This is a genomic window from Streptomyces sp. NRRL F-4489 (genome assembly GCF_001509485.1).
Classification (GTDB): domain Bacteria; phylum Actinomycetota; class Actinomycetes; order Streptomycetales; family Streptomycetaceae; genus Streptomyces.
Map to the genome: position 1 here is coordinate 1 of NZ_LLZI01000234.1, position 53,585 is coordinate 53,585.

At 72.0% G+C, this 53,585-nt stretch carries 59 protein-coding genes and 2 pseudogenes; 29 read left to right on the plus strand and 32 right to left on the minus strand.

The genetic code is table 11. The features are described from left to right. Positions 1-179 precede the first annotated feature (179 nt). From ADL22_RS21090 to ADL22_RS21100, 3 genes are all read right to left on the minus strand, one after another. Positions 180-962, minus strand: a complete 783-nt coding sequence (locus tag ADL22_RS21090) for a zinc-binding dehydrogenase (RefSeq protein WP_234430789.1) — start codon at positions 960-962, stop codon at positions 180-182. Positions 963-1,376: 414 nt separating this feature from the next. Then, entirely contained in the window at positions 1,377-1,694 is a 318-nt protein-coding gene (locus ADL22_RS21095; RefSeq protein ID WP_066982019.1) for a hypothetical protein, read from the minus strand. A 217-nt stretch (positions 1,695-1,911) separates the two neighbouring features. Then, positions 1,912-3,132: a helix-turn-helix domain-containing protein gene (locus ADL22_RS21100; RefSeq protein WP_066982021.1), complete on the minus strand. Its 1,221-nt coding sequence runs from the start codon at positions 3,130-3,132 to the stop codon at positions 1,912-1,914. A gap of 80 nt (positions 3,133-3,212) precedes the next feature. On the opposite strand from ADL22_RS21100, the pseudogene ADL22_RS34085 reads away from it, so the two are divergent. Then, positions 3,213-3,566 (plus strand): annotated as a pseudogene (locus tag ADL22_RS34085) (NUDIX hydrolase). 123 nt (positions 3,567-3,689) lie between these two features. On the opposite strand, the gene ADL22_RS21105 reads toward ADL22_RS34085, so the two are convergent. Next, positions 3,690-5,087: a gluconate:H+ symporter gene (locus tag ADL22_RS21105; protein WP_107116354.1), complete on the minus strand. Its 1,398-nt coding sequence runs from the start codon at positions 5,085-5,087 to the stop codon at positions 3,690-3,692. Between the two features lie 99 nt (positions 5,088-5,186). Continuing rightward, positions 5,187-5,711: a gluconokinase gene (locus ADL22_RS21110; RefSeq protein ID WP_066981884.1), complete on the minus strand. Its 525-nt coding sequence runs from the start codon at positions 5,709-5,711 to the stop codon at positions 5,187-5,189. Positions 5,712-5,946: 235 nt separating this feature from the next. Between ADL22_RS21110 and ADL22_RS21115 the strand changes: the two genes are divergently transcribed. Continuing rightward, complete coding sequence (locus ADL22_RS21115) at positions 5,947-6,657, plus strand: FadR/GntR family transcriptional regulator (RefSeq protein WP_066981887.1); 711 nt, start codon at positions 5,947-5,949, stop codon at positions 6,655-6,657. Between the two features lie 18 nt (positions 6,658-6,675). On the opposite strand, the gene ADL22_RS21120 is transcribed toward ADL22_RS21115, so the two are convergent. Both ADL22_RS21120 and ADL22_RS21125 read right to left on the minus strand, forming a co-directional pair. Continuing rightward, positions 6,676-6,888: a hypothetical protein gene (locus tag ADL22_RS21120; RefSeq protein ID WP_066981890.1), complete on the minus strand. Its 213-nt coding sequence runs from the start codon at positions 6,886-6,888 to the stop codon at positions 6,676-6,678. Between the two features lie 76 nt (positions 6,889-6,964). Next, entirely contained in the window at positions 6,965-8,545 is a 1,581-nt protein-coding gene (locus tag ADL22_RS21125; RefSeq protein WP_066981894.1) for an acyl-CoA mutase large subunit family protein, read from the minus strand. A gap of 100 nt (positions 8,546-8,645) precedes the next feature. Here ADL22_RS21125 and ADL22_RS37020 point away from each other — a divergent pair, with 100 nt between their 5' ends. Further along, positions 8,646-9,023, plus strand: a complete 378-nt coding sequence (locus tag ADL22_RS37020; protein WP_079064304.1) for a peptidoglycan-binding domain-containing protein — start codon at positions 8,646-8,648, stop codon at positions 9,021-9,023. Between the two features lie 198 nt (positions 9,024-9,221). Here ADL22_RS37020 and ADL22_RS21130 read toward each other — a convergent pair whose 3' ends face one another. From ADL22_RS21130 to ADL22_RS36700, 3 genes are all read right to left on the minus strand, one after another. Beyond that, a complete protein-coding gene (locus ADL22_RS21130) occupies positions 9,222-10,337 on the minus strand; it encodes a hypothetical protein (RefSeq protein ID WP_066981896.1) in 1,116 nt (371 codons plus the stop codon). Beyond that, the gene (locus tag ADL22_RS21135) at positions 10,337-10,987 is read right to left on the minus strand and encodes an RNA polymerase sigma factor (RefSeq protein ID WP_066981899.1); all 651 of its coding nucleotides are present in this window, start codon (positions 10,985-10,987) and stop codon (positions 10,337-10,339) included. The genes ADL22_RS21130 and ADL22_RS21135 overlap by 1 nt, the downstream gene beginning before the upstream one ends. A 540-nt stretch (positions 10,988-11,527) precedes the next feature. Then, positions 11,528-11,659, minus strand: coding sequence for a hypothetical protein (locus ADL22_RS36700; RefSeq protein ID WP_267890198.1), 132 nt, complete (start codon positions 11,657-11,659; stop codon positions 11,528-11,530). Between the two features lie 462 nt (positions 11,660-12,121). Between ADL22_RS36700 and ADL22_RS21140 the strand changes: the two genes are divergently transcribed. The 3 genes from ADL22_RS21140 to ADL22_RS35800 are packed head-to-tail and all read left to right on the plus strand — an operon-like array spanning position 12,122 to position 14,717. After that, positions 12,122-12,451, plus strand: a complete 330-nt coding sequence (locus ADL22_RS21140) for a WXG100 family type VII secretion target (RefSeq protein WP_066981902.1) — start codon at positions 12,122-12,124, stop codon at positions 12,449-12,451. After that, positions 12,448-13,809 carry a WXG100 family type VII secretion target gene (locus ADL22_RS21145; RefSeq protein ID WP_159048700.1) on the plus strand — a complete coding sequence of 454 codons (1,362 nt, stop codon included), beginning with the start codon at positions 12,448-12,450 and terminating at the stop codon, positions 13,807-13,809. Before ADL22_RS21140 ends, ADL22_RS21145 begins: the two co-directional genes overlap by 4 nt. Then, complete coding sequence (locus ADL22_RS35800) at positions 13,806-14,717, plus strand: hypothetical protein (protein ID WP_066981908.1); 912 nt, start codon at positions 13,806-13,808, stop codon at positions 14,715-14,717. Before ADL22_RS21145 ends, ADL22_RS35800 begins: the two co-directional genes overlap by 4 nt. 189 nt (positions 14,718-14,906) lie before the next feature. On the opposite strand, the gene ADL22_RS21155 is transcribed toward ADL22_RS35800, so the two are convergent. Beyond that, entirely contained in the window at positions 14,907-16,640 is a 1,734-nt protein-coding gene (locus tag ADL22_RS21155) for a beta-N-acetylhexosaminidase (protein WP_066981911.1), read from the minus strand. 426 nt (positions 16,641-17,066) lie between these two features. On the opposite strand from ADL22_RS21155, the gene ADL22_RS21160 reads away from it, so the two are divergent. The 5 genes from ADL22_RS21160 (at position 17,067) to ADL22_RS21180 (ending at position 21,185) form a co-directional block, all read left to right on the plus strand. Beyond that, entirely contained in the window at positions 17,067-17,576 is a 510-nt protein-coding gene (locus tag ADL22_RS21160; RefSeq protein ID WP_079064310.1) for a 2-oxo-4-hydroxy-4-carboxy-5-ureidoimidazoline decarboxylase, read from the plus strand. 182 nt (positions 17,577-17,758) lie between these two features. Then, positions 17,759-18,139, plus strand: coding sequence for a succinate dehydrogenase, cytochrome b556 subunit (gene sdhC / locus ADL22_RS21165; RefSeq protein ID WP_079064305.1), 381 nt, complete (start codon positions 17,759-17,761; stop codon positions 18,137-18,139). Positions 18,140-18,145: 6 nt separating this feature from the next. Then, complete coding sequence (locus tag ADL22_RS21170) at positions 18,146-18,625, plus strand: succinate dehydrogenase hydrophobic membrane anchor subunit (RefSeq protein WP_066981920.1); 480 nt, start codon at positions 18,146-18,148, stop codon at positions 18,623-18,625. A 32-nt stretch (positions 18,626-18,657) separates the two neighbouring features. Next, positions 18,658-20,412: a succinate dehydrogenase flavoprotein subunit gene (sdhA, locus tag ADL22_RS21175; protein ID WP_066981922.1), complete on the plus strand. Its 1,755-nt coding sequence runs from the start codon at positions 18,658-18,660 to the stop codon at positions 20,410-20,412. Beyond that, positions 20,412-21,185, plus strand: a complete 774-nt coding sequence (locus tag ADL22_RS21180) for a succinate dehydrogenase iron-sulfur subunit (protein ID WP_066981925.1) — start codon at positions 20,412-20,414, stop codon at positions 21,183-21,185. The genes sdhA and ADL22_RS21180 overlap by 1 nt, the downstream gene beginning before the upstream one ends. An 84-nt stretch (positions 21,186-21,269) precedes the next feature. Here ADL22_RS21180 and ADL22_RS21185 read toward each other — a convergent pair whose 3' ends face one another. After that, the gene (locus ADL22_RS21185) at positions 21,270-21,707 is read right to left on the minus strand and encodes a MerR family transcriptional regulator (RefSeq protein ID WP_066981928.1); all 438 of its coding nucleotides are present in this window, start codon (positions 21,705-21,707) and stop codon (positions 21,270-21,272) included. 74 nt (positions 21,708-21,781) lie between these two features. Here ADL22_RS21185 and ADL22_RS21190 point away from each other — a divergent pair, with 74 nt between their 5' ends. Then, a complete protein-coding gene (locus ADL22_RS21190) occupies positions 21,782-22,615 on the plus strand; it encodes an alpha/beta fold hydrolase (RefSeq protein WP_066981931.1) in 834 nt (277 codons plus the stop codon). A 7-nt stretch (positions 22,616-22,622) separates the two neighbouring features. On the opposite strand, the gene ADL22_RS21195 is transcribed toward ADL22_RS21190, so the two are convergent. Beyond that, positions 22,623-23,093, minus strand: coding sequence for an Lrp/AsnC family transcriptional regulator (locus ADL22_RS21195; protein WP_066982024.1), 471 nt, complete (start codon positions 23,091-23,093; stop codon positions 22,623-22,625). A gap of 93 nt (positions 23,094-23,186) precedes the next feature. Here ADL22_RS21195 and ADL22_RS21200 point away from each other — a divergent pair, with 93 nt between their 5' ends. Beyond that, positions 23,187-23,660, plus strand: coding sequence for a rhodanese-like domain-containing protein (locus ADL22_RS21200; RefSeq protein ID WP_066981933.1), 474 nt, complete (start codon positions 23,187-23,189; stop codon positions 23,658-23,660). A gap of 48 nt (positions 23,661-23,708) precedes the next feature. On the opposite strand, the gene ADL22_RS21205 is transcribed toward ADL22_RS21200, so the two are convergent. From ADL22_RS21205 to ADL22_RS21220, 4 genes are all read right to left on the minus strand, one after another. Beyond that, positions 23,709-24,218 (minus strand): FBP domain-containing protein, encoded by a 510-nt coding sequence (locus ADL22_RS21205; RefSeq protein WP_066981936.1) that lies wholly within the window; start codon positions 24,216-24,218, stop codon positions 23,709-23,711. Between the two features lie 127 nt (positions 24,219-24,345). Beyond that, positions 24,346-25,818, minus strand: a complete 1,473-nt coding sequence (locus tag ADL22_RS21210) for a hypothetical protein (RefSeq protein ID WP_066981938.1) — start codon at positions 25,816-25,818, stop codon at positions 24,346-24,348. Between the two features lie 93 nt (positions 25,819-25,911). Next, the gene (locus ADL22_RS21215) at positions 25,912-26,223 is read right to left on the minus strand and encodes a hypothetical protein (protein ID WP_066981941.1); all 312 of its coding nucleotides are present in this window, start codon (positions 26,221-26,223) and stop codon (positions 25,912-25,914) included. Between the two features lie 166 nt (positions 26,224-26,389). Next, positions 26,390-27,151 carry a serine hydrolase gene (locus tag ADL22_RS21220; protein WP_066981944.1) on the minus strand — a complete coding sequence of 254 codons (762 nt, stop codon included), beginning with the start codon at positions 27,149-27,151 and terminating at the stop codon, positions 26,390-26,392. Positions 27,152-27,274: 123 nt separating this feature from the next. Here ADL22_RS21220 and ADL22_RS21225 point away from each other — a divergent pair, with 123 nt between their 5' ends. From ADL22_RS21225 to ADL22_RS21235, 3 genes are read left to right on the plus strand one after another with little or no spacing between them, the layout of a single operon-like run. Further along, a complete protein-coding gene (locus ADL22_RS21225) occupies positions 27,275-28,168 on the plus strand; it encodes a hypothetical protein (protein ID WP_066981947.1) in 894 nt (297 codons plus the stop codon). Continuing rightward, positions 28,155-28,592, plus strand: coding sequence for a hypothetical protein (locus tag ADL22_RS21230; protein WP_066981949.1), 438 nt, complete (start codon positions 28,155-28,157; stop codon positions 28,590-28,592). Before ADL22_RS21225 ends, ADL22_RS21230 begins: the two co-directional genes overlap by 14 nt. Next, complete coding sequence (locus ADL22_RS21235) at positions 28,592-28,909, plus strand: hypothetical protein (protein WP_066981952.1); 318 nt, start codon at positions 28,592-28,594, stop codon at positions 28,907-28,909. The genes ADL22_RS21230 and ADL22_RS21235 overlap by 1 nt, the downstream gene beginning before the upstream one ends. Positions 28,910-28,985: 76 nt before the next feature. Here the strand turns inward: ADL22_RS21235 and ADL22_RS21240 are convergent, their stop codons facing one another. Genes ADL22_RS21240 through ADL22_RS21250 form a run of 3 tightly spaced genes read right to left on the minus strand, consistent with a single transcriptional unit; the run spans position 28,986 to position 30,720 of the window. Continuing rightward, positions 28,986-29,729: an isocitrate lyase/PEP mutase family protein gene (locus tag ADL22_RS21240; protein WP_066981955.1), complete on the minus strand. Its 744-nt coding sequence runs from the start codon at positions 29,727-29,729 to the stop codon at positions 28,986-28,988. After that, a complete protein-coding gene (locus tag ADL22_RS21245) occupies positions 29,726-30,178 on the minus strand; it encodes a carboxymuconolactone decarboxylase family protein (RefSeq protein WP_107116355.1) in 453 nt (150 codons plus the stop codon). Before ADL22_RS21245 ends, ADL22_RS21240 begins: the two co-directional genes overlap by 4 nt. Positions 30,179-30,219: 41 nt before the next feature. Continuing rightward, positions 30,220-30,720, minus strand: a complete 501-nt coding sequence (locus ADL22_RS21250) for a carboxymuconolactone decarboxylase family protein (protein WP_066981958.1) — start codon at positions 30,718-30,720, stop codon at positions 30,220-30,222. A gap of 47 nt (positions 30,721-30,767) precedes the next feature. Between ADL22_RS21250 and ADL22_RS21255 the strand changes: the two genes are divergently transcribed. Both ADL22_RS21255 and ADL22_RS21260 read left to right on the plus strand, forming a co-directional pair. Then, positions 30,768-32,228 (plus strand): PLP-dependent aminotransferase family protein, encoded by a 1,461-nt coding sequence (locus ADL22_RS21255; RefSeq protein WP_066981963.1) that lies wholly within the window; start codon positions 30,768-30,770, stop codon positions 32,226-32,228. A gap of 555 nt (positions 32,229-32,783) precedes the next feature. Then, positions 32,784-33,191: an SgcJ/EcaC family oxidoreductase gene (locus ADL22_RS21260; protein WP_066981966.1), complete on the plus strand. Its 408-nt coding sequence runs from the start codon at positions 32,784-32,786 to the stop codon at positions 33,189-33,191. A gap of 28 nt (positions 33,192-33,219) precedes the next feature. Here the strand turns inward: ADL22_RS21260 and ADL22_RS21265 are convergent, their stop codons facing one another. Continuing rightward, positions 33,220-34,071: a patatin-like phospholipase family protein gene (locus tag ADL22_RS21265; protein ID WP_066981969.1), complete on the minus strand. Its 852-nt coding sequence runs from the start codon at positions 34,069-34,071 to the stop codon at positions 33,220-33,222. A gap of 122 nt (positions 34,072-34,193) precedes the next feature. Between ADL22_RS21265 and ADL22_RS21270 the strand changes: the two genes are divergently transcribed. The 3 genes from ADL22_RS21270 to ADL22_RS21280 all read left to right on the plus strand — a co-directional run bounded on the left by ADL22_RS21270 (position 34,194) and on the right by ADL22_RS21280 (position 36,610). After that, complete coding sequence (locus ADL22_RS21270) at positions 34,194-34,718, plus strand: TetR/AcrR family transcriptional regulator (RefSeq protein ID WP_199836347.1); 525 nt, start codon at positions 34,194-34,196, stop codon at positions 34,716-34,718. A 187-nt stretch (positions 34,719-34,905) separates the two neighbouring features. Next, positions 34,906-35,715: an alpha/beta fold hydrolase gene (locus tag ADL22_RS21275; RefSeq protein WP_066981975.1), complete on the plus strand. Its 810-nt coding sequence runs from the start codon at positions 34,906-34,908 to the stop codon at positions 35,713-35,715. A gap of 145 nt (positions 35,716-35,860) precedes the next feature. Next, entirely contained in the window at positions 35,861-36,610 is a 750-nt protein-coding gene (locus ADL22_RS21280) for an SDR family oxidoreductase (protein ID WP_066981978.1), read from the plus strand. 438 nt (positions 36,611-37,048) lie between these two features. Here ADL22_RS21280 and ADL22_RS37025 read toward each other — a convergent pair. The 4 genes and pseudogenes from ADL22_RS37025 to ADL22_RS21300 all read right to left on the minus strand — a co-directional run. Next, positions 37,049-37,213: pseudogene (locus tag ADL22_RS37025) on the minus strand (IS5/IS1182 family transposase); the annotation flags it as partial. Positions 37,214-37,327: 114 nt separating this feature from the next. Further along, positions 37,328-38,104, minus strand: coding sequence for an alpha/beta fold hydrolase (locus ADL22_RS21290; RefSeq protein ID WP_066981981.1), 777 nt, complete (start codon positions 38,102-38,104; stop codon positions 37,328-37,330). Positions 38,105-38,205: 101 nt separating this feature from the next. Next, a complete protein-coding gene (locus ADL22_RS21295) occupies positions 38,206-39,105 on the minus strand; it encodes an aldo/keto reductase (RefSeq protein ID WP_066981984.1) in 900 nt (299 codons plus the stop codon). Next, complete coding sequence (locus ADL22_RS21300; RefSeq protein WP_066982030.1) at positions 39,102-39,968, minus strand: helix-turn-helix domain-containing protein; 867 nt, start codon at positions 39,966-39,968, stop codon at positions 39,102-39,104. Before ADL22_RS21300 ends, ADL22_RS21295 begins: the two co-directional genes overlap by 4 nt. A 274-nt stretch (positions 39,969-40,242) precedes the next feature. On the opposite strand from ADL22_RS21300, the gene ADL22_RS35455 reads away from it, so the two are divergent. After that, positions 40,243-40,683: an SRPBCC family protein gene (locus ADL22_RS35455; protein WP_066981987.1), complete on the plus strand. Its 441-nt coding sequence runs from the start codon at positions 40,243-40,245 to the stop codon at positions 40,681-40,683. Between the two features lie 103 nt (positions 40,684-40,786). Here ADL22_RS35455 and ADL22_RS36705 read toward each other — a convergent pair whose 3' ends face one another. Both ADL22_RS36705 and ADL22_RS21310 read right to left on the minus strand, forming a co-directional pair. Further along, entirely contained in the window at positions 40,787-40,918 is a 132-nt protein-coding gene (locus ADL22_RS36705) for a hypothetical protein (protein WP_267890199.1), read from the minus strand. Positions 40,919-41,159: 241 nt separating this feature from the next. Then, positions 41,160-41,393 (minus strand): hypothetical protein, encoded by a 234-nt coding sequence (locus ADL22_RS21310; RefSeq protein ID WP_066981990.1) that lies wholly within the window; start codon positions 41,391-41,393, stop codon positions 41,160-41,162. A gap of 60 nt (positions 41,394-41,453) precedes the next feature. Here ADL22_RS21310 and ADL22_RS21315 point away from each other — a divergent pair, with 60 nt between their 5' ends. From ADL22_RS21315 to ADL22_RS21325, 3 genes are read left to right on the plus strand one after another with little or no spacing between them, the layout of a single operon-like run. Further along, positions 41,454-42,326, plus strand: coding sequence for a helix-turn-helix domain-containing protein (locus ADL22_RS21315; protein WP_066981994.1), 873 nt, complete (start codon positions 41,454-41,456; stop codon positions 42,324-42,326). After that, positions 42,323-42,520 (plus strand): DUF397 domain-containing protein, encoded by a 198-nt coding sequence (locus ADL22_RS21320; RefSeq protein ID WP_066981997.1) that lies wholly within the window; start codon positions 42,323-42,325, stop codon positions 42,518-42,520. The genes ADL22_RS21315 and ADL22_RS21320 overlap by 4 nt, the downstream gene beginning before the upstream one ends. A 43-nt stretch (positions 42,521-42,563) precedes the next feature. Continuing rightward, positions 42,564-42,761, plus strand: a complete 198-nt coding sequence (locus ADL22_RS21325) for a DUF397 domain-containing protein (protein WP_066982000.1) — start codon at positions 42,564-42,566, stop codon at positions 42,759-42,761. Between the two features lie 83 nt (positions 42,762-42,844). On the opposite strand, the gene ADL22_RS21330 is transcribed toward ADL22_RS21325, so the two are convergent. From ADL22_RS21330 to ADL22_RS21350, 5 genes are all read right to left on the minus strand, one after another. Beyond that, positions 42,845-43,606, minus strand: coding sequence for an SDR family oxidoreductase (locus tag ADL22_RS21330; RefSeq protein WP_066982003.1), 762 nt, complete (start codon positions 43,604-43,606; stop codon positions 42,845-42,847). A 120-nt stretch (positions 43,607-43,726) separates the two neighbouring features. Then, positions 43,727-44,281: a hypothetical protein gene (locus ADL22_RS21335; RefSeq protein ID WP_066982005.1), complete on the minus strand. Its 555-nt coding sequence runs from the start codon at positions 44,279-44,281 to the stop codon at positions 43,727-43,729. A 184-nt stretch (positions 44,282-44,465) separates the two neighbouring features. Further along, a complete protein-coding gene (locus tag ADL22_RS21340) occupies positions 44,466-45,011 on the minus strand; it encodes a TetR-like C-terminal domain-containing protein (RefSeq protein WP_234430790.1) in 546 nt (181 codons plus the stop codon). 118 nt (positions 45,012-45,129) lie between these two features. Beyond that, positions 45,130-46,173: a methyltransferase gene (locus ADL22_RS21345; RefSeq protein ID WP_066982007.1), complete on the minus strand. Its 1,044-nt coding sequence runs from the start codon at positions 46,171-46,173 to the stop codon at positions 45,130-45,132. A 40-nt stretch (positions 46,174-46,213) separates the two neighbouring features. Next, positions 46,214-47,152 carry a phytanoyl-CoA dioxygenase family protein gene (locus ADL22_RS21350; protein WP_234430791.1) on the minus strand — a complete coding sequence of 313 codons (939 nt, stop codon included), beginning with the start codon at positions 47,150-47,152 and terminating at the stop codon, positions 46,214-46,216. A gap of 1,031 nt (positions 47,153-48,183) precedes the next feature. Here ADL22_RS21350 and cmdF point away from each other — a divergent pair. From cmdF to ADL22_RS21370, 4 genes are all read left to right on the plus strand, one after another. Next, a complete protein-coding gene (cmdF, locus tag ADL22_RS21355) occupies positions 48,184-49,803 on the plus strand; it encodes a tyrosine 2,3-aminomutase (protein ID WP_066982010.1) in 1,620 nt (539 codons plus the stop codon). Positions 49,804-49,871: 68 nt separating this feature from the next. Continuing rightward, complete coding sequence (locus tag ADL22_RS21360; RefSeq protein ID WP_066982013.1) at positions 49,872-50,972, plus strand: AMP-binding protein; 1,101 nt, start codon at positions 49,872-49,874, stop codon at positions 50,970-50,972. Then, positions 50,972-52,531 carry an aldehyde dehydrogenase family protein gene (locus ADL22_RS21365; RefSeq protein ID WP_107116356.1) on the plus strand — a complete coding sequence of 520 codons (1,560 nt, stop codon included), beginning with the start codon at positions 50,972-50,974 and terminating at the stop codon, positions 52,529-52,531. The genes ADL22_RS21360 and ADL22_RS21365 overlap by 1 nt, the downstream gene beginning before the upstream one ends. Beyond that, complete coding sequence (locus tag ADL22_RS21370; protein WP_066982016.1) at positions 52,519-53,562, plus strand: alcohol dehydrogenase catalytic domain-containing protein; 1,044 nt, start codon at positions 52,519-52,521, stop codon at positions 53,560-53,562. The genes ADL22_RS21365 and ADL22_RS21370 overlap by 13 nt, the downstream gene beginning before the upstream one ends. Positions 53,563-53,585: the final 23 nt, after the last annotated feature.

Here is a 53,585-nt window from a genome sequence, read left to right on the forward strand (position 1 = left end):
CCACACCACCTACGGCCCCACCCCCACCGTCTACCTCATCCGCCCCGACGCCTACATAGCCCTGGCCACCCCACCGGACTCCGCCCACGCCGCCCTCACCGAGGCCGTGCGGTCGTACGCGGGAACCCCGGCCGCGCTCTGACCCGACACCCCACCCCGGACACCCGCGCAACACCCGGTCAGAACAGAAAGGCGATCTTCCCCGCCAGCTTTCCCTCCCGAAGCCGGACATGCGCGTCCCGGATCTCGTGAAGTCCAAAGCTTGCGTGCACCCGCAGCCGCAAGGCCCCGCCGTCAACGAGCTTCACCAGCTCACCCAACCCCGCACCGTCCTCGCGGACCTGGTGAACGGTGCTCCGCACACCCCGCGAGGACAGGTCCGGGACCGGCCCGGCTTGGGTGGCAATCGACGCGTACCGGCCCCCATCGGCCACCGCCTCGGTCACAAACGCCCCGAACGTATCGAAAACCGCGTCATAGGCGTGGCGTTGAAGAGCGTCACGGTCGGCGGTGACAACCTCCGCACCGTGCTCACGCGCGAAGGCGGCCTGCGCGTCCCGGGACACCAGAGCATCCACCTTTACGCCACGCGCACGGGCGATCTGCAACGCCAGCCCGCCGACCGCACCGGCGGCCCCCGCGATCAGCAGCCGCTCACCGGCCTCGACCGCCAGCCAGTTCAACGTCTGCACGGCCGTCAGCCCGGCCAGCGGCAGCGTCGCGGCCTCGGCCATACTGACCGACCGCGGCGCGGCGGCGACCGCCCGCGCGGGCAGCGCGACGAGATCGGCCCAGGTCCCCCGGCCGGAACTGAGCTGATGCGACATGGCGATGACACGTTCACCGGCCCGCAGCCCGCTGCCACCGCCGTCGACCACCACACCGGCCAGATCCCACCCAAGCGTCATCGGCAGCGGCGGCGCCCCTTCACCGATCGCCCCCTCCCGCGTCTTGTCATCCACGGGATTGATACTGCTCGCCACGACCCGGACCAGCACCTCTCCCGGGCCTACCCCGGGCTCGGGAACATCAACAACCCCAAGCACATCAGGCGCCCCGAACCGATCAATCCGTATCGCGCGCACGAAAAGCCCTCCCCACAACGTCTGCTGACAGCAGGGCCCAACACCGACGCTGATCAAGCGATTCCCGATGCGGCAACGGCGCGCACGGTGCACAAAGGCAGCGCCCGACGCCACGGATACGTAGAAGGCTCCCGCCCTCCCCCACACACAGGAGAGGACGGAAGCCGCCTTCCCTCACCGCGCGGGCTGAGCCGACGCGGCACCCTTCAGGAAAGCGCCCGGAACGCTTCCCGCAGAGCGGACCGGAACGGTGAGCCGGACCCGCCGGCCCGACCGAGGCATGCGCTGCCCCTACTCATCCCGTTCCGATCGGGGGAGTTCCTGGGCCTCCTCCAGCCGAAGCAACCGGTCACCCCGGCTCTCCGCCACCCGCCACACACACTTCAGCGACTCACTCAACTCAACGGCGAGCAGATGCAGTTCCCCCGGCGTCCACATCCGCCCACCGAGCACACGCTCCGCCTCCTCGATGAGCCCCGCCGCCACCGTCAGCTGCGCCGCCTCCATTTCATCAGCGAGCCGCGAGACATACCCCGTCCCGTCCCCCGCCAGCAGAAAGCACGGCTTCCCCTCCACACTCGCCCACGGCAACAGCCGCGCGGTGTCCATGGCGTTCACCGGGCGGTCACCGTCGCCCGGCACGGCGGCTCGAAGAGCATTCGAAGACTTTGGGTCACGTCGTCAACCCCTATGCGGTTGATGGCCATTCCCCCGTGCCACGCTCATCGCAAAGGCCGGGGGACCTTGCGTCCACCAAGCCAATCGTGTGGCAGCAGCCCGCGACAGGGACGGAACGTCCTAGTCTCCGGGCCTTGAACGCCCCTGCCTACCGGGCTTGGTTGACGACCCCCAGAAACTCCGCCAGCGTGCGCAGTCCCGGCGGCCGGTGCGGTCCGGCCCACAAGTCCGTAACGATGGCGACGGCGAGGGTGTGGTGGCGCATCCACGCCGGGGCGATCCGGCGCAGCCGTTCGAGGGTCTTCACGGCGCCTTCGATATCGCCCACGTCCGTGTGCGCACGGGCGACGTCCAGCAAAAGCCAGGTACGCCAGGACGCCGGGATATCGGCGCCGATCCGCATTCCCTTGGCGAGTGCCAGCGCCTCGTCCGGCCGTGCGTGCTGAACGGCGAGACGGACTCGTTCGATACGGACCGAGGACCGGCTGAATACCGAGAACATTTTCCCGTCCTCCGGGGGCCGGAGAACGGCCAGCCGGCGTGTGGCGTGCTCCGCCGTGGTCATCAGTTCATTGGCCGCGTCGTAATCTCCCGAACGGGCCGACGAGGTCGCGGCGGACATGATGAGGCCGCCCCAAACCCGCAGGCCCTCAGCGGTTTTGCCGTGTTCCCGTTCGGCCAGATCCGCGGCGTGCACCGCCACGTGGGCGGCATCGTCCAGGCGGTTCTGCCGCTGGTAGTTCCAGGCGACGGAATTGCTGACCATCGGCACCAGCAGCGGGTCGGACGAGCGCTCCGCGGCGGCCATGGCACGTTCCAGAGCGGCCAGTCCGAGATCGGTCCGTCCGAGGCGAATGGCAAGGTGCCCGGCCAATTGCAGCGCTTTCCCCAACGCCGCCTGCCCCGCCGCCTTTTCGTCCGCACCGCCGACCGACGCCGCGAAACGCGCGTCCGCGATAATGCCCGGCAGTACCTCCATCACACGCCCGAACTCAGCGTTGTGGTACAGCGTCCAGCCGTCGGAAATCTCCCGCCGGAGAAGCGGAACGGTAAGCCGCTCGACGCCATTCGGCTCTTCGGGCGGCGCGAACAGCGGGGGCATGATGGCTCGCCGCACCGCGACGAATTGCGGAGAATCCGCCTCGCCCGTGGAGGGCACCCCCGGCGGGTCCCCGAGCAGCGCGGTCAGCTCGACCCCGAGCCCCCGGGCCAGTGCGTGCAGCGTGGGCAGACGCGCACTGTGCTTGCGCTTCTGCTCCAGCTTCCGTACGACGTCAACGGACACGTCCGAGCGCTCTGCCAACGCCTCTTGGGTGAGATCCGCCATCCGCCGCAGCCGCGCCAGCCGGTCCCCGAGGTGCTCAGCCATGCCCACGAGGCTACGCCGCGAGCCCCGGCGCCGTACGGTCCCCAGCGCCCCTTCCACCGAAAGACCGAAAGGCCGGCCCCATGCCCCGTACCGAGTTCTACGACGACCCCGCCGCTCCCGAGCCGAACAGTCTGGTGGTCGCCGCCTCGGCCGTCGTCACGGATGCCGAGGGGCGCATCCTGCTCCAGCGGCGGGTGGACAACGGGCTGTGGGCGCTGCCGGGCGGCGGCAGGGAACAGCGACGGGGAGGTACGGCGCCAGTTCAACGTGTGCTTCACGGCACGGATCACCGGGGGCGCGCTCAAGCTCTCCGACGAGTCCACCGCCCTCCGGTTCGTCGCCCCGGACGAGCTCCCCAGCCTGCCCCTGCACCCACCCAGCGACTCCGGATCGGTCATTTCCTGGAACGGCGGGCAGTGCCATACCTGGGGTGAGGGCCGCCGGCAACGCATGAGCCCCTGCCGGGCGCCGGCCGGAGCGGCGCCCGGCGGGGGCTCGTCCGTGCCGTGGTGCCGTAGTCGTGGAACTACGGCACCACGGCCTGCTCGGCGCGCCGCCTACACCACCAGCGACAGCCCCAACACCCCCAAGATCCCCACCACCGAGATCAAGGTTTCCATCAGGGACCACGTCTTGAGGGTCTGGGCGACGTTCATGCCGAAGTACTCCTTGACCATCCAGAAGCCGGCGTCGTTGACGTGGCTGAAGAAGAGGGAGCCGGCGCCGATGGCGAGGACGAGGAGGGCGGCGTGGGTGGTGCTCATCTCGGCGGCGAGCGGGGCGACCAGGCCGGCGGCCGAGATGGTGGCGACGGTGGCGGAGCCGGTGGCGAGGCGGATGGCGACGGCGATCAGCCAGGCGAGCAGCAGCGAGGAGATGTTCCAGTGGCGGGAGACCTCCAGGATCATCTGGCCGACGCCGGAGTCCACCAGCGTCTGCTTGAAGCCGCCGCCCGCGCCGACGATCAGCACCACGCCGGCGATCGGGCCGAGCGAGGACTCGACGGTGGCGGCGATCCGGCCGCGGGTGAAGCCGGCCGGCCGGCCGAGCGTGACCATGGCGACGACCACGGCCGTCAGCAGCGCGATCAGCGGGGAGCCGACGACGTCGAAGACCCGTTGGACGGTGTGCGCGGGGTTGTCCACCACGACGTCCACCAGGGCCTTGGCGAGCATCATCACGACGGGGAGGAGGACGGTGGCGAGGGTGATGCCGAAGCCGGGGCGCTTGGCGAGGTCGTCGGAGGTGCGTTCCGGGATCATCTTCTCCGGCGGCGCGATGTCGACCCAGCGGGCCGCGTAGCGGGAGAAGAGGGGGCCGGCGATGATGGCCGCGGGGATGGCGATGATCACGCCGAGGGCCAGCGTCACGCCGAGGTTGGCCTTGACCGCGTCGATGGCGGCCAGCGGGCCGGGGTGCGGCGGGATCAGGCCGTGCATGACGGAGAGGCCGGCCAGCGCCGGGATGCCGATCCGCATCAGGGAGAAGTTGCCGCGCTTGGCGACCAGCAGCACCACGGGGATCAGCAGCACGATGCCGACCTCGAAGAAGATCGGCAGGCCGACCACCCCGGCGATCAGCACCATCGCCCAGGGCATCGCCCGGCGCCCGGCCTTGGCCAGGATCGTGTCGACTATCTGGTCCGCGCCGCCGGAGTCGGCGAGCAGCTTGCCGAGGACGGCGCCCAGCGCGATCAGTACGCCGGTACCCGCCACGGTCGTCCCGAGCCCCGTGGAGAAGCTGGCGATGGCCTTGTCGAGCGGCGCCCCGGCCACCGCGCCGAGCACCAGCGAACCGATGATCAGCGACAGGAAGGCGTGCAGCTTGAACTTGGTGATCAGCAGGACGATGACGGCGATACCCGCCAGGACGGCGATGCCGAGCTGGGCGTGACCGGCCGTGGTGATCGGCGCGGTCGCGTCCGCTGCGAGCATCTCGGCGCTGAGATGTGGCACGGCGAATTCCTTGGGTGGGAGGGGAGGGGGAGGGGGCCGGGCCCCGCGGGGGGGAGGGGGTGCGGGGCCCGGCGGTCTGAGGGCGGCCGGCCTGCGGGGTTACGCGGCCGGGGTGGGGCGGCGCAGGGCGGTGACCGCGCGGTCGGCGATCTCCTCCGGGGTGCCGGCGACATCGACGGCCACCCCGGCCTCGTCCGCCCCGAGCGGTTCGAGGGTGGCGAACTGGGAGTCCAGCAGCGCGGTCGGCATGAAGTGGCCGGTGCGCTCGGCCATCCGCGCCTCGATCAGCGCCCGGTCGCCCGCGAGGTGCAGGAAGACGACGCCGGGGGCGGCGGCCCGCAGCCGGTCGCGGTAGGCACGCTTGAGGGCGGAGCAGCTGACCACCCCGCCGCGGCCGGCCCGCCCGTGCGCCCAGGCGCCGATGGCGTCGAGCCAGGGGCCGCGGTCGGCGTCGTCCAGGGGGACTCCGGCGGACATCTTGGCGATGTTGGCCGCCGGGTGGAAGTCGTCGCCCTCGGCGTACGGCACGCCCAGCGCGCCGGCCACCAGCGGGCCGATGGTCGTCTTGCCGGTCCCGGCCACACCCATCACGACGATGACATCGGCGACATCGGCCCTGTCCATCCCGGATACCTCGATGCTTCATATACGGGACGTCACCAGCCATACCTCCGCGTACATGACATACATGACAGACATGACGCACATCGCTTACGTCACATACGGCGCGTAGGGCGTGACAGCGTCCACTTCGACGTTGTACTAGCCAACTGAAACCCATGAAGTACGACGTATTCAAGCCCGTGTGACGTAAACGTCATACTTAATTGCCCGAGAGGCGGGACCGTAGGCTTGGGCCATGGAAGCGACCGGGAACGGGGAGAAGGGGCTGCACGCCCGCGTGCTGGAGTCCCTGGGGCCCGCGATCACCGCGGGCGACTACCCTCCGGGCACGGTCCTGCGCACCGATGAGCTGGCCGAACGCTTCGAGGTGTCCCGCACGGTGATCCGCGAGGCGGTCCGGGTGCTGGAGTCGATGTGCCTGGTGGCGTCCCGGCGCCGGGTCGGGGTGACGGTCCGCCCCACCGAGGAGTGGAACGTCTACGACCCGCGGGTGATCGGCTGGCGGCTGGCCGGCCGGGACCGCGCCCGGCAGCTGCGTTCGCTGACCGTGCTGCGGTCGGCCGTCGAGCCGGTGGCGGCGGGCCTGGCCGCCCGGCACGCCGACCCGGCCCAGTGCGCGGAACTGACCGAGCACGCGATGGGCATGGTGGCCACCTCGCGCGGCCAGCAGCTGGACGCGTACCTCGTCCACGACATGGCGTTCCACCGGGTGGTGCTGACCGCCTCCGGCAACGAGATGTTCGCGCGCCTCGCGGAGGTGGTGGCCGCGGTGCTGACCGGCCGCACCCAGCACCACGTGATGTTCACCGACCCGGACCCGGCCGCGGTCACCCTGCACGTCCAGGTGGCCGAGGCGATCCGCACCGGCGACGCGGCCCGCGCCGAGGCCCTGACCCGCGAGATCACGGCCGGCGCGATGGCCGAACTGGACGTCCTCGCCCCGTAGTTGACCCGGCCCGGCCGCTCAGAACAGCGGCTGCTGCCCCGGCATCGGAGGTTCCTCCGGATCGAAGAGCTTCTCCGCGGGCGCCATCATCGGCGCGGTGCGCCGGGAGCCCGGACAGGAGATCAGCTCGATCCCGGTCCGCCGCCCCGGCGGGTCGTGCCGGGCGTAGCGGCCGCCGACCACGGCGATCTCTCGGGTGCAGACGGGGCAGCGGCGTCGTGGTGCGGACATGCCCCAAGTGTGGCGGACGCGTTCCGGCCACCGCACCCGGCTCCCGCCTCCACCGGACCAGGCACCCAACGCCGCATCAAAATGCATCCGTCGGCACATACGTCCCCCACACCTCCCGCAGCGCATCGCACACCTCGCCCAGCGTCGCCCGCGCGCGCAGCGCCTCCCGCATCGGGTAGAGCACATTGTCCGGCCCCTCGGCGGCCTTCCGCAGCGCGCCGAGCGCCGCGGTCACCGCGTTCCGGTTGCGGCGTTCGCGGAGCACCGCGAGCCGTTCGGCCTGCCGCGCCTCGATGGCCGGATCCACCCGCAGCGGTTCGTAGGGCTCCTCCTCTTCACTGCGGAAGCGGTTGACGCCGACCACCACCCGCTCGCCCGCGTCCGTCTCCCGCGCGATCCGGTACGCGTTGCGCTCGATCTCCTCCTTCTGGAAGCCGCGTTCGATGGCGGCGACCGCGCCGCCCAGCTCCTCGATCCGCGCCATCAGCGCGAGCGCCGCCTCCTCGACCGCGTCGGTCAGCGCCTCCACGGCGTACGAGCCGGCGAACGGGTCGACGGTGGCGGTGACATCGGTCTCGTACGCCAGGACCTGCTGGGTGCGCAGGGCGAGCCGGGCCGCCTTCTCGCTCGGCAGGGCGATGGCCTCGTCGTAGGAGTTGGTGTGCAGTGACTGGGTGCCGCCGAGCACCGCGGCCAGCCCCTGGACGGTGACCCGCGCGAGGTTGACCTCCGGCTGCTGGGCGGTCAGCTGCACCCCGGCGGTCTGGGTGTGGAACCGCAGCATCTGCGACTTGGGATCGCGGGCGCCGAACTCGTCCCGCATCACCCGCGCCCAGATCCGCCGCGCCGCCCGGAATTTGGCGACCTCCTCCAGCAGCGTCGTCCGCGCGACGAAGAAGAACGACAGCCGGGGCGCGAACTCGTCCACGGCCATCCCGGCCGCGAGCGCCGTACGGACGTACGCGATGCCGTTGGCCAGCGTGAACGCGATCTCCTGCGCGGGCGAGGCACCCGCCTCGGCCATGTGGTAACCGGAGATGGAGATGGTGTTCCACCGCGGAATCTCGGCCCGGCAGTACCGGAAGATATCCGCCGCCAGCCGCAGCGACGGCTGCGGCGGAAAGATATACGTCCCCCGCGCGATGTACTCCTTCAGCACATCGTTCTGCACCGTCCCATTGAGCTGATCCCCCCTCAACCCCTGCTCCTCGCCCACCAGTTGGTACATGAGCAGCAGCAACGCGGCCGGCGCGTTGATCGTCATCGACGTGGAGACCTTCCCCAGCGGGATCCCGCCGAAGAGCACCGCCATGTCCTCCACCGAGTCGATCGCCACCCCGACCTTGCCGACCTCGCCCGCGGCGATCGGGGTGTCGGAGTCGTGCCCCATCTGCGTCGGCAGGTCGAAGGCGACGGACAGCCCGGTCGTACCGTGCTCGATCAGCTGCCGGTAGCGCGCGTTGGACTCCCGGGCGGTACCGAACCCGGCGTACTGCCGCATGGTCCAGGGCCGCCCCGTGTACATCGTCGGGTAGACCCCCCGGGTGTACGGGTACGCGCCCGGGGCGCCCAGGGCGCGGCCCGGGTCCCAGTCCGCCAGGGCCTCCGGCCCGTACACCGGCTCGATGGGCAGCCCGCTCTCGCTGTACCGCGCCATGTCCGCTACGCCTCCAAACGGGTGAAGAGTACCGGTTTACACCGTCCTCACAGCATGCCTGGAGGTTCGTCCCCGCGCACCGCTGGGAAGGGGACGGGGCATGCGGCGGAGCGGGAGAACGGGGCCGGCGGCCCTGCTGGCGGCGGTACTGATCCTGACGGCGGCCTGCCATCCGGCCCGCCCCACTCCCCTGCTGGCCCCCGGCGCCCACGGCCCCGCCGTCCGCGACCTCCAGGCCCGCCTGGCCCAACTGGACCTGTTCCCCCGCACCCCCACCGGCCACTACGCCAAGGAGACGGCCAGGGCCCTACGCCGCTTCCAACACCAGGCCGGCCTCCCACCCACCGGCACCTACACCACAGCGGATAGAGCAGCCCTCATGTCCCGCACGAAAAAACCAAGGGGAAACGACCTACACCCGCAGGGACCCAACCACCGACGCCCGCTCATCAATTTCTTTGACCGAAGCGACAATTGAGCAACCCCCACCCCCCGCAACCACATCCGCGAGAGCGCGCGCCGGCTTAGGCGCAAAAAGGGGGGCGCGGGCAGGGCCGGGGGAACGTGCCCCGCCCGCGCCGGGTGCGCTGAGCCACGGGTACGGGGGGAACCCTGGCTCTTGCGCCGCCGATGACCAGTCGGCTCGTTTCTTACTGCGTCGCGGGGCCGAAAAACGTCACACCTGGCTGCCGGGGCGCGTTCCGGCGGGTGCCGCCGGGGTCGTGGCGGACGCCGCGGGGACCGTGGCCGGGGCCGTCGCCGCCGGGGAAACCGTGGCCGGAACCGTAGCCGGAGCGGGAGAAACCGTGCCCGGAGCCGTAGCAGGAACCGGCACGAGGGTCATGAACCCGCTGCCGGACCGCCCGGCCGAGTCACCCTCCTCGTCGCCGCTGCCGCCCCCGGTCCCGTTCCCCCCGCCGTTGCCGTGCCCCCGGCCCTTGCCGTTCCCGTTGCCCTTCCCGCCACCGGTGCGGCCCCCCGCGCCATCGTTGTCACCCGTGCCGCTGCCGGGCCGGCCGGCCGTGAGGAGGTACTGGCGGCAGAAGGCGTGGACCTTGCCGGGGCCGCCGGCGGCGGCCTGGAGGCGTTCGAGGGTGTCGCGGTCGAGGGCGCCGGGGTTGCCGGTCTCGTAGTTCTTGCAGAGGGTCAGCAGCGGCTTCTTCTTGTCCTTGCCGTCCGGGTCGGACCGGTGGCCGTCGTCGTCACCGGGCGTGCCGCCGGGGGCGGGGGTGCCGGGCGCCGGGGTGGTGCCGTGGCTGCCGCCGGGGGGGGGGGTGGCGCCGGGGGCGGTGGTCCGGCCGCCGGGCGGGGTGGGGGTGCGGCCCGTTCCGCCGGTGGTGGCGGCGGGCCGCTCGGTGTCGAGGAGGCTGGGCGATTCGGCGGCGGTGACGGTGGCGCCGGGCTGGGCCGGCTCGCCGCCCTCGAAGGGGGTCGGCAGGACGCCGGTGCCGGCGGCGACCGCGATACCGCTGATCGCGCAGACGGCGAGGGCGACCGCGAAGCCGCGTCTGAAGGGGCGGGCGAGCCCGGCGCGTTCGGCGGCGCGGGCGGTGCGGGCGGTCTCGCGGGGGCGGGCGGCGGGGCCGTGCCGGGCCTGGCGGAAGGCGGCCAGCGCGGCTTCCTCCCCGGGCAGGGGGGCCGTTTCGGGCAGGCCGGTGCCGGCCGCCGCGGCGGCCTCGAGGAGCTGTTCCAGTTCGCGTGCGCCGTCTCCGACCCGGGAACCGACCGGTTCACCACGCAGCAGTCGCTCCGCGGCGTCCTTGTCGAGCCAGCTGTACCGGTCGTCGGCCATCACATGTCCTTCTGCGTTCGTGCGGCCGTTTCCGTCACACCTGGTACGTACGATTCCGCCACCGCGCCGCCGTCGTCCGCGGCGCCGTCGCCGGTGAGGAGTTCGGCCAGTTTCTTCAGTCCGCGGTGGGCGGCGGTGCGTACCGCGCCGGGCCGTTTGCCCAGGACCTGGGCGGCGCTCTTGGCGTCCAGGCCGACCACGACCCGCAGGGTGACCGCCTCGGCCTGGTCCTGCGGCAGCCGGCCTATGAGCCGGAAGGTGTGGCCGGTGCCGAGGGCTTCGAGGGCTTCGCCGGCGGTGTCGGACGCGGCGGGGGTGTCGGCGAGTTCGGTCTCGTCGCCGCCGATGGCGGGGCGGCGGCCGCGCATCCGGATGTGGTCCAGCGCGCGGTTACGGGCGATCCGGGCGGCCCAGCCGCGGAAGCGGTCCGCGTCGCCGCTGAAGCGGGCGAGGTCGCGGGTTATCTGGAGCCATGCCTCGGAGGCCACGTCCTCGGCATCGGCCTCGCCCACCAGGGTCCGGACGTAGCCGAGGAGCCGCGGATGTATGGCGCGGTAGACCGTCCGGAACGCGGTCTCGTCGCCGTCCTGCGCCGCTTGTACGGCAACCGTCAGCCGTCCGTCGTCCGGCTGAATGTCGTCCCCTCGCACGGGTCCATCCTGTCGCACGCTGAATGTCCGCCGCCCGGTCCTTGCCGTTTCGCGCTGTCGCTGTTACGTAGCCGCTGGTTTGCCGTCTGATGCCGTGAAGCCGCCGGGACCGCCGTGCGGCCGGCGCGGTCAGCCGCTGCGCCGGTCGCCGGCCGTCCGGCCGTTCCTGCTGACCGTAACGGGTGCGACCGGGTGCCCGGCACCCGGGCCACCTCTGGGAGCGGGCGGCGCGACAGGGCGGGGTGCGTACGTCGCCATCCGAACTCCCCGGTAACCGGCCGCTCTTCCGGCCGGGCGGGAGCGCCGCGGCCGGGTGCGCCGTTCTGGCGCGTTCCGGCACGTTACGGGCCGGGCCGGGCCCGCGTCCAGACCACTGGCCGTGCCGCCGCCCGTACCCGGTGTGACGCTTTCGGGCCCCGCGGCGCTGTATCGGTTAGGAGCCCGTCGCGGCTCCTCCGCGAACGACGGCCGGGGCCTCTCCTGTGGGGGGTGGCGGCCCCGGCCGTCTCTCGGATTCCTTTTTTCTTCCCGCCCGGCCGGTCAGAGCCGGTTCACCAGCGCCTTGAAGTCCGGCCAGGACAGCGCGGGGGTGCGCGGGTCCCAGGTCTTCTGCGCCAAGGCGGCGAGCGGTGCCTCCCTTTTGCCGGGACCTCCACCGGATTCTCGGCTCACAGCCCCTCACGGTCGTTTCCTCGGCCCGAAGGCCGGCGCACCACTTGTCCATCCAGTCGCCGGGCTTCATGTCGCAGTGGGCCGCAACCGCCCCGGTCGGCCTCCTGATCGACAAGCCATATCCGGATGTGGAAGTGGCCCGCGGCCTCCGCAACCCATAGGCCCCAGACACCGCTCCTGTGGTACGCCCCTGGATCGGCCGGACGACCTCATCACCGCCTGCGATAGGAATGATCTCCCGCACAGTTGACCATGCGGCCCGCAGCCCCTCTTCCGGTAGTCGAACCGCGCGTAGGCCGTGCGAATTTGAGCCACTGCGTGGCCATATCCGCATGAGCCACAACGCGCCGAAATGGGATGAACTCGGCAAACGGGCTCACAGACCAAGCGGCCACGATGCACTGTCAGTGGTACACGGTAGGTTCGCAGTGAACGTGATGACAATGCGCGCTTGGGGGAATCGTGGCTGCTTCTGGCTTCGATGTGGACACGCATCAGCTGAAGAACGAAGCACCGAAATTCAACAGGGAGTCAGCCGCTTTGGCCAAGGCTGCCGAGAAACTGAAGCACTCACTCGATGGGCTAGGGGAACCTTGGGGGGATGACGAGCAGGGGAAGAAGTTTGAGGGCGTCTACAGCCCTCATCGCACCCAGATCGAGCGTGCCGCCCATGCGTTGGTGAAGGGCCTGGAAAGCATTGGCAAGGCCATGAAGGATATGGCTGACAATCACGAGGAAGCGGATCGCTCCAACGCCTCGGGCTTCACGTCGCAAGGTGGCGGTGTGCATTGAGTACCGCAGACAAGGCCAAGGAAATCGTTCAGGAACTCACCGGCATGTGGTGGCCGAAGGGTGATGAGGACGAGCTCCGGGAAGCCGCTCGCGCCTGGCGGACATTTGCTGATGACGTCAAGGACATCATCTCTGCGACACACAAGTCCGCACAGGACGTCATCGACACCAACAAGGGCAAGTCGATTGAGGCGTTCGGTGCGTTCTGGAAGAAGTACCACGGCGGGGGCAAGGGGTACTTGGACGACCTCGCTTCTGCCGCGGAAGACATGGCCAAGGCCTTGGACAAGTTCGCCGACCAGATAGCCGAAGCCAAGAAAAAGATCGAGCACGAGCTGGAGATCGCCGGCGCGGTCCTGGTCGCCGGTGCGGCGTTGGCCATCTTTACCGGCGGCATAAGCGAGGTGGCAGCCGCGGGTGCCACCGAAGCGATCGTCGCAGCGGCCGGCACGGCAGGCGTCGCCGTCTCAGCCACCGTCACCGAGATCGCCGGCACCGTCCTGGCCACCGCCGCCATCGGCGGCATCAGCGCCATCACGGTGGATGTGGTCGTCGCCCAGGGCGGCCGGAATCTGCTCGGGGACCAGCACGGCATCAACGCCGCCGAAATCAAGGACGCCGGAGTGTCCGGCATGCTCATGGGCGGCGCCTTCGGTGGAGCCGCCCGCAGCGCCCAGGCCGTGGCGGACGCCGGCGGTGTCAAGAACGTTCTGGGCAACATGAAGCTGGACGGCCTGGGGAACCTCAACGCCTCATTCCCCAATCTCCACATGCAGGTGCCCAGCTTGGGTGGGCCACGCCTGGTGATGGCCGGCGAGGGCCCTTCAGGGCCGGTCGGACCAACAGGGCAACCCTTGATGCGCAACGCCGAGGGAGGCGACGGGGGAGGCTCCGGGGCCCCCAGGGTCAGCGGCTGGGATGCCTCAAGCAATCTAAAGGGCCCGGCGGCCGGTAAAACACTCAAGCGCCCACATGACCGGCATACCATTGCTGGCGCAGGCCGAGCGGGCAAGAACATCAAGGAAGAGAACACCATCATCCTGCCGGGGTATTCTCAGGAGGTCGATAAAGACATCGCTGGTATCGCAGAGGGGAAGGCCACCTGGATCCCGGATGGCGAGCGCTACGAAATCAACGGCCGCACATACGGTGTCCATGAGAACGGAACCGTCTATCCTGCCGCAGGCCCGGGGTTCGTGGAGTTGGATCGGAACGAGTATGCAGCTCTCTCTCAGATTGCGAAGGCTAAGGGGGATCTCTCAGCTGCGCCGCAGTTGACGAAGAACCCTCGCTTCGTCAACAACCCGGAAGCCGTCCAAAAGGCCTTGGCCATTTACAATGGGACATACACGCCATGACGTACAATCTTTTTCTCGTCGATAGCCCCGACCCAGCTGTCATGGCTGGAGCTCTCGCCACGATCTTCGAGGTTCCAGTGACGGAAGTCGACGTTGCCGATGCCGACGGCGACCAAGAAGACCGCAACTGGGACGCCCTGGTTTCCTGCGAATACTCGGAGGTTCAGGGAAATCTGTCGCTATCCCTGGACATTTACGCTCAGGACTCGGTGGGGCAGCAGCCCTCGGAGGCTGAGATCTCCGCAACGCTTGCGCACCTTCTCGACACGCCCGTACTGTACCCGCCCCAGGAAAGCGCCATGAGCGCCCACTGGCTGGTTGCCCCCGGCGGACTGGTGACGCGGGCCCGGCTGACCGAGTCAGACGGTGAAGAGCCTACGTTCACGGTCGCCGCAGTGGAGGCATTCGTCGATCGGTTGCCAGACGTTCCTGTAATGCACCTCCCGGAAGTAGTGCGCGAGCAGAAAATCGCTACGCCTCTGGCTGATGCCTTTGCGGAATCCGTCGAGTCTTTGAAGCAAGGCGAGAATGGGGCGAATGGTTTGACCATCACGCCCGATGTCGCCGAGACGGTACGCATTGCCAAGTCTTACCTGGGGGCATGGGAGAAGCTATCCCGGCGCGCAGAGGGCAACTGGGCGCCATCTGACTGGTACCCGCTGGAATTCTACCGGGAAGTTCTCGAATACCGCGATGACATCGAGGGGTATGTACGTCAACTTCCGGGCGACGTGCAAACGCTTTATAGGAAATACCTGAACGAGGTCGACGGCCTCTACCGAGAGCAGACAGTGGAAGACCACGACCACGTCGTTGCCGGCGATCAGGCAGAGCGTGTTACCCACTTGGCCCAGAAGGCATGGTGGTGGTACCGCCGTCCTGAGCCCATGCCTTGGTCCGAGGGCTAGGAGCACGTTGCCACCAGGCCAGTGCGACGCAGCCCTGCCAGAAACCGCAAGCCGGGGGCACTACAGATCGCGGCCACGGCCCCTGACCAGACGACAGAGTGCCTGGTCAGGGGCCATTTCGTAGAGCACCTGGCCAGGGGTGGCGGCCCCGGCCGTCTCTCGGATTCCTTTTTCTTCCCGCCCGGCCGGTCAGAGCCGGTTCACCAGCGCCTTGAAGTCCGGCCAGGACAGCGCGGGGGTGCGCGGGTCCCAGGTCTTCTGCGCCAGTGCGGCGAGCGGTGCCTTGATGCCGGCCGCGATCTGGTCCGGGGTCTGGGCCTGGGAGCGGTCGCACCAGATGGCGAAGCGCGCGCCGGGGATGCGGTCGGGGCCGGTGTCGCTCTGCGGTACGGCCACCGGCGCGGTGCCGCGCAGCACCCGCGGGGTCCAGCTCTTGTAGATCCGTTCGCCGGTCGGGTACGTGAAGTTGTTGGGCTCGCCGAGGACGTAGTAGAGGTACTCGTCGTTGAGGTTGAGGACGTTGCGGCCGGCGCCGAGGTAGGCGGCGGGGTCGCGGGCGCCGATCTCCTTGCCGGTCCAGTAGGCGGCGGTGCGGTTCTTGTCGGCGGCGACCTTGCCGTCGGCGAAGAAGCCGTCGTTCCACGCCTCGATGCGGGTCTTGCCGGCGGACTGGACGGTCTTCTGCCGGTCGTTGAGCCAGCCGGTGGCCAGGTCCTTGATGGTGGCGCCGGAGCCGTACTTGTCGCGGGCGGCCCGGGCGAGCTGCGGGTAGGACGCCTCGGGGTTCCGGACCGTAAGGGCCTGGTACTCGTCGCCGCCGAGGTGCCAGTACGGGCCGGGGAAGAGCTGGGCGTACTCCTTCAGCAGCGCGTCGACGAGGGCGCCGGCCTGCGGTTTGGAGATGTCGATGGCGCCGCGCAGGACCTTGCCGGAGGCGTTGCGCAGCTGGAGGTCGGGGTAGTGGTCGAGGACCGCGCCGAGGTGCCCGGGTGAGTCGATCTCCGGGATCAGGGTGACGTGCAGGCTCTGGCCGACCTTGATCAGGTGGCGGACCTGGTCCTTGGTGAGGTGGTCGGCGGAGACGATCTGCGGGTGGCTGTCGCTCTGGATGCGGAAGCCCTGGTCGTCGGAGAAGTGCAGCTGGAGCTGGTTGAGCTTGAGGTCGGCGAGCTGCCGGATGCGGGCCTCGATCCAGTCCGCGGTGAAGGGCTTGCGGGCGTTGTCGAGCATCATGCCGCGTTCGGCGCGGTCGGGGCGGTCCTGGACGGTGCCCTCGGGCAGGCCGCCGGCGGTGCGGACGGCCTGTTTGACGGTGCGGGTGGCGTAGAAGACGCCGGCGTCGGTGGGGGCGGCGAGGGTGAGCCGGCCGCCGCGCGCGGTGAGGGTGTAGGACTCGTCGGCGGTGCTCGTGGCCGGGGCGTTGTCGGGCCGGTTGGCGGGGCCGGTGAGCTTGATCTCGATGTCGCCGGGGCGGACGTCCTGCTGTCCCCAGGCGATCGGGAGCCCGCCGAGATCCTTGGCCATGAGTTGCGCTTCGTCGGCGACGCTGCTCTTCTCCCCGGCCGGTACCACGATCCGGGCGCCCTTGGCCGGCCGCCAGCCGTTTCCGGTCGCCGGGCGGAAGTCGCGTACGGCGGGGACGACGCGCGGCGGGCCGGTGACCTTGGCCCAGCTGGGGATGGGCGCGGCGGGGCTGGAGGAGCTGGGGGCGGCGCCCGGGGGCCGGGAGTCGGCGCCTTGGCCGCAGCCGCCCAGGGCCAGCGCGGTGGCCAGCGCCGCGACGGCCGGCAGCGCGCGGCGGCCGGCCGGGCCTGTCCGGCCGGTCCGGCCTTCCCGACCGGCGGCCGGCGGGCCGGCCGGGGACGGGGGCTGCCAGGGGGCCGAGGGCCGCGGCGGGTGCGGCGGCCGCATCGGATTCGACATCGTGCAATCCTCACTTTTCGGGGCGAAGGTATTGCCAGAGCGCGGAGCAGGGGCGTCCACCGGGCGCGCGAAAGCTCTCTCATCCGGGTGAAAATCGCGCATCCGTCGGACAGCGGCCGACGGCCGTCGTTAGCGTGGCCTCACCGTCGCGCACTCCCGTCCGGGTCGTGTGGACCGCCGGGAATCCGCCGGGTGCCACCTCATGTGACGCATCACCACCTCTGTCTCCACTTCCGTACGTATCAGACTTTTCGCTCGTTTCATCCCACCCACCTCTCCGGCCACCGCCGGTCCACCCCTCCCCTGCACCGAAACCCCTCTTCCGCATCCGTCCGCCCCCCGCCGCCCGAGGAGCCCACGCTGTCCGGTGACACCCCGGCCACCCGTCCGCTGCCGCGGCCCCGTCCGCACTCCCCCGGCCGCGGCATATCCGGGCCCGGCCCGCACACCCCGCCCCCGGCGCCCGGCCTCGCCCGCCTGAACGCCCTCCCCCGCGACCGCGCCGTGGCCGCCCTGCTGACCTGCTGCGGCTGCCCGCGCTGGGCCGCCCGGCTCGCCGACCACCGCCCGTATCCGGACGCCGCCGCCCTCCAGGCCGCCGGCGACGAGGCGAGCTACGACCTCACCCCGGCCGAGCAGGCCCGGGCGCTGGCCCAGGAGCCGCCCGCGCCGCTCCCGCCGGCCCGGCCCGGCCCCGGCACCCTCGCCGCCCACACCGCGCTGCGCGCCGCGCACGCCGCCTACGAGCGCCGCTTCCGGCACGCGTTCGTGATCTTCCTGGACGGCTATCACGACGACGAGCTGCTGGACCAGACCCTGCACGCGATCCGCACCCGCCTCGCCCACGAACCGGACGAGGAGCGGTCGGTGGCGGCGGAGGAATTACGGCGTCTGGCCCGGGCCCGGCTGGGGCGACTCGCGGCGGATTGTCCGTGATTCACCGCTTCGTGCTTGTGTGATAGGCCGTTGGTGCCTGTTTGATCACACCTATGGCCCCCCGCGCGAGGAACCGACAGGGCGTCGATACGATGACGAGCGGCCGGTGGACCGTACCCGGCCGGGCCCGACCGACAGAGAAGCCGGCGCGGCCCTAGTCCCCGCTCCCGGAGGGTTCTTCCGTGCCGGCTGGAACGCTGTACCGCGGCCGGGAAGGCATGTGGTCCTGGGTGGCTCATCGAGTCACCGGCGTCCTCATCTTCTTCTTCCTGTTCGTACACGTCCTCGACACCGCTCTCGTTCGTGTCTCCCCCGACGCGTACGACAACGTCGTCGCGACCTACAAGACGCCGATCGTCAATGTGATGGAGTACGGCCTGGTGGCCGCCATCCTCTTCCACGCGCTCAACGGCCTGCGAGTCATCGCGGTGGACTTCTGGTCCAAGGGCCCGAAGTACCAGAAGCAGATGCTCTGGACCGTCGTCGGTGTCTGGATCGTCCTGATGGCCGGTGCCTTCTACCCCGTGCTCCAGCACACGCTGCGCACGCTGTTCGGGAGCTGACGCGTCATGTCTGCTGAATCCACCACCGCGGGCGCCACCGCCGCGGAGAACGTCGCGCTCTTCGACGCGGACAACCCCGCTCCCGTCATCGAGGCGCCCCGCAAGCGCACCAAGAAGTCGCCGCGGGCGACCCGCACCAACTTCGAGCTGTACGGCTGGCTGTTCATGCGGCTGTCCGGCATCGTGCTGGTCGTCCTGGTCCTGGGCCACCTGCTGATCCAGCTGGTGCTGGACGGCGGTGTGTCCAAGATCGGCTTCGCCTTCGTGGCCGGCCGCTGGGCCTCGCCGTTCTGGCAGGTCTGGGACCTGCTGATGCTGTGGCTGGCCATGCTGCACGGGGCCAACGGCCTGCGCACCGTCATCAACGACTACGCGCAGCGGGACAACACCCGCTTCTGGCTCAAGATGCTGCTCTACACCGCCACGGTGTTCACCGTCCTTCTGGGCACGCTGGTGATCTTCACCTTCGACCCGAACATCCGCTAGGCCCCGGGCTGAGGGACTGAGGTATTCCACCCATGCAGATCCACAAGTACGACACCGTCATCGTCGGCGCCGGCGGCGCCGGCATGCGCGCCGCCATCGAGGCGACGAAGCGCAGCCGCACCGCCGTGCTGACCAAGCTCTACCCCACCCGCTCCCACACCGGCGCCGCCCAGGGCGGTATGGCCGCGGCCCTGGCCAACGTCGAGGACGACAACTGGGAGTGGCACACCTTCGACACGGTCAAGGGCGGTGACTACCTGGTCGACCAGGACGCCGCGGAGATCCTGGCGAAGGAGGCCATCGACTCGGTCCTGGACCTGGAGAAGATGGGCCTGCCCTTCAACCGCACGCCGGAGGGCCGGATCGACCAGCGCCGGTTCGGCGGCCACTCCCGCAACCACGGTGAGGCCCCGGTCCGCCGGTCCTGCTACGCCGCGGACCGCACCGGCCACATGATCCTCCAGACGCTGTACCAGAACTGCGTCAAGGAGGGTGTGGAGTTCTTCAACGAGTTCTACGTCCTGGACCAGCTGATCACCGAGGTCGACGGCGTCAAGCGGTCGGCCGGTGTGGTCGCCTACGAGCTGGCCACCGGCGAGATCCACATCTTCCAGGCGAAGGCCGTCATCTACGCCTCCGGCGGCTGCGGCAAGTTCTTCAAGGTGACCTCCAACGCGCACACCCTCACCGGTGACGGCCAGGCCGCCGTCTACCGCCGCGGGCTGCCGCTGGAGGACATGGAGTTCTTCCAGTTCCACCCGACCGGCATCTGGCGGATGGGCATCCTGCTGACGGAGGGCGCCCGCGGTGAGGGCGGCATCCTCCGCAACAAGGACGGCGAGCGCTTCATGGAGAAGTACGCGCCGGTCATGAAGGACCTGGCGTCCCGTGACGTCGTGTCCCGCTCCATCTACACGGAGATCCGCGAGGGCCGCGGCTGCGGTCCCGAGGGCGACCACGTCTACCTCGACCTGACCCACCTGCCGCCGGAGCAGCTGGACGCCAAGCTGCCGGACATCACCGAGTTCGCGCGCACGTACCTCGGTATCGAGCCGTACACCGACCCGATCCCGATCCAGCCGACCGCGCACTACGCGATGGGCGGTATCCCGACCAACGTCCAGGGCGAGGTGCTGGCGGACAACACCACCGTCGTGCCCGGCCTGTACGCGGCCGGCGAGGTGGCCTGCGTCTCGGTGCACGGCGCCAACCGCCTGGGCACCAACTCGCTGCTGGACATCAACGTCTTCGGCCGCCGGGCCGGTATCGCCGCGGCGGAGTACGCCGCGACGGCCGACTACGTCGAGCTGCCCGAGGACCCCGCGTCGCTGGTCGCCGAGCAGGTCGAGCGGCTGCGCAACGCCACCGGCGGCGAGCGGGTCACCGAGATCCGCAAGGAGCTGCAGGAGACCATGGACGCCAACGTCATGGTCTTCCGCACCGAGCAGACCATCAAGACCGCGGTGGAGAAGATCGGCGAGCTCAAGGAGCGCTACAAGAACGTGGCGATCCAGGACAAGGGCAAGCGCTTCAACACCGACCTGCTGGAGGCCATCGAGCTGGGCAACCTCCTCGACCTGGCCGAGGTCATGGCGGTCTCCGCCCTGGCCCGCAAGGAGTCCCGCGGCGGCCACTACCGCGAGGACTACCCCAACCGCGACGACGTCAACTTCATGCGGCACACCATGGCGTACCGCGAGGTGGGCGCAGACGGCGCCGAGTCGATCCGCCTCGACTACAAGCCGGTCGTGCAGACCCGCTACCAGCCGATGGAGCGTAAGTACTGATGAGCACCCCGACTCTCGACAAGCACTCCGCGGCGCTGGACGCGGCCGAGAACACCGCGGCGCACACGATCAGCGTCACCTTCCGGATCCGCCGGTTCAACCCGGAGGTCTCCGACGAGGCGCGCTGGGAGGACTTCCAGCTGGAGATCGATCCCAAGGAGCGCGTCCTGGACGCCCTCCACAAGATCAAGTGGGAGCTGGACGGTTCGCTGACCTTCCGCCGCTCCTGCGCCCACGGGATCTGCGGCTCGGACGCCATGCGCATCAACGGCCGCAACCGGCTGGCCTGCAAGACGCTGATCAAGGACATCAACCCCGAGAAGCCGATCACCGTCGAGGCCATCAAGGGCCTGACGGTACTGAAGGACCTTGTCGTCGACATGGACCCCTTCTTCCAGGCGTACCGGGACGTGATGCCGTTCCTGATCACCACCGGCAACGAGCCGACCCGCGAGCGGCTGCAGTCCGCCGAGGACCGCGAGCGCTTCGACGACACCACCAAGTGCATCCTGTGCGCCGCGTGCACCACCTCGTGCCCGGTGTTCTGGAACGACGGCCAGTACTTCGGCCCGGCGGCGATCGTCAACGCGCACCGCTTCATCTTCGACTCGCGTGACGAGGGCGGCGAGCAGCGGCTGGAGATCCTCAACGACAAGGACGGCGTCTGGCGCTGCCGGACGACCTTCAACTGCACGGACGCCTGCCCGCGCGGTATCGAGGTCACGAAGGCCATCCAGGAGGTCAAGCGAGCGCTGATCACGCGTCGCTTCTGACACCTTTACGCCGAGCCGGCGTACGGGCCCCGCTTCCTTTACGGAGGCGGGGCCTTCGCCGTTCCCGGGGCCGGAGCTGCGGGATCAGGCCGAGCGCAGGGACATCGCCGCCAGGGCCTCGTCCTGGGCGTGGCGTTCGCGCATGGTGCGGGCGTACGCCGCCAGGGCCGCCCGGCGACGCGTCAACTCGGCTATCTCGGCGTCGAGTTGGGCCATCTGGCGTTCCACGGCACACCACGAGAACGCGCACGGGTTCAGGCCCGGACCGCCCTGGGCGCAGGGCAGCAGCTCGCGGATGGCGTCGGTGGACAGGCCGGTGGCGAGGAGTTCGCGGATGCGGGTGACGGTGTCCACGGCGCCGGGGTCGTAGACGCGGTAGCCGTTGGGGTCGCGGCCGGCGCGGAGCAGGCCGCGCTGCTCGTAGTAGCGCAGGACGCGAGTGCTGACGCCGGCGCGGCGGGCCAGTTCCCCGATTCGCATCCGCTCCGCCGGCGGCCGCCCGGCCCGTACTCCATCCCCCATGTGGTGCTCCTCTCCCTCTTGGTGTCCGTTCCGGCTTGACCTTGACACCGGTGTCAAGCGGCAACCTCTACGGCATGACGCAGATTCCCGACGCGCGGATTCCCGCCGCGCAGCAGACCGTTGCCCTTCCTCCGCTGTCCACCACCGTCGCCGGTCCGGCCGGCGGGCCCGGCGTACTGCTGGCCCACGGCGCCACCGGCTCGGTCCGGGACAACTACGGCACGCTGATCCCGGCGCTGACCGCGACCGGCCACCGGGTGGTGGCGTCCGACTACCCCGGTTCCGGCGAGACCCCGCGGGCCGGCGGCCCGCTGGAGCTGGACGCGCTGGCCGACGCGGTGGTCGCCGAGGCCGTCGCGGCCGGTCTGGAGACCTTCACCGCCATCGGCTTCTCGATGGGCACCGCGGTCGCGGTACGCGCCGCGGCCCGCCACCCGGAGCGGGTGCGCGGGCTGGTGCTGACCGCCGGGCTGGCCAAGGCCGACGCCCGGGCCCGGGTCTGGCTGGACCTGTGGCTGCGGCTGCTGGACCACGGCGACTACCAGGGCTTCGCCCAGGCGCGGGCGCTGAGCGGGCTGTCCCCACAGCAGTTCAACGCGCTGCCGCCGGAGGAGCTGGCCGCCGTCCTGGACCCGGACCCGGCGCTGCCGCCGGCCGGTTCGGCCGAGCAGGCGGCGCTGGCCAGGGAGGTGGACACCACCGCCGACCTGCCCGGTATCGCGGTGCCGACGCTGGTCATCGCCACCACCCTGGACGCCCTGCTGGACCCGGCCAACTCCCGCTACCTGGCGGACCACATCCCCGGCGCCGAGTACGCCGAGGTGGCCAGCGGCCATCTCCCGATGGTCGAGCGGAACGAGGAGTGGCTGGCCCTGATCGGGGACTTCCTGGCCGCCCGCGGGCTGTGACCGCCGGCTACCGCGGCTCCGGCGCCGCGGCCGTCGCCGTGATCGCGCGGTCCGGGAGCGGGCTGGAGTAGACGACGCTGGTCGTCACGGAGCCGAGTCCGGCGATCCGGCCGGTCGTCGCTTCGAGGTGGCGCATGGAACGGGCGAGGACCTTGAGCACGAAGCAGTCCTCGCCGGTGACGTGGTGGGCTTCCATGATCTCGGGGGTGGTGGCCACCAGATCGTGGAACGGTTTGTAGTTGCCCGTGGGGTAGCGGAGCCGGACGAAGGCCAGGATGCCGAGCCCGAGCCGTTCCGGGTCCACCACTGCCGCGTAGCCGCGGATCACACCGCTCTCTTCCAGCCGCCGCACCCGCTCGGTGACGGCACTGGCCGACATGGACACCGTCCGGGCCAGCTCGGCGTAGCTGGCCCGGCCGTCCTGTTGCAGGGCTTCCAGGATGCGTATGTCGGTCTCGTCAAGGAAATCAGCGGTCATGGAGGAGAAATAGCACGGCATCCCCGGTCGTGGGGCGGAACGGCCGGGGATTGCCTGTTCCCGCGTGCGGCCGCGCTCCGTAGGGTTTCGGCCATGAACACCCCTGCCGCAAGCCCCGCACTGCGCGTACCGCCCGCGCCTCCCGTCGAAGCCGCCGCCTTCTTCGCCGCGCGCCTCGCCTTCCAGGCGGACGTCTCCGACGTCCGCGCCTCGCTCGACTCGGGTGACCCCGGTTTCGTGCTGGTCGATTCGCGGGGCGGCGCCGGCTGGGAGCAAGGCCATGTGCCGGGCGCGGTCCACCTGCCCACCGCCGACATCCCGGCCCGGGCCGCGAGCCTGCTCGACCCGGACGTCCCGGTCATCACCTACTGCTGGGGTCCTGGCTGCGACGGCGCCACCCGCGCGGCGCTCGCCCTCAGCCAACTCGGCTACCGGGTCAAGGAGATGATCGGTGGTATCGAGTACTGGATCCGCGAGGGCTTCCCCGTCGCGACCCCGACCGGTACCGAGCGGCGCGCGGCGGACCCGCTGACCGCTCCGGTCGGCGCCCCCACCTGCGCCTGCTGACGGACACCGTACGGCTGGGCGGTACGGTCCCCGCGCAGCCGGGATCCGTCAGGCCGGCTCGCCCTCCAGGACCTTGTCCAGGAAGGCGTCGAGGTTGCGGACGGTGCGCGCGATGCGCTCCTCCAGGGGGATGCTCTCCTTGTGCCGGCCGGCGAGCTGGGACTGCTTGCGGCCGCGGACGTAGAGGGAGCAGGCGAGGTCGGCGCAGAGGTACGTGCCGACGGTGTTGCCCTGGCGGCCGGCCGGGCCGGCGCGGCGGGCGGCCAGCAGGCTGACGCCGGAACCGGGGTGGCCGGTCAGGCACACCGAGCACACCGTGGTCTTGGTGAAGCTGCGCCGCACCCCCTGCGGGACGCGGAGCGTGACGCCGATCAGGCCGTCGCCGCGGGGAGCGACCAGATAGCTGCGGTCCGGGGCCTGCGGGTCGCGCCACCCCAGGAAGTCGAGGTCTTCCCACGGCAGGCCGGGCAGGCCCGCGGGGAGGTTGAGGCGGTTCGCCTCGCCCTTGGAGCAGTTCACGAAGGACGCGCGTATCTGTTTCTCGCCGAGCGGTTCCATGAAACGGACGCTAACAGCGGGGAGCGGGGCATGTCGTCCGATTTTCGGGCGGAGGGGGAGACAAGGGGCGGGGCGGAAGGCCGGGCGGCCGGGGCCTGCCCATCGCCCCGTCCCTTCCCTCAGCGGCTCATTCGATCACCGGTGGGGCGATCTCCCGGCGCGGGGCGGTGTCCGGGTCGTCCTCGTCGAGGTAGCCGGGCCGGCGGTCGGCGCGGCCGCGCGCGCCCGGGCCGGACGTGCCGGACGACGTGCCTGCCGTACCGGCCCTTCCGCCGTGGTCGCCCCGGACCGGACCGGGACCCGCCGCCGGGTCCGCGGCCGTGCCGCGGGCGCCGCCGCGGCTGCGGTGGAGTCCGGCGCCGCCCTGCTTGCTGCCGCCCGCCGGGCCGTCCGGCTTGGCGGCGGCCACCGGGGCGGCGGGCATCCGGCCCGCCAGCGCGGCGCGCGCCGCGACCGCGTCCGGGCTGCCGGCGCCGCCACTGGCGTTCCGCCCGGAGCCGTCCGAGCGGGCCGTACCGCCCGTACCGCGTGCCCCGGCGGCGCGCGGCGCGCCGCCCGCGACGCCGATGACGCCGGGCAGCAGGGCGCCGGCGACCGGGGCGGGCGGGGTCGCGGGGGCCTGGGCGGGCCCGGCCGCCGGGCCGGTGGCGACCGGGATGGCGGTGTGCGGCGCGGTGAGCGTGCCGCCGTGCACCGCGGCCAGCCCGGTCGCCACCGGCCGGTCGCCGCGCGGGCTGTCGAACCCGGCCGGGACCGCGCCGCCGCCCGCCCCGTTGGGCCGCTGCGCGGCGGCCGGCTTGTCGGGCGCGGGGCCGCCGGTCACCGCGACGTTCACCGGCGGCGGGGCCGGGCGGCCGGACGGGGCGACCGGCCAGTCGCCGTCGAGCCCCTGGCCGGTGCCCTCGCGGAGCCGTTCGCCCTGGGCCTCGTAGTGGGCGGCGAGTTCGTCCATCACGATGGCGGCCTCGACCTGGCGCTGCCGGGCCGGCGGGAGGCTGCCGCGGTTGAGTTCCAGCGCCATGCGGGTGTCCAGTTTGGGGTTGGCCATGTCCCGCTTGAACTGGGCCTCGTCGGCCCCGGGGGCCGCCGCCGTCGGGTCGTCGCCGGCCCCGGCCAGCCGCAGCCGGGTCATCGCCTTCATCGCCTCGCGGAGATTGTGCGCGACGCCGATCTCCGGGCCCGCGGTGCGCGTACCGATCAGCGTGGACTCGGCGTTGCGGGCGTGCTGGTAGCTGCGGTCGATCTTCGCCAGGACCTTGGCGGCCTCCCGGCGGAACGCCTGCGCCGCGGTGCCCTCCCAGTGCGCGCAGGCGTGCTCGACGGCGTCCCGGAACGCCTTGCGGATGCCGCCGTGCCCGTCCTCGCCGCCCAGCAGGTCGGCGGAGGACCGCCACTGCCGGCCGGAGGTCTCGATCGCCTCCGGGCTGGCGTGCTCGATCATCGCCTGGAGCTCGGGCAGGGGCCGCTTCTGGAAGCCGGAGGGCGACCGCGGCGTCATCCGCTGCCCCTGGAGCGACTTCAGCCGCTCCGCCCGCTCCCGTTCGTCCCGCCGGCGCTCCATCTCCGCGGCGCCGTCGCGCCCCGGCCCGGCCTCCGTCATACCGGTCCCCCTCCCTCGTTCCGCTCGTCCTCAAAGGTCCGGTGCCGCTCGTCCGCGGCGTCCGCGTCCCGCTCGTCCCCGAAGGTCCGGATGTCAGTCGTGCCGCGGGTGGCGGGCCGCGTGCTCCTGGTCCTCGTACGCGCCGCGGCTGGCCTCGGTCTTCTCGCCGAAGTTCCGGATCAGTTCCTGGAGCCCGCCGAGCACGTCGGACACGTACGCCTGCATGCCGTCGTGGGCGCCGGCCAGCTTCCCGGCCTCGGCGAAGCCCACGCCGAACGCCGACTTCGGGATCGTCGTCCCGTATTTCACCGCCTGGCTCGGTGCGTCCATATCGCGCTGCAGATGGCGCAGCTGCCGTACGACGTTGTCCAGCTCTTCCAGGTCAACCCTGAACTGCTCGGCCATGGAGTGCTTCTCCCCGTTCCCCCGCGGGCGTCCGCCACCAAGCTATCAAGCCTTCCGGCCCGCCCGTACGCCCGTTCTCCTGATACCCGTAACGGAGTGGATACGACCGCGGGACGGACCCCTTTCCGGTGACGAAAGGGGGGCGCGGACAATACCTGACGCCTCGTCAGCTACAGCTGCCCGCCCCGAGATCGTGCCGGCGGTCCCACACCCGCGACGAGATCCGGGCCAGGAGGCGGGCGGCGGGGTCGCCGGTGTCCTGGCCGTTGCCGAGCGGGCCGGTGTAGCAGACCGCGAGGGCGTACGGCGGGGCGTCCGGCGGGTGGATGACGGCGGCGCTGTGGCGTACGCCGTCCACCCAGCCGTTCTTGCCGGCCAGCCGGGTGCCGGGCGGCAGGCCGGCGGCCAGGTCCACGGCGTGGACGTTGTGCTCCAGCCGGGCCAGCACCTCCGGCTCCAGGGAGGCCAGCAGGCGGAGCAGGTCGAGGGCGGTGACGGTGTTGTCGATCCCGGCGGCGCGAGCCGCGGCGTCCTCGATGCCGCGCGGGCTCCCCGACGCGGCCGACGCCCCGGCCCGCCGCCACACCCCGTCCACCGCCGCCGGCCCGACCGCGGCCGTGCACAGGCTGGTGGCCAGATTGGACGAGTGGCTGACCATCCGCCCGGCGAGCCAGCCCAGCGGCGCGGTGCGGCCCAGCAGCTCCCAGGGCGCGGGGTCGCTGTCCTCCGCGCGCGCGTGGGCGTAGGTGCCGCCGGCGGCCGAGCGGAAGCGGTTGACCACCGGGATCTCCCGGTCGGGGGCGAGGCCGCTGCGGTGGACGGCGGCGAGCACGGCGATCTTCATGGTGCTGGCGGCGTAGTGCGGGACGTCCGCGTTCCGCAGCAGCACCGGGGGCCGCCGCCAGGGGGCCAGGGCGAGCGAGAGCATGGCTCATCGTAAGGCGGGGAAGGCCGGCGGGCGGGGGCCCGGACAGCCGGTCCAATCGGCTGCGGACGGGCGGTGGTTGACCTTACGATCCCTCGCATACCAGCCATCCGTGGAGGGCCCCGCATGTCCGATGTCTGGGACGACGTCCGGTCCCGGTGGGAGAGCGTCCGGCACGCCGTGGACGGCGGCGGCCCCGGGCCCGGTGACGACACCGCCTTCCGGCGCGCCGGTCCCGGGCTGTCGGTCAACCCCGTGGCGGTCACCGGCGAACCGGGTGCCGGGAAGACGGTCCTCTACGACGCCCTCGTCCAGGCGATCCGCAGCGGGGACGCCGACAGCCGCCGCAGCCCGGCCATCGAGAAGCACACCACCGTCCTGCGCGCCGGCGGCCGCCGCGTCCGCGCCGCCGTCACCGTCATCCCCGGCCAGGTGTCCGCCCAGCGCGAGCAGGCCCTGACCGGCACGATGCGCGGCAACGCCTCCCCGCACGGGCTCGTCCACGTCGTCTGCTGGGGGCACAACAGGATCTGGCAGCGCGGCGCCCAGCGGGACGTCCAGGACGTCCTCGGCGAGGACGGGCGGCCGGTGGACCCGGAGGCGGTGCGCGCCTGGCACCTGCACAAGGAGGCGGCGGACTTCCGCGAGCTGGTCGACCAGATCATCGACCGCCAACTGGCCCGGCGGCTGCGCTGGCTGATCGTCGCGGTGTCCAAATGCGATCTGTACTGGGACCGGCTCGACGAGGCGCGCGACTACTACATCCCGGGCCCGGGCTCCGCCGGCGGCGAGTCGCCGTTCGCCGCCCTGCTGCGCGACCTGGAGAACGAGACCGCGCTGCGGCTCGCCGTGGTGCCGATGGCCTCGCGCCTGATCCGGCACCAGTTCCTGCCCGGGCTGCCGGTGCGGACCTCGCAGCTGGACGATGCGCAGATCGGCGTCCTGCGGGCGCATTTCGGCCGGCAGCTCCAGGAGTTCATGGTCTCCGAACGGCAGGGAGGGCCGCATGGCAGCCCCTGACCACGGCCCCGCCTTCCTCCGGACCCTGGAGCGGGCCGAGGAGCGGCTGGCCGCCGTACGGGCCCTGCGCGCCCGGCTGCGGCGGATCCACCGGCTCCAGGCCGCGGCCGCCGCGGTGGCGCTGCTCGCGCCCGCGGTCCCGCTGGCGGGCGCGGGCGGGCCGGGCGGCGGCCGGGACGTCTGGATCGCCGTCGCGCTGCTGACGACGGCGGCGGCCCTGGCGGTGCTGCTCGGCCTGTGGTCCGCGTGCGCCCGCCCCTCGCGCCGGCGGCTGGCGGCGCAGGAGCGGGCGATGCTCGCGGACGTCAACCGCCTGCGGGAACTGTTCGCCCATGTCGCTCGGCGGGAGAAGTGGGACGCGTCCCGGACGCGGTCCGTCCGGGAGCGGCTGTCCCGCTTCCCCATCGAAGAAGGGTCCTTGTGATGATCAGGCGCGCCGCCGTCGCTTTCGGTCTCGTGGCGTTCCCCTCGGCACTCCTCACCACGGTCGGCTACGTCCTGGCCACCCGGACGCCGGGGTACTACCAGCGCCTCTTCGAGGGGCAGTGGGACGCCATCGCCACCGGCTTCGCGCTCGCCTCGTTCGGTGTGCTGGTACTGGCGTACGGGGTGCGGCGGGCCTTCAGCGTCCTGGGCGGCTTCCAGCCCGACAACGTGCGGCGCGGCCTGGTGGCCGTGCTCGGCGGCGTCCTGGTCCTCGGGCTGGGCGGGGCGGTGCTCTGGCGTCTGCTGGTGCCCTGACCGGGGGCGGGCGGGCCGCGCCGCCGTGCCGCTTCGGCGCCTTGCGGGTTGCGGCGCCCCGCCCTCCCCGGCCGCGTTACGGCGCCTGGCCCTCCCGGAGCCGTTCGGCCACCGCCGCCAGGGCCGTCATCGCGCCGTGCTGGAGGCCGCCGCCGAAGGTGATCCGGCTGGCGCCCAGGGTGCCCAGCTCGCGCGGGGTGGGGCCGTCCGCCATGGCCAGCGCGTTCAGCGGCAGCGGGGAGCCGGCGGCCAGCTCGGGCAGCAGGGCGGGCGGGGCGAGGATCGGATACAGGCAGTCGGCGCCGGCCTCGGCGTAGCGGCGGGCCCGCTCCAGGGCGTCGGCGGTCCCCGTGTCGCCGCGCAGGAACGTGTCGATCCGGGCGTTGATGACGAGCGCGTCGCCCGCCTCCGCGCGGACCGCGGCCAGCCATGCGGCCTGCTCACCGGGGTCGCGGAGGGCGCCGGTGGCGTGGTCGGTGTCCTCCAGGTTGCAGCCGACCGCGCCAGCCTCGGCGAGCCGGTCCACCAGCTCCTTGGCGGACAGCCCGTAACCGGCCTCCACGTCCGCGGTGACCGGGACGTCCACCGCCCGGACGATCCGGGCGATGGCGGCGAACATCTCGTCGGCCGGGGTCTCGCCGTCCGCGTAGCCCAGGGACGCGGCGACGCCCGCGCTGGGCGTGGCCAGCGCCGGGAAGCCGGCGTCGGCGAAGACCCGGGCGGAGGCGGCGTCCCAGACGTTGGGGAGGATCAGCGGGTCGTCCGGGCGGCGGTCGCGGTGCAGCGCGCGCAGCGTCGTGGCGCGGGCGGCGGCGGTCACAGTTCCTCCCCGGGGGGCTGGCGGACCGCGACGTTCACGCGGTTCCAGTTGTTGATGGCCACGATCACGGCCAGCAGATGGGCGAGTTCGGTCTCGGTGAAGTGCGCCGCGGCCCGCTCGTAGACCGCGTCCGGGACGAAGCCGTCGGTCAGGACGGTGACCGCCTCGGTGAAGGCCAGCGCGGCCCGCTCCCGCTCCGAGTAGAGGTCGCCGGCCTCCTCCCAGACCGGCAGCAGGTCGATCCGCCGCTGCTCGACGCCCGCCTCCCGCAGATTGGTGACGTGCATGTCTGCGCAGAACGCGCACTTGTTGAGCTGCGAGGCGCGCAGCACGACCAGCTCGCCCAGGACCGGATCCCCCAGCCCCTTCTTCGCCGCCTGCGTCAGCCGCAACTGCGCCTGGTAGAAGGCGGGCACCGCGCTCCAGAACTTCATCCGGTGGTTGCTCATCGAACTCCTCGAACTCCTCGAACTCTCCGAACTCATCGCGTTCACCCCTGGCCCGGGGCGAGGCGGGTGGTCACGCCGAAGCGGTTCCATGCGTTGATGGTGGTGATCAGGGCGATCACCTGCGCCAGCTCGTTCTGCTCGAAGACCGCGGCGGCCCGCTCGTAGACCTCGTCCGGGACGAAGCCGTCGGTGAGGACGGTGATCGCCTCGGTGAGGGCGAGGGCGGCCCGCTCCCGCTCGGTGTAGTAGCCGGCGGCCTCCTCCCAGGCGGGCAGCAGCGCCAGGCGCTCCTCGGTCTCGCCGGCCTTGCGGGCGTCGGTGGTGTGCATGTGGAGGCAGAACGCGCACTTGTTGAGCTGCGAGGCGCGGATGTTGACCAGCTCGATCAGGGTCGGGTCGAGGCCCTTCTTCGCGGCCGCGTCCAGGCCGATCATGGCCTTGTAGACCTCCGGCGCGAGCTTCGCCCACCGCATCCGGGGACCGTGCGCGTGGCCGCCCGCGGCGGCCTCCTCAACTGCCTTCTTCGGTGTCTCGTTCGTCATGCCCTCGACGCTACGCCGCCACTGGCCCCCCGGTATGGTCCACTTCCATGAAGAAATCGCGGGCCACTTCCGGACTGGATCTGCACCTGGACCTGGGTCCGGACCTGCGCCGGGACCTGTCCGGCGCGGGCGGCCTGCGGGCGTCCCTGATGGCCGCGCTCCGGGAGGCCGTACGGTCCGGGAGGCTCGCGCCGGGCACCCGGCTGCCGTCGTCCCGCTCGCTCGCCGCCGACCTGGGCATCGCCCGCAACACCGTCGCCGACGCCTACGCCGAGCTGGTCGCCGAGGGCTGGCTCGCCGCCCGCCAGGGCTCCGGCACCGAGGTCGCCGAACGGGTCCTGCCGCGGGCCGGCACCGCCGCGCCCCGCCGCCGCCCGGCCCCGCCGTCCCCGGCCGCCGCCCAGCCGCGCTTCGACCTCACCCCGGGCACGCCGGACGTGGCGTCCTTCCCGCGTACGGCCTGGCTGGCGGCGGCCCGGCGGGCGCTGTCCACCGCGCCCAGCGAGGCGTTCGGCTACGGTCCCCCGGCGGGCCGCCCGGAGCTGCGCGCGGTCCTCGCCGACTACCTCGCCCGCGCCCGCGGCGTCCGCGCCGACCCGGAGCAGATCGTCGTCTGCGCCGGCTTCATGCAGGCGCTCTCCCTCCTCTGCCGGGCCATCCGCCCGCGCGGCGGCACCCCCGGCCGGATCGCCACCGAGGCGTACGGCCTGCACTTCCACCGCGACGTCATCACCCGCGCCGGCCTCGCCACCGTCCCCCTCCCCGTAGACGCGCACGGCGCCGACACCACCCACCTCCCCGACCTCTCCGCCCTCCGCGCGACCCTCCTCACCCCCGCCCACCAGTTCCCCACCGGCGTCCCCTTGCACCCCGACCGCCGGGCGGCGGCCGTCAACTGGGCGCGGGCGACCGGCAGTTACGTGTTCGAGGACGACTACGACGGCGAACTCCGCTACGACCGCCAACCGGTCGGCGCCCTTCAGGGCCTCGACCCCGACCACGTCGTCTACCTCGGCACCGCCAGCAAGAGCCTGGCCCCCGCCCTCCGCCTGGCCTGGATGGTCGTCCCGGACCGCCTCCTGGACCGCGTCCTGGCGATCAAGTCCACCGGCGAATGGCAATCCGGCATGCTCGACCAGCTCACCCTGGCCGAATTCCTCTCCTCCGGCGCGTACGACCGCCATCTGCGCGGTATGCGCCTGCGCTACCGCCGCCGCCGCGACCAGCTGGTGGCCGCCCTGGCCGAACACGCCCCGCACGTCCGCGTCTCCGGCATCGCCGCCGGCCTGCACGCCGTCCTCGAACTACCCCCCGGCACCGAACGCTCCATCGTCCAGGCCGCCCTCTGGCAGGGCCTCGCCGTCCACGGCCTGTCCGAGTTCACCGACCCCGCCTCCCCCACCCCACCCCGCGACGCTCTGGTCATCGCCTATGGCCGCCCCCCGGACCACGCGTTCACCAATGTCCTGGACGCGTTGCTGCGGGTGCTGCCGCCGCCGGCCGACTAACGGCCACGGCGGCAGTCCCACCAGGTCGACCACCCCGACCGCGTACTACTCCTCGTAGGCGAGCTGGATCACATACGGCGAGCCGGGCACGGGCTCTGCGGGAGCGATGGCCCACCCCTGCTCAATCGGGATGGGGCGTGGCGGTCGACGATGACAGGCGCACCGAATTCGACGGCATGCTCCGAGGCTGTCACCAGCACACCTGGTCCGATGAGGTGCCCGTGGATCTTGTAGGCACCGGGCTTTACCGGGATGGAAGGCATGTGCGGGGATTCCTCTTCCCCGGTCCGCCGACGACAGGTCCGCCGCCGGGCAACGCGTCCCACCCTCACGGAGCCGGGGCTGCGGAGGGAGCGCTGAGTGCCGCGAAGTCGCATACGGCGCAGGCTCGTTGATCACGGCCGCGACTGGCGGAACCGGGCTTCGCGGTCGCCAATCCCCCAGATCGAGTCACGCCGTCATGCCGCCCGGCCGGCCCCGCGCCAGGCTCACTCGGTCAGCTGAATCACGACCCCTCTTGATCTCAACCGTGCTTGAGGTAGCACCATCCCCCGCATGACCACGGAACCCACGGCATACGCCCCCGCAGACCTCGAAGCCGTCAAGCAGGTCGTCGCCACCGTCGAGCACTCCCAGCAGCGCAAGGACCCCGACGCGTTCCTCGCCCTCTTCCATCCCGACGCGGTCTGGACGACGGCCCACGGCAAGGTTCTCATCGGCCTCGAAGCGATCTCCGAGTTCACCCGGAAGACGCTCCCCGCGGCCGGCTGGGACGGCAAGGTCAGCTACGAGGTGATCCACGTGCTCTTCCTCCGCCCCGATGTCGCGGCGGTCAAAGTCCGTCAGCGCTACCTGTCCCCGGACGACGACAGCGAGGGTGCTCCGCTGTACGTGATGACCAAGCAGGACGGCGGCCGCTGGCTGCTGGCTGCATGCCAGAACACGCCGGTCGTCACCGGCTGATCCCTTCGGCAAGGCCGCCGGGCAGCGCTCAGCCGGTGTGCGTTCCGGTGCTCCAGGCGACGCGGAGGTGCTCTGCCGCAGCGGCGGCTTGGCGCAGCCCCGCCTGGTAGGCCGGTTCCCAGGCCGTACGGTCATTGAGGTCCGGGCCGAATGCGCGGAGCGACGCCGGATCGGGCTCGACGGTCACCACCGTGTCCGCCGCGGCCGCCGCGATCTGCTGCTGGAGTTCGTCGGGAAACAGGTGCGCCTGCGGGTCGATCACGACGAGCGTGCGGGCTCCGGCCGCGAGGCCGGCATTGGTCGCCGACCGCAGCGAACCGTCCATGTAGCGGCGGCCGTTGAGGGCGATCGGCGGGTAGATGCCCGGGAACGCCGTACTCGCCGCCACGACGGACGCCAGCGGTGCCCCACTCGCGCGGTCGAAGACTTCCCGCTCGCCGGTCCCGGCGTCCGTCACGGGGATGAGCAGCCGCCGGTCGGGCCAGCCATCCGCGCCGACCATGGCGCGCATCCGGGCGACATGTCCCTGCTCGGGGCCGGTCTCGGCAGCGAGCGCGATCCGGCCCACGCGGCGCCGCGCCCCGGCCGGATCCGAGGCGGCGCTGCCGAGCACGGCGAACACCTCGCCCAGCCGGCGCCCGTCCACCCGGGGAGGGGTGCTGCCGGAGTCGGCGGGGCGCACCGGGGTGGCGAGCCGGGCGGGGTCCTGACCGGTGGCCAGCAGTGCGGCGGTGATCGCGCCGGCCGAGGTGCCGACGATCAGATCGGCCGCGCCGAGATCCACCCCGCCGCGGAGCAGCCCGCAGGCCACCCCAGCCGTCCAGGCCGTGCCGACGAGACCTCCGGCGCCCAGTACGAGCGCCCGGCCGCGTGACTGCATGACTGTCTCCCTCCCGTTATTGAAACACCCGTACCATATACTCGAGCACGCCCGGATCCGCAGGACCGAGAGGATGAACCACCGTGGGGCGACCCCCAGTTCCCGCCCGACGGGAGGCCGCGTTGGCGCGGGCGACCGATTACGTCCTGGCGCACGGACTGGCCGGGTTGAGCCTGCGGCCGCTCGCCGCCGCTCTCGACACCAGCCCGCGGATGCTGCTCTACGACTTCGGCAGCAAACAGGAGTTGGTCGCGGCCGTCCTCGCCGAGGCCCGCCGCCGCGGTGCGGCGCGGCTGGCCGAGAGCCTCCCGGCGGAGGCGGCCTCTCCGGAGGACCACCTGCGCGCCATCTGGGCCTGGATCAGCGCGCCCGAGCGCGCCCCGTTCGTCCGGCTGTTCTTCGAGGTGCACGCCGACGGCCTCGCTCACCCCGAGAACTACCCGGACCAAGCCGAGGCGATCACGGACTGGTTCCCCACCCTCGGCGCCGCGTTCCGCGACATCACCACCGCCGGCCCTGACGCCACTGTCGCTCCCACCCTGATCATGGCCGTCATCCGGGGCCTGCTGTTCGATCTCACCACCACCGGGGACCGCCACCGCACCGACCGCGCCCTGGACCGCTTCTGCGAACTCCTCCGGGGTTGACGCACCGCGCGCACTTCTGTCGCGGACGCGGCACCTCCATGCCGAGGAACGCAAAGAGCCGCACGTATGAGGACGTTGGAGCACCAGGAAGACGATGCCCCAGCCCAACAGCACGATGCCCGACACGCCGCACAACACCGCCTATCCTCAACGACGTTGACGTTCTTCGGCCTCGGGAGGATGCCCCATGGCAGCCGTACACGTGACCGTGTGGGACGACCGCGACCGGGTGGACGCCGCCGCCCCCGCCCTCTTCGTCCACAACATCTTCACCTGGGGCAGCGACCCCACGTACGGGTTCGCCGGGCAGCGGCCCCTCGCGGACAGCCGGCGGCTCCTCCTGATGGATCGCCGTGGTTACGGCGACAGCCCGGACACCCCGCGCAGCGACTTCGACACCGACGCCGACGACGTGGTGGGAATCCTCGACGACGAGGCGTCCGGCACGGGCCCGGGCGGCACCCACCTCGTCGGCCACGGCAACGGCGCCGTCGTCGCACTCCTCGCCGCCGCGCGCCGGCCCGCCCTCGTCCGCTCCCTCACCCTCATCCAGCCCTCCGCCTTCACCGCCGCCGCGCACCATCCGGTCGTCGCCGGCCTGCTCGACCGGGTACGCGACGACGCCCCCGGCATCCCGGACGACGTCACGCCGGAGCAGTATCTGCGGGCGTCCACCGAGGGGCTGGGGATGGCGATGCCCGAGCCCACGCCGCGCCGGCTCCGGGCCGTCGCCACGTCCATGCGGGAGCGGCCGATCTGGGAGGCGGAGATCCCGCTGGAGCCGATCCGGGGCGCCGCCCTGCCGGTCCTGGTGATCTGCGGGACGTGGGAGCAGGCCCCTGCCGCGTACCGCGAGCACGTGGGGCTGCCCCTCATGGCCGTGGCCGACTCCCTCACGGAATCGCTCGGGGCCCGCCTCCTCCGGGTGCCCGGGTACTACCCGCACAGCCAGGAGCCCGCCGCCGTCAACGCCGCCCTGCGGGACTTCTGGGCCTGACCCGGCCCGGTACGCGCGGTAATGCCCGGCGCGCCGTCCCCCCGTCGCCCAGCGGGGGCGACGGCGACGAGCTCCGCTGTCACAATCCGGCAGCCCGCCCCGTCCTTCTCGGTGAACTGGCCACCGCACAAGGGGGTATCCACCCGTGAAGAACCCGATCCTGGTGACGGGCGGCACCGGCCGGCTCGGCCGCGCGCTCGTCCCGCAGCTGCTGTCCGCCGGACACCCGGTCCGTGTGCTGAGCCGCAGGCCGGCTACCGCCCCGGATACGCAGGGCTTCCGCGGCGACCTGCTCACCGGCGAGGGCCTGGACGAGGCCGTCGCCGGCGCCAGCGTGATCGTGCATTGCGCCACCGGCAACGGCCGCTCGGACATCAAGGCCACGCGCAACCTCCTCCACGCGGCGCTGCGCGGCGGGCGGCCGCATCTGCTGTACGTGTCCATCGTCGGCGTCGACCGGGTCGGCCTGTCCTACTACCGGGCGAAGCTGGCCTGCGAGCGGCTCGTGGCGGACTCCGGCCTGCCGTGGACCGTCCAGCGCACGACGCAGTTCCACGAGCTCATCGTCTGGATGTGCACCAGCCAGCGGTGGCTGCCCGCGATCGTGATGCCCGGCGGGGTCAGCTTCCAGCCCGTCGACACCGGTGAGGTCGCCGTCCGCCTCGCCGCGCTCGCCGGCGCCCCGCCGGCCGGCCGCGCACCCGACATGGGAGGCCCCGAGGTCCGCCGCGCCGCCGACCTGGCCCGCGCCTACCTGCGCTCGCGTGGCGCCCGCCGACCGGTGCTGCCGGTCCCGATGCCCGGCGTCGCGATGCGCGCCTACCGCGCGGGAGAGCACCTGGCCCCCGAGCACGCCGACGGCCGGATCACCTTCGACCAATTCCTCGCCGCATGACCGCCCGCACCTGGCTGCGCGCGGGCCTGGCGTTCCTCGCCGCCGCGCAGTTCACCGTGGGCGGGTGGGCGCTGCTGCTGCCCCGCTCGTTCTTCGCCATCCCCTGGGTGGGCATGCACATGGCCTATAACGCGCACCTGATGAGGGACTACGGCGCGATGAGCCTGGCCACTTCGGTGGCGCTGGGGGTGGGCGCCGTCCGCCTGCGGCGCAGCGCCGCGCGCACCGCCCTCGCGGTCTACCTTGCCTTCGCCGCACCTCACTTGGTGATCCACCTCCAGCTGATGCACCACCTCGCCCCGGCCGATCGCGTGCCGCTGCTCACTGCCCTCACCGCCGCCGTCGCGATCCCGCTGGCGCTGCTCCCGCTCACCGGCCGGCTCGACCGCCGGGCCGCATGTGCGTCCGCCACGCGGCGCTCGACTCACCCTGTCGGGCATCCGCGCATCGCTCTGCGCAGAGTTCGCACGGTCGCTGCCTCGGCCGCCCCCGCTTCCGCGGACCGGCCAGATCGCCGTCAGAAGCCATGAGCTGGGTGACGTCATCACGGTCGCCGCCGGTCGGTGCCACCGCGAGCGGGACGCCGGTGGCATCCATCGCGAGGGCTCACCGTACGCGGATCGGTACGGCCTTGAGTCGCGCCCGGCGCCCCGCGCGGACGACGAATGGCCGGCCGGCGGGCTCGCCAGGAGGACTGCCCGGGTTGCGAGTTCAGCGCTACCGCTCCGGGAGACCGCGGACGAAGTCCAGGAGCAGGGTGCAGAACGCGGCGGGCTGTTCCAGCGGCGCGAGGTGCCCGGCGGCGGGGATGACCACGACCTGGCCTGCGTCGAGGTCGCGGGCCAGTCCCTCGCCACCCTCGAAGAAGTCGGGCATGTCGTGTTCACCGACGCCGACCAGGGCGGGAGTGGTCAGCGTGCGCAGCGCCGCCGGTCCTTCGCCGAGCGGGTCCGCTGCCGGTGACGGCCGGCCGTGGGCGAGCTGTCCGGTCAGCTGGCGGCGGAGCATACGGGCCGCGTGCGCGCGTACTTCGCCGGTCGCGCCGGCCGAGGTCCACGCCTCGACGCCGGCTGTCACGGCCGCGTCCAGGTCACCGGCGGCGAGCGCCGTCCTTTCGGCGTCCCAGGCGGCTCGCAGACGTGGGGAGGCCGGCAGGTCGTGCGGCCGGTACCCGACGAGCACCAGGCCCTGGACCCGCTCGGGTGCCGTGACGGCGGCCTGGAGCGCCACCAGGGCGCCGAGGGAGTTCCCGGCCAGGACGAAGCGGTCGGCCCCGAGGTGGTCGAGCGTGTCGAGTACATCCGTCCAGGGGGCCGCCTCACGGTCGTCGGGCACGAGCGCGTCACCGTGGCCGGGCAGGTCCAGGGCGATGGCCCGCACGCCCGCGTCGGCGAGCAGGGGAAGGTGGGCGCCCCACATGGTGCGGTCGGTGGGACGGGCGTGCAGCAGGACGACGGGGCGGCCCCGGCCCGCCTCATCGGAGGGCAGCAGCATGGCAGGCACCTTTCTTCGGTGGCAGGGGTGGGAGGCGGAGGGGGGACGGCAGCCGGCTCGCGGTGCGGAGGAGGGGGAGACCTGTCTTCCTGGGGCGGCTGTCACGCCGCGGCGGTCAGTTCGTCGGTTTCCGCGTCGCTCAGCCGCAGGGTCGCCGCGGCCAGGTTCTCCTCCAGGTGCGCGACCTTGGAGGTACCAGGTATGGGCAGGACGACCTCGGAGCGGGCCAGCAGCCAGGCCAGCGCCACCTGCGACGGGCGGGCGTGGTGGGTGGTCGCGATCCGGTCGACCGGGCCACCCGGGCGGGCCAGCTCACCCGCGGCCACCGGCGCCCAGGGGATGAAGCCGATGCCGTGGCGGGTGCAGTATTCCAGGACGTCAGCGGAGCCGCGGTCGGTGAGGTTGTAGCGGTTCTGGACGGTGGCGATCTCCGCGATCGCGCGGGCCTGCTCGATCTGGCCGACGGTGACCTGGGACAGTCCGATCGCGACGATCTTGCCCTCGTCCTGGAGCCGCTTCATCTCGCCGACCTGGTCCGCCAACGGGACCTTCGGATCGACGCGGTGCAACTGGAACAGGTCGATGTGATCCACGCCGAGCCGGCGCAGACTCATCAGGGCCTGCTGGCGCAGGTACTCCGGGCGCCCGACCGGCGGCCACGCCGCCGGACCGAGGCGCACCGGTCCCCCGTCGGTCCTGATCACATCGGGCCCGTTGCGGGTCAGCCCGGCCTTGGTCGCGATCAGCACGTCGTCGCGGTAGGGATGGACCGCCTCGCGGATGATCTCCTCGCTCACATACGGGCCGTAGGAGTCCGCGGTGTCGATCAGCTGCACGCCGAGTTCGACGGCGCGGCGCACCACCCGGACGCACTCCTGGCGGTCGTCGGGCTCACCCCACACCCCGAGTCCGGTCAGGCGCATGGCGCCGAAGCCGAGACGGGCGACCTTCTTGCCGGCTATCTCGAAGGTGCCGGCGGCGTCGGACAAAGACGCGGTCATGAGCGGAATTCTCCTTTCTCCGCGGCAGTGGCCTGGTCCGCCACGGCCCCTTCCCGCTCGGACAGCCGGCCGAGCAGGACCAGGGCGTCGGCGCCGGCGCTGCCGGGTTCCGCGCTGTAAACGGACAGGTGCTGTCCGGGGGCGCTGGTGACGGCGAGCGCCTCGAAGTGCAGACGCATCTCCCCCACCTGCGGGTGCCGGAAGCGCTTGTCCTCGTGCGTACGGGGACGGACCTCGTAGCGCGCCCACAGGCCCGTGAACGCGGGGCTGCGCACGCTCAGTTCGCCGACGACCCGCTCGATCCGCTCGTCCCGCGGGAACTGCGAGGAGGACGCCCGCAGGTTGCCCACCGCGATCCGCGCCGCGTGGTCCCAGTCGGCGTAGAACTCGCGCGCGAAGGGATCGAGGAAGATCATCCGCAGCAGGTTGTCGTACCGGGCGAAACCGCCGTACAGCGCCCGCGCCATCGCGTTGGCCGCCAGTACGTCCTGCGCCGCCCCGACCACGAAGGCCGGCACCTCGCGCATGCCCTCCATCAGCCGCAGCAACTCCGGAGCGACGGTCGTCGCGGCAGCCGTTGTGCCGAAGACGGACAGGCCCAACCGGAAGAGATGGGCGGCCGCCGCGCCGTCCAGCCGCAGCGCCCCGGCGATCGCCCGCAGCACCTGCTCGGACGGGTGCCGCTCACGGCCCTGCTCCAGACGGATGTAGTAGTCCATGCTCACCCCGGCCAGCAGCGCCACCTCATCGCGCCGCAGCCCCGGCACCCGGCGGGCCCCGTCGTCGGGCAGACCGACATCCGCCGGCGCGACCGCCGCGCGACGGGCGCGCAGGTAGTCGCCGAGTGCGTTCTCGCTTTCCATGCCCGCCACACTAAATTCCGTGCACGCATCGGGGCGTGGGTGCGTCACACCCCCCCCAGGGTGTGACACTCAGCGACGCGCCCCGGGTAGCCGCAGCGCACCCTCCCCCGCCCGCGGCCGCGCACGTAGCGTCGGCGCCATGACCGGTCACCGCGCCGCCGAGCGCACACCGGCGCCCCCTGCCGTCCTCTCCCGGGCAGGTCGCGGAAGCCGCCACGGCGGCCGTCCGCCGGCCGCCGCGGCGCCCCCTCCCTCCCAGAACCGGAGTTCCTTCATGCCCGAAGCATTCGCCAGCGCTGTCATTCCGGCCCGGGTCACCACGGTGTGGCGCGTGGTCCGCGACTTCGGCGGCCTGGCCGCCTGGCAGCCGGCTGTCGCGGACTGCGTCCTGGCGGGCGCGGAAGCACCCGACCGCGTCGGTTGCGTCCGCACTCTGTCGATGGCCGACGGGGAGACCGTGGTGGAGTCCCTCCTGGCACTGGACGACCGCACACGGTCCCTGACTTATGGCATCGTCAGCTCCCCGTACCCAGTGCGGTCCTACCAAGCCACCATGTGGGTTTTGCCTCTTACCGCCACCGATGAGACGTTCGTCGGCTGGTCGGTGAACTTCGACTGCGACCGGGCCCACACCGACGAGCTGACGAAAACCTTCCGGACCGACGTCTTCGCTGCCGGACTGCGCGGCCTGGCCGACCACTGTCACACGCCGTGATCGACTGCCCGGTCTTCAAGAGCACGTAACGGAATGCGGCTCGCAGTCGGCCCCAGCAGATCAGCGAGCAGGCGTCAGGAGCTCCAAGGGCCGGGGCGGCACCTCACTCCCACCAGTAGCGGCCGACTTCCGTCCCGGCGTAGTGGCTCCCCTTATGGCGGTGCGCCAGTTCGCACCGCGCCCACTTCTTCGGCGGACGCGGCACCTCCATCCCGAAGAACGCAAAGAGCCGCACGTATGGGGCCGTTGGGGCAAGGGACGCCCGTGCCGCGCAGCGCCGCCGCCTCCGGCTCATGTGCCGGCATCCGCCTCATGAGGGTGACGGCGCATTTCGACATTGCAGTCGACCACTTTCGAAAGGTCGCCGGCGTAACGAGCCTTTTCCCGCTGCTCCGCCAGCGCCCCGCACACATCGCACCCGGCAACGGGCCGGGGCTCGGGCCTCACCTCGGGCTCCGGCAGGTGAACGGGACCACTCAGGCGGCACATCGAACATCACCCGCCCGCCGGTGAGGGTGCTGCGCGATGACCCGGTAGAAGCGCGCCTTGGTCTCCGGAACGCTGCTGGCCTTGGCACACTTCGCCGCCGCCACGCAGATCCGGCAGGCGGGGTACGGGATGGGGATGAGCTGGACGGGGGCGTCCAACGGCGCGCTGATGGCCGCCGCTTCGGTCGGCCCGGGGCCAGTGATGGGGGGACGAGGGGGCATGCTCCGCTCCTCTCCGTAGTGGAAGCACTACCGAACGAGACCAGCGTCGCCTAGAGTTGGATGGTCTTCAACGTTCTGGAAACGGAGGGCACGTTGGTCAACATCAAGGAGTTGAACCCCGACGCCTCGCCCCAAGCGGCCTACGGCGCCCGTCTCCGCAGCTTGCGGGAGGCACGCGGGTGGACTCAGGACCAGTTAGCTGAGCAGGTGGGGTACTCGGGGAGGCATATCTCGGCTGTCGAAACAGGGCGCAAACCGCCGACTCGCCGTTTTTCGCAGGCCTTAGACACTGCTTTTGGGCTCTCCGGTACCACAGAGTCGTTCGAACGCGCGTGGGGGGAGATCCGGAACGGCAGCCTGCTGGAGGGCTTCCCGGAGTACAAGGCCGCTGAGGCAAAGGCAGCGGAGATCCGTCTGTACGAAGTAGGCGTAATCCCTGGACTCTTGCAGACCCCGGAGTACGCATCGATTCTTGCCGAGAGCGCGGTCAAGCGTGGTGCGATCACGCCTGAACAGGCGGACGAACGCGTCTCGATCGTCGTCGAACGTCAAGCTGTGCTGGCTCGGCCACGTCCACCGCTGATCTTCGCCGTGCTGGACGAGAGCTGCGTCCGGCGCCCCGTCGGCAGTCGTCAGGTCATGGTCGCGCAGTACGAGCGTCTACTGGAGTTCGCCCAACTGCCGAACACCGTGCTTCAGATCGCGCCCTACAGCATGGGGGAACATCGTCCATTCGACTTGCCGTTGTACGTACTGACGCTGTCGGACCGCTCACTCTTGTCCTACGCCGAGTCTGCACAACGAGGGCACCTTGAGAGGGAAACCTCCTCCGTTCTGCCTCTCTTGACGGCATACCATCAGCTACAGGCCGAAGCGCTCCCTCAGGCAGCCTCTGTGGCCATGGTTCAAGAGCTACGAAAGGGCACCCCGTGACAACCGACTCCCATCGCTGGATCACGTCCTCGTACAGCAACAACGGCGGCGCCTGCATCGAATGGGCGCCGGAGCACGCCCGGAGTGCCGGGGAGGTTCTGGTCCGCGACAGCAAGAACCCCGGCGGGCCCATGCTCACGCTGACCCCGCAGGCGTTCGCCGGGCTGGTGCAGTTCGCCAAGTCCCACGGCTGACGAGGCTCCCAGCGGGACCGCCTGCACGACCATCCTCATCCACATGCAGGGAGAACCTATGAAGTGGGTCAAGTCCTCCTACAGCGGCAATGGCGGTTCCTGCATTGAATGGGCACAGGAGCACGCCCGGAGCACCGGCGAGGTTCTGGTCCGCGACAGCAAGAACCCCAGCGGCCCCATGCTCACCCTGACCCCGCAGGCGTTCGCCGGGCTGGTGCGGTTCGCCAAGTCGCGCGTGTGACGCCGCCGCGTTCGCAGGCCCCGCTGCTCGTTGGCTTCTGAGTGGCGGGGTTTGTCGTGCCGGGCGGGGGGCCGGCGTAGGCGTTACAGGGTGCGGAGGGCGCCGCCGTCGATGTGGAGCATGGTGCCGGTGATGTAGGAGGCGGTGGGCGAGAGGATGACGGCGGCCATGCGGCCGAATTCGTCGGGGGTGCCGTAGCGTCGCAGGGGGATGTTGGCTGTGCGGTCGGCGCGCGTACGGGCCGGGTCGTTGGTGGCCTGTTCCAAGCCCTTGAGGCGGTCGGTTTCTATGGAGCCGACGATGAAGCCGTTGACCCGGATGCCGCGTGGCCCCAGCTCGTCGGCCAGGGTCTTGGCGGCCATGGCGAGTCCTGGGCGCAGGCCGTTGGAGACGCTCATGTTCGGCCAGGGGGATTTGACGGAGAGGGAGAGGACGAAGCCGATCGAGCCGTCGGCGGGGAGTACCGGTGCGGCGGTGCGGGCGAAGCGGAGGGCGCCGAGGAAGACCGACTCGAAGGAATCGCGCCATTGGTCGTCGGTGATGGTGGTGATCGGGCCGGTGGGCGGGCCGCCTACGCTGATCAGCACGCCGTCCAGGCGTCCGAACCGTTCGAGGGCACTGGCCACCAGGCGGTCGGCGGCCTGCGGGTCGGCGTTGTCGGCGGTTGTTCCCAGGGCGTGTTCCGGGCCGCCGAGCGTCGCCACGGCGTCGTCCACCGCGTCCTGGCTGCGTGAGGAGATCACTACGCGGGCGCCTTCGGCGACCAGGGCCCGGGCGGCGGCCAGGCCCAGTCCCTTGGTGCCGCCGGTGATCAGGAAGACTTTGTCGTTGAGTCCCAAGTCCATGGTGTCCCCGTGGGGTTGGGGAGCGGGGGTCGCTCCGGGCCTGCGCCGTCAATTGAGTTAAGCCGCCGCCGTCCCGCATGGCAAGAAGGTGATCTCAGTATGCGGGCGCGGTTCGGGTGGTCATGGGGCCGGGCGGCGGCGGCGTGCGTAGTAGGCGTACGTGAGAGCCAGCACCAGCGGGCCCCACAGCATTCCCGGCGCGATGCATGCGGTGGCCAGGGCTTCCCACCAGGGGTTGGCGTAGCCGACGTTGTGGAAGTCCGCGATGTGGAACCAGCCGAGGGCCGCGGTGCCCCACATGGCCGCGGTGAGGAGCAGTCCGCCGGCGGTCGCCGGGATGATCACCGCGAGTGGGGGGATGCGCCTGCCCCCGATGACGGGCAGCCGGGCGGGTACGGTCTCGCCCCAGCCGCGTACGAGTATCAGGGACAGCAGCGCCAGGCCCTCGGAGGCCACGCTGAGCCCGAAGACGTAGAAGGCCGCCCACCACGGCAGTCCCGGCGCCTGGGGATCGACGGCGCCCATGCGGAAGCCGAAGGCGAACGGCAGACGCCACAGGCACCAGGGCAGCAGGAGGAGGGGGATCGCGCGAGCGGTGTTGGTCGCCCAGCGTGGGACCGGACGTTCGGTGTCGGTGGCCGGCTTCGATGGCGCGTGCAGGGCCCGGATTCTCATGGGTCCAGCTTCCCGGCGGGGACGGGGTGCGTGATCGGCCTGGGGTAGGGCGGCGGTCCGCCTCACGGGGGAGCGTGGGTCCGTCGTGGGGCGGGCCCCACCGCCGCCTGCCCGTACGGCCGGTGGTGCAGGCCGCGCCGACTCCTGCGGGCCCCGGCCGCGTGGCCGGCGGGAACGGGAGGCGTCAGAGCACGGCGAGCCGGTCCGCCAGTAGCTCCACCCTCCGCTCGGCGTCCGCCGGTGGCAGGCGCCCGGCCCGGGTCAGGGTCGCCAGTCCGTGCAGGGCCGCCCAGAACGTCTCGGTGAACAGGCCCGGGTGGACGCCCTCGCCCGCGACCTCGCCGAGGGCTTCCAGGAGGGCGGCGAAGGCGTCCTTCAGCGGCTCGGGGGTGTCCTCGTGCGCGAACGCCAGGCCGCCGTCGAGTCGGAAGATGGCGTCGTAGACCGCCGGGTTGCGCGCGGCGAAGTCGAGGTAGGCGCGGGCGAGGGCGGTGACCCGGGCGCGCGGGCCGTCCGCGGCGGAGGTCGCGGATGTCGTGGAGGTCGCGGACGAACGAGACGCGGTCCAGGCCGTTTGCAGGCGTGCGTGGTCCGCCGGGGTGGGGTGGCGGAGGGTCAGTCCCGCGGGGAGCGGACGATCGGCGGCGGGTGGGCCGGACGGCTGCGGGGCGTCGGCGGATACCGGGGCGTCGGCCGGTGGCTGGTCAGCGGCTTGGGGGATTTCGGGCATGGCCGGCTCTCCTCGGTGGGTGCGTTGCCGGCCAGCGTAGACGTGGGGTGGGGAGCGGGGCGGTGGGGTGGATCACCGCCCCCACCGTCCCGCTCCGGGGCGAACGGGCAGGAGGCGGTTAGGAGTTCAGGGGCTTGCGGGCCACGACGACCCCGTTGGCGGCGGGGGCGGCGAAGGGGCGGACCTCGATGTCGGTGAAGCCGGTGTCGAGGAGCCAGGAGCGGTACTCGGCGCCCGTGTAGTTCCGGCCGAAGGTCTCCACCAGCATGGACAGGCTCATCAGCGTGGCGTCCAGCGGGCCGTCCTTGGTGTCGGCGACCAGGAGTTCGCTGATCAGCAGCCGGCCGCCGGGGGCCAGCGCGTCGTAGCAGCTGCGCAGGATGGCGCGGCACTGGTCGATGTCCCAGTCGTGCAGGATCATCGACAGCAGGACGACGTCCTGGCCGGCCGGCAGCGGGTCGGTGAAGAAGCTGCCCGGGGCGAAGGACACCCGGTCGCCGAGCCCGGCCTGCTTGACCTTCTTCTCGGTGAGGTCGCAGACGAAGGGCAGGTCGAAGATGGTCGCGGACAACTCCGGGTAGGCGCGGCACAGTTCGATGGCATACGCGCCGCCACCGCCGCCGACGTCCAGCAGCGAGCGGGCCGCCGACAGGTCGACCGCCCGGGCCAGCTCGCGGGCCGTGGGGCGGGAGATGGCGCTCATGCCTTCCCAGAAGGTCTCCACGACGACGGGGTTGGTGTCGTCGAAGAGGGAGTCGCGGCGTTCGCTGTCCCAGGCGGTCGGGCGGTTGGTGCGCAGCGCCTCGTCCAGCCGCAGCCAGCCCGGGTAGTCGTGGCGGGAGACCACTTCGACCCAGCCGCCGACGTAGTCGTCGCTGCCGCGGAGGAGGTAGCGGTCGGTCATGGGGGTGTTGCGGTAGCCGGCGCCGTCGCGTTCCAGGAGGCCGAGGGCGGCGCAGCAGGTGACCAGCTGCTCGACCGGGCGCTCCTCGAATCCCAGGACGCCGGCGAGGTCGGCCGGGGTCATCCCGGGGCGTTCGGCGAACCGCTCGAACACCTGGCGTTCGTGCGCGGTCACCAGCGTCTGGGATACCCAGAGGCCGTAGACCATGTTCATGATCGGCATGACGGATACCGGCTCGTCGGCGGAGGTCGTCGTCATTCGTCACTCTTCTCGGTAGGTCGGCTCGGTACGGCAGGGGTCAGACGGTCTGTTCCGCGACCGATTTGCTCCACTCGCGGGCGGTGGGGCTGGCGGCCCGGCGGGTGGCCTCGGACGGCACGACGGGGGTGGCGGCCTTGCGGCCGAACAGCACGTCCATCGGCTCCTCGATGTCGCCGGCGTACCCCATGGCGAAGCAGCCCTGCTGGTAGCCGATCACCTTCAGCAGCTCCTCGGGGAAGGTGCGGGCCAGCTCCGGGGGCGCGACGAGGTACTGGTTCTCCTCCTGGCGGACCCAGCCCGCGCAGTAGCTGAGGATCAGGCCGCGCCGGACGTCGTCGGTGCGGTTGTGGCCGCCGCCGTGCACGACCTTGCCGGAGAAGATGAACACCGAGCCCTTGGTCATCTCCACGGGGATCGAGTCCTCGTGGCTCACCTCGTCGGGCGAGAGCGCGTCGCTGCCGGGGACGACGCGGGTGGCGCCGTTGGCCTCGGTGAAGTCGGTGAGCGCCCAGAAGAACTGGCACATCACGTGGTGGTCGGCGGCGAACGGGAAGAAGTCCCAGACCAGTTCGTCCTTGTGCAGCTTCTGCGCGACCGAGCCCGGGTAGGCGCTGATCAGCTGGGTCTGCGAGAGCTGGAACTCGGTGGAGCCGCTGAGGAGTTCGCGGGCGACGCCGGTGCACAGCGGGTGCGTGATCAGCTCGCGGCCGGTGGCGGAGCGGGCGACGAGGCTGCCGGTCCGCTTGGTCTTCTGGCCGGCGAACGCGTCCGGGCCGAAGGGGGTGGCGTCGATGTACGGGGTCATCTCGGCCAGGAGGGCGTCCACCGTTTCCGGCGGCAGGACGTTCTCGACGACGGCGTAACCGTTCACGCGCATGCTGTGCATGATGGCGTCGAGGCCGGCGTCCTTGGAGAAACGGTCATTGACCTCGGGCTGGACGGATTTTACGGGCTGCACGGATTTCGCGGGTTTCACGGGGTCCACGGTGTTGCTCCCTGGCTCGGGTACGGGGATTGCGGTGCGGCGCCGGGCCGGCCTCCTCCTTTGCGGACTGCGTAAAAGGAGAGGTGGCGGAATGGCGAGAGGGCGGGCGAATTCGTCACTGCCTCGCCTGATGTCGCGCACGGGTGCGCGATGAAATGTCGCACGCACGGCACCGCACGACGGCTTTCCGGCGCGACCGGGAATGCATTCCGCGCCGGAGGTTTCCTGAATAGATCATTACCTGCCGTTGACCATCGGGGCAAGGGTCGTTCGGGCGATCGGCCGGTTTTCGGCCCGGGTGAGCGGGGGCCGGCCGACCGGGTGCGGGCGGGCGATCACCCCTGCCGCCGATCGCCCCCGGGAGTCCGATCACCTGGCATACCCGCAGCTCAGGGGCGCGCGGGGCGGGTTGGCGGCAGGCTTGCGGCGGGCTCGCCGCGACGGATCAGGGCAGCCGCCGCCCCCCGGAGGCCGTGCGCCGGGCCGAATAATGGCCATTCAGCCGGGACCCCCTGCGAATAAGCCATCCGGACACGTACGACCCCCGCAAAAAGCGCCACGCCCCACCGGATTCCAGCCAGCGCGTACACCGGTCGGCCGGATGGCGCGATCCTTTCGCGAATGCTTCCCCGGCGCGTTGCGGGAGGGTCAATTGTTTAGGGCGGTGCGGCGAGGGCCAGGATTGCCCCGTGTGATTGACCCGCACGATTCGGGAGGTTAGCGTGTAGCGTGTTCGGCGGATCAGCGGAGTTCCGCCGCCATAACGCCGCCCAGTGCGCCGCGTATACGATCCGGGTACGGTCGAGTGCCCGCTTTTCCCTGACGCCTTCTCGCGTCACGTTTCCTCCGCGGCACGTTTCCCCTGCGCGTTTCTCGTGACGGTTCCCGTAGCGGATACCCGTACCGATTTCCCCGCTGAGGGATTCCCCCGCGGCTTCCCGTAACGATTCCCGGCCCTGGCCCCGGCCCCGGCCGTCCCGGCCACGCGCCCCCTATCCCCATATCCAAGGAGTGAGAGAGCCATGACCACGACAGTCGACACCACCACCGAGACCACCGAGTCCGTCTCGTTCGACGGCCAGAACCTCGGCATCGAGGACGTCCGGCGCATCGCGGAGCACTATGTGCCGTGCACGGTGACGCCCGAGGTGCTGACGAAGGCGGCGGCCAGCCGGCAGCAGTTCGAGGACATCGTCCGGCAGGGCGCCGCGGTCTACGGCGTGACCACCGGCTACGGCGAGATGATCTACATGCAGGTCGACCCCTCCAAGGAGGTCGAGCTCCAGACCAACCTCATCCGCAGCCACAGCGCCGGCGTCGGCCCGCTGTTCGCCGAGGACGAGGCGCGCGCCATCCTGGCCGCGCGGCTCAACGCCCTCTCACGCGGCTACTCCGCGGTCCGCCCCGAGGTGCTGGAGCGCCTGGCGCTCTACCTCAACCTCGGCATCACGCCCGCCATCCCCGAGATCGGTTCGCTCGGCGCGAGCGGTGACCTCGCCACCCTCTCCCACCTGGCCTGCACGGTCATCGGCGAGGGCTACGTACTGCGCGACGGCGGCCGGGTGCCCACCGGCGAGGTGCTGCGCGAACGGGGCATCGAGCCGCTGGAGATGCGGTTCAAGGAGGGGCTCGCGCTGATCAACGGCACGTCCGGGATGACCGGCCTGGGCTCGCTCGTCGTCGGCCGGGCCTTCGACCAGCTCCACCAGGCGGAGATCGTCTCCGCGCTGATCGTGGAGACCCTGCGCTGCTCGACCAGCCCGTTCCTCGCCGAGGGCCACGAACTGGCCCGCCCGCACCGCGGCCAGGTCGACTCGGCGGCCAATCTGCGCACCCTGCTCGCCGACAGCCAACTGGCCGTCTCCCACAGCGAACTGCGCGAGGAGTACCAGAGCAAGAAGTCCGGCGACGACGTCACCCGCACCGACGTCTACCTCCAGAAGGCGTACTCGCTGCGGGCCATCCCCCAGGTGCTCGGCGCCGTCCGGGACACCCTGCGGCACGCGGCCGGCACCCTGCACACCGAGCTGAACTCGGCCACCGACAACCCCCTGTTCTTCCCGGGCAAGGAGGTCTTCCACGGCGGCAACTACCACGGCCAGCCGGTCGCGTTCGCCATGGACTTCACCACCATCGCGCTCACCCAGCTCGGGGTGCTCTCCGAGCGGCAGAGCAACCGCCTGTTCAACCGGCACCTCAGCTACGGGCTCCCGGAGTTCCTGGTGGCCGGCGAGCCGGGCCTGAACAGCGGTTTCGCGGGCGCCCAGTACCCGGCCACCGCGCTGATCGCCGAGAACCGCACGATCGGCCCGGCCAGCACCCAGAGCGTGCCGTCCAACGGCGACAACCAGGACATCGTCAGCATGGGCCTGATCTCCGCGCGCAACGCCCGGCGGGTGCTCTCCAACAACAGCAAGATCCTCGCGGTGGAGTTCCTGGCCGCCGCCCAGGCCGTGGACCTCACCGGCCGCTACGAGGGCCTGAGCACCGCCGGCAAGGCCACGTACGAGAAGGTCCGCTCGCTGGCGCCGACCCTGGACCGGGACCGGTTCATGTCGGACGAGATCGAGCGGGTGGCGGAGGCGGTGGCCCGGGGCGAGTTCCTCGCGGCGGTCACGTCGGCGGGCGTGGAGCTGCGCTGACGGCTCGTCAGCCGAAACGAGGAAACCACCCGTAAGCGGATCGCCGGAAAGCGGCGAAGGGAGTCGGGATGAACACAGCGGACGCCCTGGCGGTGCTGGACGCCCCGCCCGACGCGGACGTGGACCCGGATGAGCTGGTCCGGGCGGCCATGCAGTGGCACTTCTCACCGGAGACCGGTACGCCGTTCTGGCTCGCCCGGCGGGACCGGCTGGGCTTCGACCCGTGCGCGGACGTGCGCACCCGGGCTGATCTCCGCCGGTTCCCGCAGGTCGTCGACGAACTGCGGTCCACGCCGGTGGAGGATCTGCTGCCCCGGGGCTACGGCGGCGCCGCCGAGGTCATCGGGGTCTTCGAGAGCGGCGGCACCACCGGGGCCCCCAAGCGGGTGGTCTACCTCGCGGACTGGATGGAACGCGAGATGGCGCAGGCCATGCGGGCCATGGACGAGCGGGGCTATCCGCGCGGGGTGAACTGGCTGTCGCTGGGCCCGAGCGGCCCGCACGACTACGCCGAGCTCACCGGGCAGCACGCGCGCCGCCGGGGCGGGCTGCGGTTCGCCATCGACTTCGACCCGCGCTGGGTGCGCCGGTGCCTGCGGGAGGGCCGCCCCGAGGACGCCGAACGGTATCTGGACCATGTGCTGGCCCAGGCCGGGGACGTGCTCGCCAGCCAGCGCGTGGGGGCGATCCAGGCGCCGCCGCCGCTGCTGGAGCGGCTGGCGCGGGACGAGCGGCTGGTGGACCTGGTCCGCGGCCAGGTGCGGGTGATCACCTGGTGCGGGACGAGCATGGACCGGGACACCCGGGACCTGTTCACCCAGGAGGTGTTCCCCGGCATCCCGGTGTACGGGCTGTACGGCAGCACGATGGCGCTGGGCGCGGCGTTCGAGCGGCCGGCCACCGACGACGGCGACTCGGTGTTCGACTCGCCGTCGGTGAACGTCACGTACGAGGTCGTGGACCCCGGCAGCGGCGAGCCGGTCGCGGTCGGGGAGACGGGCCAGGTGGTGATGCACCACCTCAGCAAGTCGGCCCTGCTGCCCAACAACCTCGAACGGGACGTGGCGCGCCGGGTCGCCGCCCCGGCGGGCCGGGTGGGGCACTCGGTCGCCGACGTCCGCCCGGTGGAGGCGTTCACCGGGGTGCCCGTGATCGTGGGGGCGTACTGATGGCGGCGGCGCTCCCGGGCACCCCCGGGACCGCCGTCGCGGGCCCCGCCCCCGGGTCCGCCGTCACCGGCCCGGCCACCGGGACCGGCGGCACGGGTCCCGCCACCGGGGCCGCCGTCGCAGCCGGTGCCCCCGGGGCCGCGCCCGGCCCGCCGCTCTTCCTGGACGCCCTGGTCCCGGCCGGCACCTACCGCACCGGCCGGCGGGAGACCGTACGGGACGTGGCGGGCCGGCCGGTCGCCGAGCTGGCGCTGGCGCCGCCGCTGTACGTCGGGCGGACCCTGGACCGGCTGCGGCGGGCCCCGGCCGTCGCGGCGGGCTGGCCGGCGGCCGAGCGGGAGGCCCGGCTGCGGGCCGCCGCCGCGGCGTTCACCACGGCCCGGCTCGGCGGGCTGGACCCGGAGGCCCACCACCGGCTGGTGGCCCGCACCACCGGCGTGCCGGTGGCCGTGGTGCGGGCCGCGGCGCAGACCGTCGCCGCGTCGCTGGCGCAGGCGGTGGCGGCGGTCGAACGGGCCCGTCCGCGCGGCGCGTTGGCGGCGGACTGGCGGCACGCGGACGTGGGCGCCGGCGGCGCGGTCGTATGGCGGCGCCGGGGCCGGCTGCTGAGCGTCCTCGCGTCCGGGAACCACCCGGCCGTCCACTCGCTGTGGCCGGAGGCGCTGGCGCTGGGCTACCGCGTCGCCGTCCGGCCGTCCCGCCGCGACCCGTTCACCGCGCACCGGCTGGTGCTGGCGCTGCGGTCGGCCGGGTTCGCGGACGAGGACGCGGTGCTGCTGCCGTGCGGCCACCAGGCCGCCGACGAACTGGTCCGGGGCGGCGACCTGGCGATGGTCTTCGGTGGCGACGAGGTGGTGCGCCGGTACGCGGGCGGCCGGGCCGGGCCACCGGTGCTGCCGCAGGGTCCCGGCCGGGTGAAGGTGCTGGTCACCGGCGCCTGGGAGCCGTACCTCGAGGTGATCGCGGAGTCGGTCGGCGGGCTGGGCGGGGTGTCCTGCCTCAACGCCACCGGGGTGCTGGTCGAACGGGACGCGGCGGGCTTCGCCGCGGCGCTGGCCGAACGGCTGGCCGCGCTGCGGCCGCTGCCCCCCGACCGGGAGGACGCCGGGCTGCCCTGCCTGCCGCTCACCGAGGCCCGGCGGGTCGAGGACTTCCTCCGGCAGCGGGCCGCCGGCACCCGGACGGTGCTCGGCGGCGGCGCGTACGACCTGGGCGACGGCAGCGCGGCGCTGCGCCCGGCCGTGCACCTGCTGGACGGGCCCGGCGCCGGACAGCTCGGCGTGGAGCTGCCGTTCCCGTGCGCCTGGGTCGCGCCGTGGTCCCGGGCGGACGGCGCCGGGCCGCTGCGCGGCTCGCTGGTCGCCGGCGTCGCCACGGACGACGACGCGCTGGTGGACGCGGTACTGGACGAACCGTCCGTCCGCAACGTCTACGGCCTGGACCGGCCCACCTGGTGGCTGCCGCCGGGCATCCCGCACGACGGGTTCCTGGCCGAGTTCCTGATGCGCGCCACCGCGCTGGCCCGGCAGTCGAAGGAGGTGATCCGGTGCGTGCCGTAGTCCTGCGCGGGGTGGGCGACGTCCGGGTGGAGGAGGTGCCCGCACCGCGCGTCGAGGAGCCCTCGGACGCGCTGGTGCGGGTGGTGGCGGCGGCGGTCTGCGGTTCGGACCTCGCGGTGCTGCGGGGACTCTCGCCGCTGCCCCGGCCGATCCGCAGCGGCCACGAGTTCATCGGGGTGGTCGAGGACGTGGGCACGGAGGTGAGCGGGCTGCGCCCGGGGCAGTTCGTCGTCGCGCCGTTCAACACCTGCTGCGGCCGCTGCCCGCACTGCCGCCGCGGCCTGCCGATCGCCTGCGAACGGGCCGTGTTCTTCGGGGAGTTCGGGCCGGACGGGTCGGCGCTGGACGGCGGGCAGGCCGAGTACGTCCGGGTGCCGCTGGCCGATACGACGCTGCTGGCCCTGCCGGAGACCCCGCCCGGGGAACTCCTCCCGGAGCTGCTGGCGCTCACCGATGTGCTGCCCACCGGGCACGAGGCCGCCGTCCACGCGGGCGTAGGGCCCGGCGCGACGGTGGTGGTGGTCGGGGACGGCGCGGTGGGGCAGTGCGCGGTACTGGCCTGCCGCCGGCTGGGCGCGGAGCGGATCGTGGTGATGTCGCGCCATCCGGAGCGGCAGCGGCTGGCCCGGGCGCACGGCGCGACCGACATCGTCGCGGCCCGGGGCGAGGAGGGCGCGGCGGAGGTCGCCGAACTGCTGGGCGGCGGCAGCGGCCATGTGATCGAGGCGGTCGGGTCGCTCCAGGCCGTCCGGCAGGCGATCGGCTGCGCCCGGCCCGGCGGCCGGATCGGCTACGTGGGGCTGCCGTGGGGCGTCACCCTGCCGCTGTGGGAGCTGTTCGGCAAGAACCTCGCACTGAGCGGCGGCGGCGCGAACGTCCGCGCGACCATGCCGGAGCTGCTTCCGGACGTGCTGGACGGGACGCTGCGGGCGGGCGGGGTGTTCGACGCCTCGTACGGACTGGGGGACGCGGCGGAGGCGTTCCGGGCGATGGACGGGCGGGGGTGTGTGAAGGCGCTGCTGCGGCCGTGAGGGGGGGCGGGGCGGGGCGGGGG

Coding starts and splice junctions, on each gene's coding strand:
- ADL22_RS21095 (WP_066982019.1), bottom strand. CDS start 1,694: ATGGACACCGCGCGGCTGTTGCCGTGGGCGAGTGTGGAGGGGAAGCCG.
- ADL22_RS21100 (WP_066982021.1), bottom strand. CDS start 3,132: ATGGCTGAGCACCTCGGGGACCGGCTGGCGCGGCTGCGGCGGATGGCG.
- ADL22_RS21110 (WP_066981884.1), bottom strand. CDS start 5,711: ATGGACAGGGCCGATGTCGCCGATGTCATCGTCGTGATGGGTGTGGCC.
- ADL22_RS21115 (WP_066981887.1), top strand. CDS start 5,947: ATGGAAGCGACCGGGAACGGGGAGAAGGGGCTGCACGCCCGCGTGCTG.
- ADL22_RS21120 (WP_066981890.1), bottom strand. CDS start 6,888: ATGTCCGCACCACGACGCCGCTGCCCCGTCTGCACCCGAGAGATCGCC.
- ADL22_RS21125 (WP_066981894.1), bottom strand. CDS start 8,545: ATGGCGCGGTACAGCGAGAGCGGGCTGCCCATCGAGCCGGTGTACGGG.
- ADL22_RS37020 (WP_079064304.1), top strand. CDS start 8,646: ATGCGGCGGAGCGGGAGAACGGGGCCGGCGGCCCTGCTGGCGGCGGTA.
- ADL22_RS21130 (WP_066981896.1), bottom strand. CDS start 10,337: ATGGCCGACGACCGGTACAGCTGGCTCGACAAGGACGCCGCGGAGCGA.
- ADL22_RS35800 (WP_066981908.1), top strand. CDS start 13,806: ATGACGTACAATCTTTTTCTCGTCGATAGCCCCGACCCAGCTGTCATG.
- ADL22_RS21155 (WP_066981911.1), bottom strand. CDS start 16,640: ATGTCGAATCCGATGCGGCCGCCGCACCCGCCGCGGCCCTCGGCCCCC.
- ADL22_RS21170 (WP_066981920.1), top strand. CDS start 18,146: ATGTCTGCTGAATCCACCACCGCGGGCGCCACCGCCGCGGAGAACGTC.
- sdhA (WP_066981922.1), top strand. CDS start 18,658: ATGCAGATCCACAAGTACGACACCGTCATCGTCGGCGCCGGCGGCGCC.
- ADL22_RS21180 (WP_066981925.1), top strand. CDS start 20,412: ATGAGCACCCCGACTCTCGACAAGCACTCCGCGGCGCTGGACGCGGCC.
- ADL22_RS21185 (WP_066981928.1), bottom strand. CDS start 21,707: ATGGGGGATGGAGTACGGGCCGGGCGGCCGCCGGCGGAGCGGATGCGA.
- ADL22_RS21190 (WP_066981931.1), top strand. CDS start 21,782: ATGACGCAGATTCCCGACGCGCGGATTCCCGCCGCGCAGCAGACCGTT.
- ADL22_RS21195 (WP_066982024.1), bottom strand. CDS start 23,093: ATGACCGCTGATTTCCTTGACGAGACCGACATACGCATCCTGGAAGCC.
- ADL22_RS21200 (WP_066981933.1), top strand. CDS start 23,187: ATGAACACCCCTGCCGCAAGCCCCGCACTGCGCGTACCGCCCGCGCCT.
- ADL22_RS21205 (WP_066981936.1), bottom strand. CDS start 24,218: ATGGAACCGCTCGGCGAGAAACAGATACGCGCGTCCTTCGTGAACTGC.
- ADL22_RS21210 (WP_066981938.1), bottom strand. CDS start 25,818: ATGACGGAGGCCGGGCCGGGGCGCGACGGCGCCGCGGAGATGGAGCGC.
- ADL22_RS21215 (WP_066981941.1), bottom strand. CDS start 26,223: ATGGCCGAGCAGTTCAGGGTTGACCTGGAAGAGCTGGACAACGTCGTA.
- ADL22_RS21220 (WP_066981944.1), bottom strand. CDS start 27,151: ATGCTCTCGCTCGCCCTGGCCCCCTGGCGGCGGCCCCCGGTGCTGCTG.
- ADL22_RS21225 (WP_066981947.1), top strand. CDS start 27,275: ATGTCCGATGTCTGGGACGACGTCCGGTCCCGGTGGGAGAGCGTCCGG.
- ADL22_RS21230 (WP_066981949.1), top strand. CDS start 28,155: ATGGCAGCCCCTGACCACGGCCCCGCCTTCCTCCGGACCCTGGAGCGG.
- ADL22_RS21235 (WP_066981952.1), top strand. CDS start 28,592: ATGATCAGGCGCGCCGCCGTCGCTTTCGGTCTCGTGGCGTTCCCCTCG.
- ADL22_RS21245 (WP_107116355.1), bottom strand. CDS start 30,178: ATGAGCAACCACCGGATGAAGTTCTGGAGCGCGGTGCCCGCCTTCTAC.
- ADL22_RS21250 (WP_066981958.1), bottom strand. CDS start 30,720: ATGACGAACGAGACACCGAAGAAGGCAGTTGAGGAGGCCGCCGCGGGC.
- ADL22_RS21255 (WP_066981963.1), top strand. CDS start 30,768: ATGAAGAAATCGCGGGCCACTTCCGGACTGGATCTGCACCTGGACCTG.
- ADL22_RS21260 (WP_066981966.1), top strand. CDS start 32,784: ATGACCACGGAACCCACGGCATACGCCCCCGCAGACCTCGAAGCCGTC.
- ADL22_RS21265 (WP_066981969.1), bottom strand. CDS start 34,071: ATGCAGTCACGCGGCCGGGCGCTCGTACTGGGCGCCGGAGGTCTCGTC.
- ADL22_RS21275 (WP_066981975.1), top strand. CDS start 34,906: ATGGCAGCCGTACACGTGACCGTGTGGGACGACCGCGACCGGGTGGAC.
- ADL22_RS21290 (WP_066981981.1), bottom strand. CDS start 38,104: ATGCTGCTGCCCTCCGATGAGGCGGGCCGGGGCCGCCCCGTCGTCCTG.
- ADL22_RS21295 (WP_066981984.1), bottom strand. CDS start 39,105: ATGACCGCGTCTTTGTCCGACGCCGCCGGCACCTTCGAGATAGCCGGC.
- ADL22_RS21300 (WP_066982030.1), bottom strand. CDS start 39,968: ATGGAAAGCGAGAACGCACTCGGCGACTACCTGCGCGCCCGTCGCGCG.
- ADL22_RS35455 (WP_066981987.1), top strand. CDS start 40,243: ATGCCCGAAGCATTCGCCAGCGCTGTCATTCCGGCCCGGGTCACCACG.
- ADL22_RS21310 (WP_066981990.1), bottom strand. CDS start 41,393: ATGCCCCCTCGTCCCCCCATCACTGGCCCCGGGCCGACCGAAGCGGCG.
- ADL22_RS21315 (WP_066981994.1), top strand. CDS start 41,454: ATGGTCTTCAACGTTCTGGAAACGGAGGGCACGTTGGTCAACATCAAG.
- ADL22_RS21325 (WP_066982000.1), top strand. CDS start 42,564: ATGCAGGGAGAACCTATGAAGTGGGTCAAGTCCTCCTACAGCGGCAAT.
- ADL22_RS21330 (WP_066982003.1), bottom strand. CDS start 43,606: ATGGACTTGGGACTCAACGACAAAGTCTTCCTGATCACCGGCGGCACC.
- ADL22_RS21335 (WP_066982005.1), bottom strand. CDS start 44,281: ATGAGAATCCGGGCCCTGCACGCGCCATCGAAGCCGGCCACCGACACC.
- ADL22_RS21340 (WP_234430790.1), bottom strand. CDS start 45,011: ATGCCCGAAATCCCCCAAGCCGCTGACCAGCCACCGGCCGACGCCCCG.
- ADL22_RS21345 (WP_066982007.1), bottom strand. CDS start 46,173: ATGACGACGACCTCCGCCGACGAGCCGGTATCCGTCATGCCGATCATG.
- cmdF (WP_066982010.1), top strand. CDS start 48,184: ATGACCACGACAGTCGACACCACCACCGAGACCACCGAGTCCGTCTCG.
- ADL22_RS21360 (WP_066982013.1), top strand. CDS start 49,872: ATGAACACAGCGGACGCCCTGGCGGTGCTGGACGCCCCGCCCGACGCG.
- ADL22_RS21365 (WP_107116356.1), top strand. CDS start 50,972: ATGGCGGCGGCGCTCCCGGGCACCCCCGGGACCGCCGTCGCGGGCCCC.